Below are 50,829 nucleotides of genomic sequence, written 5' to 3'. Positions count from 1 at the left end.
GCTGTCGGGTTGCTGCGGCCTGAAAGCGTCGATAATCGGTGGAGCCGGAGATGATTACCCGGCGAACCCATTCCAGAATTTCTTTTCGCTTGCTGAAAGGCAGATTATTGAAATCGTCCGGCAGATGCCAGGCGAGCCGGCGCCGTTCGGCGGCACCGATATCGCTTCCGACGTCATGTCCCGAAGCCGAACGGGATTGGTGGGGCAGCTTCCCTTTGAAATAACCGCTTGGCAGGCGATAGCGGCGCTCGATCCTGGAAAGGATATCGAAACTGTCCAGCGAACGCGGCACTTTGGTGCCTTTCGTCCAGCTTAACAGTGTCGTGCGATCGAACTTCCCGTTCTCACCGGTCACGGCACGGTGGAGATGCCAGTACGTGTCTCCATGCCGTCGCATATGATAAATCAGAGCATGCTGAAATTCAGCCGGATCATCCGTCCAATCGAAGAGCGGTTTCGGAAATTCTTCAACCGGCTTTGGTGCTACACCGGTCTTTGCCTTCTTGGCCCGCGCTGGCGTTTGGCGGGGAGGGGCGGATTTACCTGGTCGAGCGGTTGACATCCGTGAGGCACTGGGTGCCTTTTCGGTTACCCCGGTAGGAGAGGGAAGGTCATCGGCCTTCGACCGTTCCTTATCGATCCAGCGCTTGATCGCTTCAAGACCAGGGCGCAACGCCTTTTTGAGCGTTGCCGTCATTTCGTATTCAAGACCGCAGGCATCGGTGATCGACTGCCAATCCACTCCGGTGGCCCGCATGGGTGGGTGTTTGCGATAGATGATCAGGCTGGCGAGATATGGCTTGATGTTGTCCAACGCTCGCTTCGAGACCAACGGCGTGATGCGGATATCGCAGAATTCTGAGATCTTGCGCTGAAAATGAAGTGTTGAATCAGTTTGGTTTCTCATGGCAGGCTTGCGTTCTTATTACCTTCACAGATGCAGGGCGTGGCCTGCTAAAGCCATGCGGTAAACGAACTCTAAACCGCTCGATTTTAGGCTGCGCGAGCCGCAGCTGGCATATCCTGAACCGGTTCACCGTGCTAAACGTGGAACATGGGATTCGGGGTCTTCATTCATCGTTCGGATTCGATTTACGATGACAGTCCGGCGGAACAATATCAGTTCCCGCGCCAATATCTTGGCCGTGTTCAAGCCTGTGTTGGCGATTGGATCATCTATTGTGAGCCGCTCAAGGTCGCGGCAACACGAGGGTATTTTGCTGTGGCTAAAGTTGCCCAGGTCATCCAGGATCCGAAGGCTTCTGGAATGTATTTGGCGCTGGTCGAACCGGGCAGCTATCTGGATTTCATCAACCCAGTGCCGTTCAGCGGTGCGGAAGGTGTCGTCGAACGCGGTGTTCTCAATGAGGAGGACGGATCTCCGGGAGGACCCAAGTGGCGGTGCGACCTGTTTCGCCGACAGATTTCAACCGGATCGTATCGATCGGCCTGGATGAGCATGAGCCTGAATTACCTCGGTTGGACGAACGAGATAGCGTATTCCCGTTGTATGGCTTTGAAGAAGAAAAACATGCGCCTTCGTATTTGAGCAAGAGCGCGATCGAGCCGCGCAACTCTCGTCGCGGATTGTTCGCGACCGCTTGTTCGGCGGCTGGTATTGCAGGCTTGCGACAAGCGCTGCGGGATCACCGGTTTGAAGCTCATAAACGGCGGTGGGCGCGCATAAGTCGATGGTGCTCATATAAAGCGGTTGGGGCGAATGGTCCCGATATTCTCACCAATGGTATCGCCCTCGCAGGCACAGCGCACTGGATGTTTGATCGAGGATTGATCAGCCTCTCCGATGAGCTTGATATCTGATCTCGCGGCAGGCAAACGATCCAGAGAGCATTCGAGGTCTGATCAATAAGACTGGACGAGCGATCGTGCGGTCACGAGCCTTTGAAAGGCCCCATCCGCATTTTCTTCGATGGCACCGCGAAAATTGCTCTTCAAACATTGATCCCTTGTACACCAATTCGGGAGATGGAACAGATAAGTCGACCAGCGCTTGAGGAACGGAAGCTACGCCGCGGTACGAAATAAACCTCTGCGGTCGCCGGTAAGAAGGATTTTTAGGAGATCATCGGCCGGCGGCGATGATCGCAAGTTAGGATGGGTGCATGCCCCCTCAACCATCTTGACCTGCAACCCGGTAGGGTACGGAAATCAAAGGTTTCTAAGGATTTGTCAGGATTTCGACCTGCTCAATTTCGGAAATCTGCTTCCTGTTCAGCTCTTCCCGTGGTTTCAGTTTAATCCCTCCGCCGCCTTGAGCGATTTGCAGGATACCTGGCTGATCGCCGGACGGATCAGCGACAAGGGCGCTTTTATCCCCATTTGGTGCGAGATAATCTTCCCGATCAGTCTGCGGAGAATCTTTGCCGATCCATCGCAGTGTTCGGGGTCGTTTAAGGATTTTCCGATCGAGCAAAACGATATTCCGGACGCGTCGCTCTTCGATCCGATCGCCCGCGCCGAATCTCTGTCCGTGCCACGGGCGCGGTTGTTGTGGAAATCGGCGACAAGGCTTGCTTCGTCCCCTCGCTCGACATCATCCGTATGCCGGAACGCCGCCGCTCCACCAGCACAGATACAACTACGCCCGCCGAGGGCTTCTACAGCACGATCTGCCACGAACTGACCCATTGGTTAGGCATAAAATCCCGCCTTGATCGTGATATGTCCGGACGCTTCGGTTCCGAAGCTTATGCCGTCGAAGAATTGGTGGCCGAACTTGACGCAGCCTTCCTGTGCAGTGATCTTGGCATCACGCCTGAGCCTCGCGCCTATCATGCGCAGTACATCAAGAACTGGCTTGAAGTCCTGAAATCGGACAAGAAGGCGATCTTCAGCGCCGCGTCGAAAGCGTCCGAAGCCGCCAACTGGCTGCACTCCTTGGCTGTCAGCAATCTCATCGAATGCGGCTTAGGCCGCATCCTTCCTATTGTGCCCCGCCGGTCACGATCGGCAGCTTATCAAGGTGCTTGTCGATTGTCTCGACCACCTTTCCGTCCATCGGCAGATGGGACTTCTCCGAAGTCCACCGATCCATGAAAAGGGAAACCGTCTCTTTCGCAGTATCGGTTACAAGCTTGCGGGGCAGAGCCGCCTTTGCGGCGAGGTGTTCCAGTTCGTCAATCGTATAGCCCGCAAAATCCTTTGTCCGGCTGAATGTCAGGGCGGATTGATCATTCGGAATATACGGGATCGTTGAGACAAAATCATAGGCGGGGGAAAGCCTGGCGTGACGCCGATCAGGATAGATCAGTGACCAGTTTTTAAGGTGCATATCTCCGTTTCCGATCAAGACATTGAACGTCAGACGGCGGATGAATTCCGCAATGTCATCGTGATCGGATTCGGTGGCGATGACCGATGCCAGATTCCGGAAGCTGGCCTTTTTGTACTTCTCTTCCGGATAGACGTCGAACACCTGTGCGAAATCCTCGATATGGATGACGCCGCTTTCGGAATTTCGGTCAAACCGTTCGATGACAAAAGCCTTCTGTCCAGGTTGTTCGATGCCTTCCGGCATATTTGCGATCGATCTGACATCGACCAGATCAATCGACGGAACATCGATGCCGACCATCTTGGCAAGGGTCATCATCGAAAACTCGTTTTCCGGCACCTTCGGAAATTCGCGTGAAGGAAGTTTGACGATCCAATCGCCACCGACACCGCTTGCGGGAATTGTCAGTCCGCCGCTTGGTTGAGTGACCGCCGAAAATTTGAGCTGCACCCCGGCAAGGGAGAAGCGCAAGGCATCTTCCGCTGCCGCTTTCGCAATCTCACCTTGCGGTTCGTCATAGGCGGCGTCCGGCCATGCTTCGCCATCGGCTGGCGTCACCGTGATTGCGCCGGGCAAGTCTTGCCCCAAGACCCACAGCAGGAAAAATTCGCGATCGGCATGAATCCCTGCCTTCTCCGCGAGGTATCTGCGCAGATGCCCTTCCGGCAGCAAGTTGGAAAAGAATGGCATCAGCCTGATTTTGTACGGCCTGAAGTCCGTCAGCAGTTCGCCGAACTGATCCTTGAACCGCAGGCCAAGGATCGGGCGATCGGAATTTTCAACATAGGTTTCGTTGAAGGCAAACAGAGTCCGCTCACCGCCGACATAGGTGATGGTGCCTATGACCTGACCGTAAAGTCGGACGGTAAGAACGGAAACGTCAGGCATCGTCATCCTCATCCAGGGAATATGCAGGCCGTGGCGCATCCGGCTTTTCCGATGGCGATGTCGCGACGGATGTCTGACGAATAATCGAACGAACCGCTGGCAGAGCTTTGCGCGGCACCAATGTGATTTCCAGATCAAGGGCGTTCGCGATAGCGATCAGGCTGGATAACCGCAGATCAACGCTACCAGATTCGATACGCGATATCTGCGCTTGCGGCACACCGGCAAGCCTGCTCAGGGTGCGCTGGCTCAAGCCTTTGACCTGTCGCGTCTCTCTCAGTCGTTCGGCGATATGCTGGGTTTCATAGTCCATTCGATGTCTCTTCCAGCATCATTTCTGGAAAATGATATCGTATAGAACATCAGGTTGCAAGGACATTCTGCGAAGCCCGATGCTTAACTCTATATCAAAGGGCGCCGCGCGATGTCGATTTCAACATCGGACATTCTTTCCAAGATGATGATGGTGACGATAGGGTGCATGAATGCTCCTTTCAGCTACCGGCACGAACTATTTCGGGCCTTGGCTGATCGGAAGGGCGCAAACGTACGGCGCAGCACCCTTGGGGGCGTCGCGTCAGTAGAGCGCAGTAGAGCGGGCGCGCCCGCATCAGTGCACAGACTTACTCACCAGCGGGTAGGGATGCACAGCTTTGAACTTCGCAATCAGCGCCGCCGCCGGTTGCAATACGCGTTCGGCATTGTGCAGATCATCACGCGCAAGCTTGATACGTATCGCTTCAGCCATGCTCGTCAACATCACTGCGAACTGACCGTGGCCTTCGATGAAAGCGTCTCCCGCTGTTTGCTCAAGGGCGCGAGCGATATCGATGAAGATCTCCTCGCGCTCTACCACGACAAGATCTTTGATGAAATCGTAAGTCTCTTCCATTTTAGCCTCATTTGTAAAAATGAGCGGATAAAGACCGAGCTCGTCAAGCCCTGGCCGTGGAAGAGCTGGGAATCGCAGATTTTAGTTTCAAGCCCTCATTGCAGTTTGAACTCGCCTTCGACGCGTCGCCATTCGTTCGGTCCGATGAGGCGCTGATGACTGTAGCGCACGGAATGCAGAGGACCATCAAGGTTAGCCTGCCAGAAATCGAGGAACTTGTGCATTTCCGGGAAATCGGGAGCCAGATCAAAGTCCTGCCAGATATAGGTCTGCAGCACGGCTTCAAAATCCGGTATGCGGTAGAGGATGTGCGCGGTGGTGAGGCCGTAGCCATTCAGTTGTCGTTCGAGATCCGATGAGAATTGCATGCTTCATCTCCGTTTCTTGACAATTCCAAGGTGACGCAAAAATCTGCAGTCATCAACGAGTTTTCGAACGCAGTAGCTCAATAGTTGTTCCTTTCCAACGTGTTAGCAGCCATATGAACGGAGTGCTAATTTTTTGAGCGCGCCCCTTGAAATCGGAAAATCGCGAAACCAGATTATCTCGCGCAAAACGCTCGATTGAGGCTTTGCACCCGCCCGGACTGGTCATCCGGTCCGGCCAAGGGGAACAACGTCATCACTGTTTGTCCATTGGAGGAAAACATGTCGTTCCGACCACTTCACGACCGCATTCTCGTTCGCCGGGTAGAATCCGAAGAAAAGACCAAAGGCGGCATCATCATTCCCGACACCGCCAAGGAAAAGCCGCAGGAGGGCGAGGTTATCGCCGTTGGACCCGGTGCGCGCAACGATGCCGGACAGATCCAGGCGCTCGACGTCAGCGTCGGCGATCACATCCTATTCGGCAAATGGTCAGGCACCGAGATCAAGATCAATGGCGAAGACCTTCTAATCATGAAGGAAAGCGATGTCATGGGCATCATCCAGGCCCCGGCCGAGCAGAAAAAAGCCGCCTGAACATCCCCCACAACCATCAGTCAGATAGCTGCCTATTGAGGAGTTAAAAAAATGGCTGCAAAGGAAGTCAAATTCCACACCGATGCCCGTGAACGCATGCTGCGCGGGGTCGATGTTCTCGCCAACGCTGTAAAGGTGACGCTCGGTCCGAAGGGCCGCAACGTGGTGATCGACAAGTCGTTCGGTGCGCCGCGTATCACTAAGGACGGCGTTTCGGTCGCCAAGGAAATCGAGCTTGAAGACAAGTTCGAGAACATGGGCGCGCAGATGCTGCGCGAAGTTGCCTCCAAGACCAACGATCTGGCCGGCGACGGCACCACGACCGCAACTGTCCTCGCCCAGGCGATCGTCAAGGAAGGCGCCAAGGCGGTAGCCTCAGGTATGAACCCAATGGACCTTAAACGCGGCATCGATCTTGCCGTCGATGCTGTGGTCAAGGAGCTGAAGACAAACGCTCGCAAGATTACCAGCAATTCCGAAATCGCCCAGGTCGCTACAATCTCCGCCAACGGAGATACGGAGATCGGTCGTTACCTTGCCGAGGCGATGGAGAAGGTCGGCAACGAAGGCGTCATCACCGTTGAAGAAGCCAAAACCGCCGAAACCGAACTCGAGGTCGTTGAAGGCATGCAGTTCGACCGCGGCTACCTGTCCCCATACTTCGTCACCAATCAGGACAAGATGAGGGTGGAACTTGAGGATCCCTATATCCTAATCCACGAAAAGAAGCTCTCCAATCTGCAGGCGATGCTTCCGGTTCTCGAAGCCGTGGTCCAGTCGGGCAAACCTCTCCTAATCATCGCTGAAGACGTCGAAGGCGAAGCTCTTGCAACGCTCGTCGTGAACAAGCTGCGCGGTGGTCTAAAGATTGCTGCCGTCAAGGCTCCTGGCTTCGGCGACCGTCGTAAAGCCATGCTGGAAGATATCGCCATCCTGACCGGTGGTACTGTCATTTCGGAAGACGTCGGTATCAAGCTCGAGAATGTCACGCTCAACATGCTCGGACGGGCCAAGAAGGTGGCGATAGAGAAGGAAAACACTACCATTATCGACGGCGTGGGTTCCAAGTCCGAGATCGATGGTCGTGTCACTCAGATTCGCACCCAAATCGAGGAAACTAGCTCCGACTATGACCGCGAGAAGCTGCAGGAACGCCTGGCGAAGCTCGCCGGCGGGGTTGCCGTCATCCGGGTCGGGGGCTCGACGGAAGTCGAAGTAAAAGAAAAGAAGGACCGGGTGGACGACGCCTTACATGCAACCCGCGCAGCCGTCGAGGAAGGCGTCCTGCCCGGTGGCGGCGTCGCGTTGTTGCGTGCGGTCAAGGCACTTGACAACCTCAGTACGGCTAACCAGGATCAGAAGTTCGGCGTCGAGATCGTCCGCCGTGCTATCGAGGCACCCGTTCGTCAGATCGCCGAAAACGCCGGCGCGGAAGGGTCGGTGATCGTCGGCAAGCTGCGCGAGAAGACAGAGTTCTCCTACGGCTGGAACGCCCAGACAGACGAGTATGGCGATCTCTATGCCCAAGGGGTCATCGATCCGGCCAAGGTCGTTCGCACCGCGCTCCAGGATGCCGCTTCTGTGGCAGGACTTCTCGTGACGACAGAAGCGATGATTGCGGAGAAGCCCAAGAAGGAAGCCGCTCCGGCCATGCCCGCCGGCGCCGGCATGGATTTCTGAGGCAATAACCACAGAAGGCTCGCCCCACCTAGAGGGGCGGGCCACGCAACGCCAAGCAACGATATTCCATCGATCGAGATCAATGGAGGCATCCCCTAAGAAAGAAAAGCGTTAGCGATGCGATAACGCAGGACGCTACAGCCGCGATCAGCGCCGAGCATCTGCTTCATCCGGGTACGGATAACGCTCTCTCATGACGACATCATCGAAGCCCTGAAGGCGTGAACAAGAATGACGAGCAAATCGGGAAACTTGGTTCGTCCTCTCCCTTTAATGTCCCAAGAACCAATCTCTGGAAACCGAGCGCTGATTTGGCAGCTTGGGGCCTGTGGCATCTACTGGGAGGGAGACAGCCCCCGCGACCGGGGTGGTGATCCATCGGCGCTTCGGGTCGGCTCCGCCGTCGCCAAGGTCGCCGTCTTCGATTGGGAGCGGTGAACCAGCGTCAAGAGTTGAAGCCCTGCTCGCAGATCTGTCGCTCCTCGGCGTCGGTATGAGCTTAGGCTCTGATCGCATATCCGTCGCGGAGCGGGAGATTGACCGTCTCTGTTGAACTTGAACGAACATGCCTCTTTGCTTGCCTACCGTGAAAAGCGACGAATTACGGCTGCCCAGCAGTTCCTCGATATTCTGGGCACTTGCCCGGATGCTCGCTTCAGCGTTCTGCTGTTCAACAGGTTGAAAGATACTTTTCCCGGCGCAGTTATGCCGCGAGACTCGAACCAGCTGACCCCTCTTTCGCCCTCATTCCGGTCATCGACTTGGCATTCACGCCCTTGCCAAAGCAGACGTTTCGGCGATCATGTTAGTAACTTTCGCGAAGAGGGGAATGAAGATTGCCCAGCTTATGCGAAATCGTTTGGCTCGCTCGCTTTGGTTCACGGACGCCTGAATAGAACCAGTATCGTGAACGCAAGCAGACCCAAGCCGACACTTGCCGGGACAGCACTTGGCGAAGTCCAATCCAGGAGAAAGCCCGTGCCGGTCGATCCCATTGCGCTGCCGACGGAGTAGGCCAGCGAGAAGCAGGCGGTTCCGGCTATCAGCATTCCGCCGCTGAAGCGCTCGCCCAGAATTGTAAGGGCGCATGTGCTCAGGGCGAATGTGGCGATGCCAATAACTGCGAAGACCAGCAGAATGGCTGCTTGCGACTGAAGGAATGGAATGATCAGGGACGCGACCGCCCCCATAAGGCCGCAGCCGATCGTTACCCCGGCGCGCGAAGTCTTGTCCAGCAACCATCCCACGAACGGCTGGGCAAAAGCTGTGGGAAGCGACAGCACAGTGATCGCGTAGGCCGCGAACGCCTCTGAGTGGCCCACGCGAACGAAGTAGACGGCCATACCGGATATCGCAGCGATATCGGCAAAACCGAAGGCCAGTTCCATGAGCACCAGAATAGGCGCGACGCGGATAAAGCGCAGCAATGCGCCTGCCGGCGCGCGTTCCGGCACGCTACGAGCGCTGCCGTTAAAGATTGCGCAGGCGACCAATCGATGCAATGTAGCCAGACACCAGCGCGAAGGCAGAACCATCAGTCGTGCCCAGAAAAGGAATGGCCAGCGGGCCGGCCGCAAATCCCGCGCACATGCCGGCTCCGTAGAAGCCGGAAATGCGTCCGCGTATGCGGTCGGGGGTCGCTGTGTTCAGCCATGCTCCGCTCAGGATCGAGATCAGGCTCGCACAAAAGCCGATAGCGAAACGGGCAATGAACCAGACTGGCAAACTGTCGGTCATGGCGAACGCCGCAAGGCCGATGGAGCAGCCGAACAAGGCCGCGACGATCAGGAGGTTTCCCCGGACCCTTGCGGTGAGTTGATCTATTGTCAGAACAGACACTATCGCGCCGGCCGCATAAACGGCGGCATTCAGACCGATCAGACTTCCGGCCACGCCCTTTGTTTCAAGCACAAGGGAAATGAGCGGAAAGGTGAGACCCTGAGCGACTGCAAAGGCGGTCACGCTCAATATGACGATCGCGATTGCGGCCCAATCCGGCACCGCGTCCTGGCGTGTTGTGGTTGCCACCATGGCTGGCACTGTCCTTTCATGTCCGAATGCACGGCTAGAATAGGGAATAGTGCCCTGTCTTTCTGTCGATGATTGATCTATCTATATCTAGATTTCGTCAAACCAACATTGGGTTCCATCACGATGCCCGGTGCAACAAGGCCCCGATATACTCGCGACATTGAAAGCCAGGAGGCGGGGCAGGACCTCGGCTGGCATACCCACGATTTCGGGCAGTTCTTTTCTGCCATTCGCGGTTCGATTTATGTTGGCACACGCGACCGGGTACTCCTGCTCAATCGGGCCATGGCTGTGTGGATACCGCCTGATGTCGAACACTGGCTGCGCTATGTATCGAGCAATGAGATCATTTATGTCGACGTGAACCGCGCAGAGGCGGACAGGCTCGGAACAAGGGCTCGTATCGTTCAGATGACGCCGGTTCTTCAGGCTTTGATGGGCGCTGTCCCGGCCAGCGAGTCCTCCGGTCTCAGCAAGCCGCATGAGGCGGCTTTATACGAGCTGCTCTTCCATGAAATTGTGGCTGCCAAAGACATCCCGCTTTCAATTGCGATGCCGCGGGACAAGCGCATTTCCAGACTCGCGCAAGCCGCGATAGATGCCCCGGGTTCGATTGCTTCTATCGACGAATGGCTCATTGGCGCTTCGGCCAGCCGTAAGACAATCGAGCGGCTTTTCATAAAGGAGACGGGGATGACACCTTCCCGTTGGCTAAGGCAAATCCGCATTCTTCACGCCGTCACCCAGCTCGCCGCCGGCAAGAAAATCAGCTCGGTGGCGCTCGATCTGGGCTACCAGTCGCCAAGCGCCTTCACCTTCATGTTTCGTAGCGCCATTGGGTTGAGTCCGCGCGACTTCCGCCAAACGGAGAAGAGTATCGGCAGATAGGCTGAGCAGGAGCTGCCGCCTTCAGCATTGGTGAAGCCGTAAAGAACGACCGCAACAGGTTGGAAGGAACGCAGAGGTAAGGTCGGCAAGCGCCTTCGGCGTCGCGTTTGTGTTGTGAAGTTTTTCCTAGCACGCCCATCTGCATCGCTGTAGTCTCCTTTTATTTGTGAGATCGCAGATGAAATTGGAGATGGACCTTATTCGGGAGTTGTTGCTCTACATCGAGGAACATGCGACTGACGCTGTATCTTCGTTGGGGGACTTTACCTTTGGAAATTGGTCGCACCAACAGATCGCCTACCACGTAGTTCGCGCGAGAGAAGCGGGCTTCATCGTCGCAATCATCGATACGTTGCCAGACGAAGAAAACCCTGATCGCCTTCACGCTTGTTACACTGTACAGAGCCTCACGTTCCAGGGCCACGAGTTCCTCAGCTCAGTTCGCGAGCCAAAGCACTGGGAGGTGGTAAAATCCGGTGCCAAAAAGGCCGGAATTGCATCAGTCGGGGTACTCGCGAGCTTTGCCGAAGAATACGCGAAAGGCCAAGCTTCCAGGTCTTGGACTGGAAGTGTGATTGAAAGCCTGCCGGCCTTCCGCAGGCCCTCATTCATATCAGCTCGCCAATTCCTAACCTTTGGCTTTGAAGCGCATTAGAACTTCGGGAGCAATTAAAAGCGGTGACGGCTTCTTTTTTTCGACGTTCGGCCGACCACGTTTAGCTATCTCCTTGTCAACCAATGCTGCCAAATCAGGGATAGCCAATCGTTCGATATCCAAGCGCAGCTTTCTTTCGTTTGTAACGCTGAAGTCAGATTACAATGTACGGTCCACACATGGAAGGCCTGAAGCTTGGGCCGTAAGATGGAGTGGCACACGCCCCTGATATCCGACAAATCAGCTGCAATACCTGTCGAAAACTGAGACTGGCCGCTCAGATGCCGCACACAAGAACGAACCTAGTCATTTTCGTCACCGAAATACTGCTTTCTAACTTCCTCGATCCTACCATTTTCCGAGGCGCCGATTAACTCCACACTCAATCGACGTGTCAGATCGCTACCGTTTCGAAGGCCAAAAGCATACTTGTCCGGCTCAAAAATCGAACCGACAACGATAACGGGCTTGTCGGTATGGACGTGAGCGTAGTATTCCAGTACCGGTGCATCGCCGATGATCGCATCGATCTGCCCTCTGATCAGTGCATCAACGGCTTTTTCGATCTGATCGAAAGGCAGTGCGTTTATCCCATTCTCGCGCGCATAAACCTCCGAGACGCTTCCCGGTTGCACGCCGACTGTGCGTCCGGAAAGGTCGTCAACACTTGTGATTTGGCTGGTCAAGGACAAAGTAGTCATTACGCTTGTGACGGAAGACGTAACATAAGCGAGAACCGCTACGCCGCAAACCAGCCATGCCGCTTGCCAGATACGGCCGATCCATCCGAAAAGGTTTTTGCGGGACACTGGCTTTCCTGAAGTTGCAACGGTCATGACCGTATAAAAACTCTCGGCAAAACCATCGCGCCAGCGCTTTGGAAAATCCTCATCGAAACGGCGGTCGAAGAATGTCATCAATATGGTAGCAGTCAGAATAACCAGGGCGAGCCAACCGTAAGCGCGAAGGTGGCCGGAATCGCGCAATCCTTGGACCAAATCCCAGAACCCAGCACCATGGCCTTTTGTTACCATAATACGTTGACCGGCGTCGAACCAGGGATGCGTAAAGTCAATACGTTCGGCGCGATCACGCGTAACGGACATATTGGTGACGGCAGCATCAACCTTGCCCGTCTGGGTCGCTTGAATCAGTGCCCCAACATTATTCATCTCCACATATTCTGTCTGCAGGTTGAGCTGATGAGCTGACTCTTCCCATAAATCGATTGCCATGCCGGTATATCTGCCGTCCTCTTTCATAACAAAAGGCGGATGAACATAAACACCAACGGTGACCGGCCTTATTGGCGGCTCGTCGACGACGGCGTTGGCGTCCTGAGCATTGGCAAGCGACGTGAGTATAGAGATCAAGAACGACGCAAGAAGTGCAATAAAGCTCGTTCGACTGTACATTTGACTCTCATTCTGAATGTGGTTTCCCAGAATTTCCCGCCTGCATCCTTGTGGAAGTTAAATATACTTATTCCATGCGAGTGAATGGGTGAGATTATCAGAAGGTGAGATAAGTATTCGACAATCCAGAAGTTGAAATATCGATTGTGATCGGAATTCATTCGTCAGATACCCACAAAGAACGCAATCTTCAATGATTTTGAGCAATAATCATGTTTAGTTTTCTCTCATAGATGTTCGTAAGGCGGCTTTCAGACGAATGAATTCGGCTGTCGATTTTATTTAATGGCTATTAAAACCAAGTATTTAAAAGGTAATTCGAGGTGACCCCACCATAAAGTGAGAAATTTAATTATTTTTATCTGCTTGGGTGTCAGTTCTCTAAACGGAGATGACTTTGGTTTGTAGTATCAATAACCGCACCATCATCGCTCATCCGCTGGAATGCTGCATTGTCCGCCGGCGATTTCATACACGCATGAATTGCAATCGAGGTCGCCCTCAAGGTGCGATCACTCCGTGGCCTCTCAAAAGCAACTCTCGCTATTTGCTGCACCGCGGACTGAGAGAGCAGGGAGCTGAGCGAGCAAAATCGCCCTCGGACGGAAACAAAAAATGCCGCCAGGATTATCTTGATTTTGCAGCCGCTCGAGCTGCATGCGAGCAGAATGGTTGTCCCAACTGCCGCCGGATCGCGGCGACATCACCTGCATGGGACGCCAGCGGGTTCTGGAGACCGAACATGATAGTGATGCGCCGTCAGACCCTCATAGTCCCCACCGCTGTCACGATTCACCGACAAGCGCGGCGTAAAGACGTCATTTCTAACATATTTGTGCCTCGATCATCGCTTGCGCACATCCGCCGGTCTGCGCGAGGGTGGCAACGCCATCCTGAAGAATGCAATGCCGGCGAGGATGATTTTATTTGCGCTATGCGCTGATGTCGCGGTCAGGCCGTCGGCACCGTGCCTCCGTCGATCACATATTCGGTTCCCGTGATGCTGCTCGCCCGGTCGGACGCGAGGAAGGCGATCAGATCGGCGACGTCCTCGGGCTTGGCGGGGCGCCCAATCGGAATGCCCCCGAGCGAGTCCATGATCATCCTCTTGCCGAGTTCGACGTCGCCGCCATGCTCGGCCGCAAGGCGCATCGCCAGGTCGATGGACGCTTCGGTCTCGATCCAGCCGGGAGACACACGAACAACCCGGACCCCGTGCGGCGCCACTTGCTTGGAAAGGCTCTTACTGTACGTTGACAGGGCCGCCTTTGCCGCGGCGTAAGCGGTCGTCGCCTCTGGCAGCGGTAGCACGCGCTGGATGGATGTAACATGGATAACGACCCCGCGGCCGTTCGAGACCATCGCGGGAACGAGCGCACGGTCGAGGCGAACGGCCGGCATAAGGTTGAGACCAAGTTCCCGCCTCCAGAATTCGTCACTGAGCGCTTCAAAGCCCCCCGCGGGAGAGGACGAGCCGCCGAGCATGTGGACGATGATATCCACTCCGCCCATGCGTTCGCTCGCGGCCGCGGCCAATGCGGCGCAGCCTTCCGAGCTCGTCAGATCGGCCGCCACGAACATCGGTTCCGGCAACGCTTCGGGACGGGTTCGCGCCGTCGTCAGCACCTGCGCGCCCAGTTCCCTGAAAAGGCGGACAGTCGCGGCACCCGCGCCACGCGTACCAGAAGTGATCACGGCCCGCTTTCCGGTTAGGTCGAGGAACGGGCGGACACTTCGCTGAGGGCCCGCGCTCATAGCGTAATCTCCAGCCCGGCGATCTTCGTCCCGTCAAGGACGAACTGATAGCGAAGATCCACCGGATTTCCGGGAAAATCGCCGGCGAGATGACTGACGACGATGATACGGTCGCCTTCCATCGTGATCTTGAAGGGCTCTGCACGATAAGTATATTTCTTGGAGGAGTCGGCCTTCCACCGCCGGATCGCATCCCGCCCGGCGTAACTATTTCCCTCATCCTGCACGACGGCGTCGTCGGTAAAGCACGCGGCGACGGCCTCTCCACCTCTTTGCCTGTCGGCAGCGAAATATTCTGCGATGATATCGGGTAAGGCGATTGCCATCATTATCTCCATTTCTTGACCAAGCGCCGAGTTCGTCCTTCCGGCCCGGAACGATGCCAACATTAATTCTGGACTTTTGCAGTGATAATCGGAATAGATCGCAATATGACGTTGCGAAAATCGGGATAATGATGAAGGACGGGCTGGTCGAATTCGATGCGGTTCTTGCTATAGCGCGGCGTGGGTCGTTTCGGGCTGCAGCGCTCGACCTTGGACTGTCGACCACGGCGCTGAGCAACGCCATCGCCAAGCTCGAACGGCAGCTCGGTGTCCGGTTGTTTAACCGCACGACCCGCAGCGTTTCCCTCACCGATGCCGGGCGTGCCTTCGTCGATCAGGTCGGCCCGGCGGTGAGGACCATCCATGACGCGATGGAAATCGTCCGTTCTCAGCAAGAGACGCCGTCCGGAACGCTTAGAATCAATGCTTTCCCGACCGCGGCGCGCGAGATATTGGGCCCCCTGCTGTTACGCTTCCTGCGCCGCTATCCCCATGTTCACGTCGACCTCGTCACAGAGGGGCGCCTTGTGGACATTGTGGCCGCGGGGTTCGATCTCGGCCTCAGGAGCGCCGACCTCGTCCCCAGCGACATGATCGCCATCCCGGTGGGACCAACCCGCAGCTTCGCCGTGGTTGCAACGCCGGCTTATCTCAAAGCCAATGGCATGCCGCGTGTACCGAGTGACCTTTTGCGCCATGCGTGCATTCGCATCCGGCTTCCGAACGGAGCGCTGCATCGCTGGCAATTCGAGAAGGACGGCCAGGCGATCCAGATCGATGTGCAAGGACCGATTACGCTCGACGAAGCCAGCCTTTCCCGCATCGCTGTTCTGGACAATGTCGGTATCGGCTATTTCATGGAATCCGACGTTCGCGAAGACCTCGCTGCGGAGCGCCTGATACGCGTGCTCGAAGATTGGACACCGCCGTTGACGCCCTTGTGCCTTTATTATCCGAGCAGGCGAAATTCCTCGGCCGCATTCAAAGCGCTGATTGGCATGGCGCGCGATGTCGCTGCTTGTAGGGGCTGGGAGAGAACTCGTCTAGAGCTACCACCCCAGAACACGTGACTGACTGAACTTGCCAGTCTGGCTTCCCTCATCATTACGGCTGAAGCGCGAACTTGGCCGGCGCCTTGAAGGTCATCGAACGCTACCGGTTGGAACTGCCTCAGGCAGCGCTTGATCACATCAAGAGCGATGCAGCCTACGCGCCCAAGCCGGACGATGCGGTCTTCGCGCAAAATAAAGTGGGTGATTGCTTCCGCCGCCGTTTCACTGGAGGCGGCGACGATGGAAGCCGGGCGCCATGGCGTCGAAACGGTGATCCTGTCCGATGCGATGGAAGGAGAGGCGCGGGGAGTGGCGCATGTTCATGCGGCGATTGCCCGTGAGGTGGCCGACCGTGACCGCCCGTTCAAAAAGCGGGTGATCATTTTGTCAGGCGGCGAAAGGACAGTTACCATCTGCGGCAAAGGGCGGAAAAGGCGGGCGAGGATGGCGCGGCGCGTCTTGCCAACAACGGTGGACAGCGTTCAATGCCATTGGGGATCGGTTCGTGCCGGGACCAACCGGCACGAACGCCAACGATCTGCGCACGATTTTGATTAATCGGTGATACGCGCGATTGGTGGGTAAGCAATAGCTGATCGGCAAATGCTCCAATTCCAACATCACCGTTCTGACTGGCAGTTTAAAGGTCATGAAGTTGCTTCATAGCTGCCTTGTGGGTGGAACGATAAAGCGGGAATTACCGTTAAGCTCCTGCGGCCACGAGTGGGCACTAACCTAGCGCCAATAGATCATCTGCCTCAGGTCATAATTTGCGTGACCGACCGCGTTGCTGAGATCATCATAGGTACGAACTGCCTGACCAGTGTGTCTTCATTATAGCGTAGATTGGAAGCGGCAAGAACCACTGCAGCTGTCGTATGACCGTCGGGGAGATAGATGGGGGCTGCAAGCGCGATGTCGTTAGCGTAAACCTGTTCTTCGGCAATGGCAAAACCGCGCTGACGCGTTTCGTGGATACGTTGCCAGATTTTCTCAGGCTCGAAAATTGTTTTAGGTGTGTACGCCCGCAAATCACTGCGTTCAAGGATGTCCTTAATTCTTGTATCAGCAAGTCCGGCAAGAAAAACAAGCCCTGCGGCCGAACAATAAGCGGGAAGCTTACTGCCGACGATAACGTCATTATCGAGCGTGTTTGAGGAAAGGTAACGCGCAAGGTAAATAATGTCGGTATCATCGAGCAAAGTGAGCGAGATAGTCTCTCCGGTACTCCGGTTTAGATGTAGCAGATAAGGATGTGCTCTCTGCATGAGCAAGCTCGAACGCGTATAGCGGTAAGCCATGTTGAGCGACTTAGCTGCAAGCTCGTAGTTCTTTGTACCGGGAACTTTCTGTAGATAGCCGAGGTTCAGAAGTGTATGAACAAAGCGTTGTGCGGCTGACCTGTCTATTCCGGACCGTTGCGCGAGCTGCGTTAAAGTCTGACGAGAATGCACAGGGTCAAAGGTCTCAAGAACCCGAAAGGCTTTTTCGACAGAGCGGACCATCATCGGGTCGTCCATTTCTTCTGGATTCATGCCCATCACATCCAATTTTCTGCTATTGCGCAGCATTTCCGATACCATCGATCCGCCCAATGTAACTATTCATTCCCTCATTGATCAGAGAATTTTCTGTGTATTCTCGTTTCAGCAATCGCAGTCGGACAGAGGAATGCAGGTGCCGGATTTCGGCACCTGAAGTTGATCTAGAAACGTATACCTTCTGGGAGCGCAGTTGTATCCATACCTGCATCCTTGAAGCCTTCAAGGAGTAGGGGGACGATTGTCTGTTTCGATCGGTTGTCGTCGGCCCATTTTTGAAGGAATTGTTGAACACGGCCGTCTTCGTCTTTTCGTGTCGCCGCCGAAACAGGGATGCCGTGAACAGGTTCCGGAACAGTGTAGCTCGAGAAAACAACCCGCGCGCTTTCGAAGGTCTTTATGCAGATCGGAAGTTCCTGCAACATGTAGTCCGCGCGTCCGGACTGCACGGCCATGATGGCTTCGCTCATTTCTTTCAGGCTCATTATCCTGGCTTCAGGCATGTCGTGCTTGATAAAGTTTGTCTGCGCTGCACCCGTGACCATTGCAAAAGTTACGTTTGGCGTATTGTATTCAGACCAGTTTTTGAGCGGCTCCTTGCCTTTGGCTCCGATAACGCAGTCGGACATTTGCCAGACAGGTCCGGCCATCGCCAAAGCCTTCTTACGTTCTTCGGTAGCGGTCATTCCCGGGAAAATATCAAGGCGTCCCGATTGCAGATCAAGGACGATGCTTTGCCAGGTTACCTCACGCCATTTCAGCTTTAGCTCTTTCCCCATTGCTTTGCCAAGATCGGCGGCCATTTGACGGCACACACGTGGTCCGTAGCCAGCATATCCCAGATCCCCGCCCACATAGAACGAAGTGGGGGGATAGTTTCTGACTCCACCGCACACTACTTCACCGGTGCGTTCGATCTTGTCCCATACGGATTCAGCCATCGCCGGCGCCGAGAATGCGATGCTTGCACTGGCTAATAGCACAGTTGCGGCCGATTTAATCATCCTATTGATCCCTTCCAATGGCCCTTCTCTGAGGACTTCCGTTTGACGGGTGAGACATTGTCTTGGCCGGCATTGGACGGCAAGCGAAAAATCGATAATTAGCGTTTTTAGGTCTATAATTATCAAGAAAGGCTCATCGGTCATTATTATAATCATAATGCGATTAATTTAAATCGCTATACAATTTAAAACTACTATTTTGTGCAGAAGCTCTTTTCGTCAGGAAAGAATCGGGATAGCTGGAAAAAAAGCGAACCGATCGGGACTTGCCGTCGCTGCAAAATGGGAGTGCATCCGGATGTATCAATTTGACTGGTCTGTCATCCAAGACGGACAATTATGGCTCAACGCGATTGGAGTGACCATAGCCTATGCATTTGTTACATCGTTGGCCGGTCTTTTGATCGGTGTGGTTCTGGGGCTTGCTCTGGTATCTCGTATTCCGATCCTGCCGTGGATCATCAATACCTACATTCATCTCTTTCGGTGCACGCCCCTGCTGGTGCAGATCGTGTGGTTCTTTTATGCATTGCCAATGCTCACGGGCTATACACTGCCCGACTGGTTTGCAGCAGGTCTGGGTCTTACACTCTACATGGCGGCGTTTTCAGCCGAAATCTTCAGGGCCGGAGTCATCTCGATTGATCGCGGACAATGGGAAGCGTCCACCGTCCTTGGATTTTCTTATTACACCAAAATGCGACACATCATTCTGCCGCAGGCCACACGACGCATGATTCCGCCAATCGTCAGCCAGACGATTCTACAACTCAAAAACACGTCTCTCTTGTCGGTGGTTGCCGTCCCTGACCTCATGTATGCAGCCGGCAGTCTGACGATGGAAACTTATCGTCCCCTTGAAGTCTACACCTTTGCGGCTCTGCTTTATCTGGCAATCCTTACGCCTGTCACGCTGATAGCCAACCGCTTCGAAATCAAACATTAAAGGTGGCTGCGATGATCAGTGTTCAAAAGCTGCAGAAAACATTCGGTACCCATGAGGTCTTGAAAGGAATTGACCTTTCAGTCGCCCGCGGTGACGTCGCTGTCCTTATTGGTCCATCGGGCTGCGGAAAATCAACCCTGCTCCGCTGTCTCGACCTTTTGGAACAGCCCACACGAGGTGTGATCGAAGTTGGTGGCAACCGGCTGAAATTTGAACCGAAGAGCAAATTCCCTGAACGGGTCAAGACAGAGTTTCGCCGTAAAACGGGGATGGTCTTTCAGGGGTTCCACCTGTTCCCTCACATGACAGTCCTGCAAAATGTGATGTCGGGCCCGTTGCTCAACAGGTTGAAAACGAAAAGCCAGTCACGCGAACTTGCGATGAAATTGTTGCATCGTGTAGGGTTGGCAGACAAGGTCGATCTGTACCCCCAACAGATTTCGGGTGGTCAGGCACAACGCGTGGCGATCGCCCGTGCGTTGGCTCTCGAACCAGAGGTCATGCTTTTCGACGAACCAACTTCAGCGCTCGATCCCGAACTGGTTGGAGAGGTTCTCGACGTTATGCAAGGCTTGGCTGCGGACGGTACCACTATGATTGTAGTTACCCACGAAATGAGCTTTGCAAGAAATGTTGCCTCAAAGGTCATCTTCATGGAAGCCGGACAAATTGTGGAAACCGGGGCACCCGACGAAATTCTCCGCCAACCAAAGACGGAACGCCTCAAAAGCTTTCTTTCAAAAGTTGAGCATTAATCCACCCTCCAGACCGAAACGGATGATCGACGATGAAGCAGACTGATCTGCGGGGAATGTTTCCTGCAATTCCCACGCCTTTGACCGAAAGCGGTCAGCTTGATGTGGCAAAGCTCGAAGCACTGATTGAAATCAATATTTCTGGCGGCGCAAAAGGCCTCGCACCCGTTGGTGGAACTGGTGAGTTTACTGCGCTCTCATTTCAAACAAGGGTCATGGTCGTTCGTGAAACTGTTCGTCTTGTTAACGGACGTGTACCTGTGGTGGCGGGCGTTGTTTCACCGGGCTGGGCAGAGGCGGTTGAGCACGGAGCGGCCTTTAAGGAAGCAGGCGCAGATGCACTGCTTCTCGTGACGCCATTCTACGTAATACCGAGCCAGCAAGGGGTGATTGACTATTTTCGTGCTTACCGCAAAAGCGTTGATCTGCCGCTTATCTATTATGATGTCCCGGCTCGCACCAGTTTTGTATCAGCGATCGAGACCCTGAAGACTCTGGGAGAAGACGGGACCATCATAGGTGCAAAAGTATGCAACACCGATACCTACTATTTTCAGCGGCTGTCCACAGCAATCGGAGATCGTATATCACTCCTGTCGGGAGACGACATGATGTATGCTGTCCACGTCATGTATGGCGCGACCGGGGGCATCTTGGCCAGCGCGCCGATGTTACCGGCCTACTGGACAAGAATTCACGATACATTGGTCAGCGGTAATTTTGCTGAAGGCGTCGCCCTTCATCGAAAGCTTCTTCCAACCTTTATGGCCTTGTTCAACGAAGTCAATCCTGGACCTCTGAAAACAATGATGGACCATCTGGGACTGCCTGTTGGCCCTGTATCGTTGCCCTTGAAGGCGCCGGACAACAAAACTGAAAAACTAATCATCGAAGCCGTCGAACGCCTGCGAGCCGAAGGGATCGCATAAGATATGGCATTTGGGGCGCAATTTCTTGATTTTGCAGAAGCTCGGGATCAAGCACGGCGCTTTCTCCCCAAAGCACTGTTCGATTATATTGATCGGGGAACCGAAGCAGAAACGGCGATTGCGGACATTCATCAGGGGTTCGCGAGCCGCCGTATTATTCCTCGTGTTTTGCGTCCCGTGTCAGCCCCGGATTTGTCAGTTGAATTTCTGGGTGGCATCCACAACTGCCCGTTCGTGATAGCGCCGACTGCACTTGCCGGGATGGTGCGGCATGATGGAGAGATAAAGATGGCGCGCGCAGCCAGGCAGGCGGGCCTGCCTTTTGTGGTTGCAACGCAATCATCGACAAGCATTGAACAGATTTCGGCGAATGCTAACGGGAGTGAGTTGTGGTTTCAGCTATACGTCTGGAAGGATCGTAACGAGACCTGGAAACTGCTGAAGCGAGCCCGAGCGTGCGGCGTTGAGACACTGGTGCTCACGGTTGACACACCCGCTTCACCTAAAAAAGTGCATAATCGCCGCAATGGCTTCGGTGTCCCATTGGAGCCTTCAGCAACGCTTGCAATTGATCTCATGCTGCATCCGCGGTGGACGTTAAGTGTCATGGGGCGCTATCTGATGCGAAATGGATTTCCATCCTATGCTCATTATCCCGGGGATGTCTCCGCCGCAATAACCAGTTCTATTCGTGACCCCCGGTTTGCTCTCGACACCATTCTTGACAGGGATTTTTTAAGAGAGCTCCGCAAACGTTGGCCCTATAAATTACTAATCAAGGGAATCCTTTCTGCATCTGATGCAGTCGAGGTCTTCAAACTGGGGTGCGATGGCGTGGTTGTCTCCGCACACGGTGGCAGAAACCTTGATAGTGCTGCACGACCGCTGGACATGCTGCCGAAAATAAGAGAAGCAGTTGGCCCGGGCAAAGCGCTTTTCGCCGACAGTGGTGTTCGACGCGGTTCCGACGCGGCAAAGCTGCTTGCTGCTGGTGCGGACGGTGTGTTTCTTGGACGGGCGCCGCTCTATGGCCTTGCGGCGGGCGGTACGACCGGTGTGGTCAGGATGATCGAGCAATTCAATGAAGAGCTCAGCCTGTTTTTGGCCTTTGCTGGTGCCGAAAATATTGCCGCACTGCGGCAGGCGGAGTGGATCGGTTAGCCGGAAACTCCAACAGTTTTTCAGATTAACTCGCAGGTATACAATGCTGTCCAAGCCCAGCTCTGATAATGCTTTCTTAAATGACCTCCGACAAGCGATCGGCGGGCAATATGTATTAACTGATGCACACGACAAAGAGCCTTACCTGACTGACTGGCGTGGTTACGAGAAGGGGGAAGCTCTGGCAGTTGTCCTGCCAGCAACCACCGAGCAGGTTTCAACCCTCATGCGCTTGGCCGACATACATAACAGCAAAATTGTGCCTCAGGGCGGCAACACCGGGTTATGTCAGGGTGCCGTGCCGGTCGCTGCGGATCGAACAATCGTGATAGGCATGCGTCGTCTCGACGCAATACGCGAAATCGATAAAGCGTCAAATATCTTGGTTGCTGATGCTGGTTTGACATTAGCGGCTGCCCATGATGCAGCATCACGTGTCGATCGCCGCATTCCGTTACATCTTGGCAGCGAGGGAAGCGCTCAATTGGGTGGCCTTGCTTCGACTAATGCGGGTGGAACCAGTGCGTTGCGATATGGCCCCATTCGGGATCTTATTTGTGGTATCGAAGTGGTATTGCCCGATGGCCAGGTACTAGGCAACTTGAGGGCACTTCGCAAAGACAACACAGGCTATGACCTGAAAAACCTTTTCATCGGCGCCGAAGGTACCCTGGGCATAATCACAGCGGTCGCGTTGCGCTTGCAGCCCATCTTGCGTTCTTCGGGTCACGCCTGGATTGCACTGCGAGATCTGGATGCGGCGGTGCCCATCCTGATGGGATTGCAGGATCGCTTTGATACAGCCGTGCAAGCAGCGGAACTATTATCGTCAAACCAGATTGATCTGGTGCTTCAGCATATTCCTCGTTCAAGGCATCCGCTCGAAAGCCGGTCAGAATGGTCGTTGCTGGTGGAACTTGGCAGTACAGACCCAACGGGCGAATTACATCAAGCGCTTGAAGATTGGTTATCTGGACAATTCGAAGCTGGAATGGTGGTGGATGCCTTTATCGCCCAAAGCCACGCGCAAGCCGAAGACATCTGGCACATAAGGCATTCGGTTTCGGAAGCAAACAAGGTTCATGGACATAGCCTTTCGCACGATATAGCCGTTCGTCCGACCCATGTGCCTGAGCTTATCCGGCGCGCTAGCGCTGCCGTTCAAGAAATTTGTCCCGAAGCAAACATCCTGATTGTTTCGCATATTGGCGATGGAAACGTTCACTTCATCGCGCACTTTACACATGATCAGTGGTCGGCTTATGCGAAAGACGCTGCAATGACTGACCGTATTATGAAAAGTGTGCACGATGTTGTGGACGAACTAGCTGGTACTTTTTCGGCCGAGCACGGGATTGGTCGCAAGCTGGTAAAAGAACTCAAGTTACGATCAGATCCGGTGAGAATGGATCTTATGCAATCGCTACGAAATCTCATTGATCCGGGCCATAAAATGAACTTTGGAACCATCTTGGGAGCGGGAGCCACGGAGCCTGATACACTGTGACTGCTGCCCTCAGGAGCTCGTATCCGAGGAAACATGAGTTTCGTAAGCCGCAAGTTTCATTGAGAATGTTAGCGAGCAAGCAGACCATTTGAATAGATGGCGTGGTTGCCGCTCTTCTGTCAGAGAATGGTCGGGTTAAATCCAACGGGTGGAAGGATGGCAGCATGACATACGACACGATGATTGGGATCGATCTGGCGAAGAACGTTTTCCAGGTTCATGGAGCTTCGCTTTCCTGAGAGGTGAAGTTTCGGCGGAAACTATCCCGGCAATATTTTCGAAGATTTAAAGACGGGCAAGGCGCTTCGTTTCAGGTTGTAGAACATTCCGAGGTAATCGAACACGTCCCGGCGTCCTTCATCGCGCAAACAGTAGACCCTGCGACGTATCCGTTCGCGCTTCTGGAGATTGAGGAAGCTTCTGCGAACTTCGGTATGCAAACTCGGCATACCGATCAGCGTACTTTCGATTTCTGATTCCCCGGTGGCACTCTTATAACGATCTATCTCATCGATACGATAATAACATCCAAGGGACATAAACACATGGCATATGTGTCAGCAGAAATACGCGCTTCAAAGGTATATCACGGATACGATGAGGACCGGAAAGCTGTCGTCGATGATCTCGATACGCGCGAGTTTGTGACGAAACTCATCAAGGTCTCCAGAATTTTGTCGGTTACCGAAGATTATATTTTTATTGAGTGTCCTCACAACACTGTTCAGACGTGGGAGTATAAGGGAACGCTGGAGGACTTCAGATTGAAACTGCGTCGGGTAGGCGTTGCGGCGGAATAGGCTTTTCTCCAACAACGGGGTGTAGAATGAAAATTGCTTCCGCCGAGGTGTACTATGTGCAAGGACAGGGTTTGAAGCCCGTTCTGGTGAGAATTCAGACTGATGAAGGCATATCTGGGTTAGGTGAGGCCGCAATTTCTTATGGAAGCGGTGGTAGTGCAGCGGCAGGTATGATCAAAGATCTGAGCGAACGGTTCTTGCTCGGATCTAATCCGCTATCCGTCAACCGGACTGTTTCGGAGATGTATGACCAGGCTTTTTGGCTAAAGAACCCCGGTGGAGTTGCTTGCGCAGGGTTAAGTGCCATTGAGCAGGCCTTGTGGGATATTCGTGCCAGGGCATTGGAGGTACCGGTATATGAACTCTTCGGCGGTAAGGTTCGCGATGAACTAAACTACTATGCGAATGGATGGTATTTCGGAGCAAAGTCCGCGTCAGACCTGATCAAAAAGGCTGCTAAAGCGGTCGACGACGGCCATTATGCTCTCAAGATGTATCCATTGGCACAGATTCAACCAAATGGAACATTACGGCATCCATCTGGACGACATTCGGACAACTTCGAAGCGGTCACAGCTGGGATCGAACTGGTGCGCGGCGTACGGCATGTGGTTGGGCCAGATATCAGACTTATGCTCGATTTCGGTGGCGGGATATCTATCGCAGATACTTTGCGATTTTGTGAGCGTGTCAAAGAATACGATATCGAGTTTATTGAGGAAATCACCGATCCGGGCGACCTCGGTGCGTTGTCTCAAGTCGCTTCGTCGATTGATATTCCGATTGCGACTGGAGAGCGGCACTATCTCAAACATGGTTTTCGCGATCTTTTTGAGAAACGTGTGATCAGCATAGTGCAGCCGGATATAGGCAATGCGGGTGGTTTCGCTGAAGTCCATAAAATATCAGCGATGGCTGATGCCTATGGATTGAAGGTGCAGCCGCATGTCTGCGGAAGTTCGATCGCAGCCAACATCGCGACCCACATGAGCGCCTGTTTGCCAAATTTTTATATACAGGAACATTTTCCATATTGGGCTGACATACCCGGGTATATTGAAGTGGCTACCGTGCCCTTTGAGGAAAAGGCCAGGAATGGACGCCTTCCGATCTCTGAACAAATTGGGTTTGGGGTGGAGCTGAATGAGGCTGTAATGAGCGAACATCTTTGGGCTGCTATCCGATAAACGCCGTTGCTTCATACTGAGCGGTGGAGTGCATCCTTTGTCCGCTCCTTTTTGTTTGCCCTTGACACTGTTGTCGGCGAGTGTGAGCCTCAACTGATCTGAGGGAATGATATCTATGAAAAAGCCTGGAATGCAAAACTGGGAAGTGGGGATGAATCTCATCTACTTTTCAGCCTTCCGGGCAGTGATGCTAACCGGAACGGTAAGTGCTGCTGCCGAGCTTATAGGTCGAAGTCAACCTGCTGTCAGCCGGCTTCTGAATAAGCTTGAAACGGAATTGGGTGTCACGCTCTTTGAACGCAGAAAAGGATTGATCACGCCGACATCGGTTGCCCACCTTCTTCTGGATGAAATCGATCGAGCATATACATCCCTCGATTCTTTGCGAAATTTTGCGGCAACTGTTGCCGAAGGTGAAACCAGCCGTATAACTGCGGCTGTTATGCCCGCCCTTGGGATAAGTTTCATGCCCCAGGCGCTAAAAAAGTTCAAAGACAGCTGGCCTCAAACACGTGTGCAGCTGAATATTCGGCTTTCTGCCAAGATTGAGGAATGGGCTGCATCACAGCAGCTGGATTTTGGTCTTGCCGAACTACCATTCCGCCGGTCTGGCTTTCAGACAGAAATTTTCAGCGATGCCGCCTATATTGCTGCGGTTCCCTGTGACCACGATCTCGCAAGCCGCGATAAAATTGAACCCGCTGATCTGCGAAATGTACCATTTGTATCATTTGCCTCTTTCACCGCAGCTGGCCCGATTATTGCGCAGGCATTCCGCGCGGCGGGTGAAAAACTGGACCCAGCGTATGAAACAACGATTTCCGCTGCGGCTTATGAATTTGCCAAAATTGGCCTGGGGGTCGCGCTTATAGACCCTTACACGGCCATTCATCAACTTGATGATCGGGTAAAGCTGGTGCCATTCCTGCCCAAAATACCGTTCAACGTGGCGTTACTTCGGCCTTATTCCCGTTCACAAAGCCGCGTGTCGGAAGCGCTTCTGGACCTTCTTTTCAGCGAGCGAGACGCAGTGTTGGCGAAGTTGCCGCACATTTGACGAAGAGGAAACTTTAAGTTGCCAGATTTCCGGGAGCTCAATCCATTATGCATTTACTGCATAATGGAGGCCAATTTTTTTATTTTGAGCATTCCGAATTAGCTGCTGTACTCGCCCGACGCCGAGGAAGGGAGCAGTTAAATGAGGATGGAGGCCGCGCGGGACGAAAGTTATGATGTGATCGTCATTGGCGGCGGTATCAACGGTACCAGCGCTGTCCGCGAACTCTCCGCCGCTGGGTACAAGGTCTTGCTTGTTGAAAAGGGTGATTTCGCAAACGGCGCGTCGAGCAGATCGTCCAGGATACTCCACTGCGGTCTCAGATATTTTGAGACGAGACATCCGGTCCGCACGTTCGCATCGTCGCCTTTGAAGTTGAAGAACGCGATTTCCATGGCGCGTGCGGCTATGAATGCGCGGGAAGAACTGGTGCGTCTCCAACCAATGCGATGCAAGCCTTTCAAAATGTGCTTTCCTTTATACGAAGCGGATGATCTGCGTGGATGGCACCTGGATATTGGGCTTTCGCTCTTGAAGCGTCTTGGATCGGGGCGACTGCCGCTGGAGTACCAACGGCACAAGCGCAACTTTGATAGCTCAGTGCCTTTGGCAAAGGACCTGCGAGATCGGAAACAACTGAAGTCGATAGCGACTTACCGCGAATACATCATCGACTGGCCCGATAGGCTTTGCGTCGATGCGGCCATCGAAGCAGAGAAGCTAGGCGCTGATGTCCGTTTGTTCACCAGTGCGAGCATCAGAGAAAAAAACTCTGATGGGCTATGGCGGGTCGATCTTAGCTCTGCAGATCGTGAAGTGAGCAGCGTGTTCGCACCTATCATTCTCAATCTCGCCGGAACCTGGATCGATGACGTTCTACAAGGGATGTGCGGGGAGGGGAATGATCGTCTGATTCACGGGACGAAAGGCGCGCATATAGTCGTTCGTCTCCCGGATTATTATCGTGGTCATGGGGTTGCCGCGCTTAGCAGATTGGGAATGCCGATTTATTGTCTGCCGTTCAAGGAGGACCTTTATCATATTGGCCCGACCGAAACCTTTTTCGAAGGCGACGCCAGTAACGTCAGGGCCGATGATGTCGACATTGAGTTTCTACTCGACGAGATCAATTTTCTTCTCCCTGCTCTTAATCTGACGAAACAGAATGTCGAATTGACCTGGGCCGGTGTGCGGCCGTTAACCTTTAATCCCAAAAGCCCTGACGGCGACAGAGTTCGGCAAATCCATGATTTGAAGGACAAAGGCCTTTCGGGAATTTTTGCGATGACTGCCGGACCGGTCATGAGCCACATGAGTGCAGGACGGGAGCTACTGGCAGCGGTTGAAGCAAATATTCCGATGCGGCGTGATCGGCAAACAAGTCAAATGCAACAGTCGAACACGTCGAGCGCTGATGAAGGCACTCCGTCGTTTCGGCATTATGTCTTGCGGGAACATGCCCGGGATTTGAAAGGAATCTTCTATACCCGTAGCGGCATAGGTTGGGGGCAGCATATAGACCGCGCCATTGCGACCAATGCGGCGAATGAAATTGCCGATCTGCTTGGTTGGGGGGCAGAGCAGATCGAGCGCGAAGTAGACAAGTTTCTTCAATACCAACGGGAAATTCACCGTTCGGGAGAGCCTGCAAAATCCTAACGAAACAAAAAAGAGGAGTGAACTGAAATGGGTATGCGCAGACATCAAAATCTTGCTTTGGTGGCAGTTTCCACGCTTACTATGGCGATTTCGCTTTTTGCAAGCCAGGCTCGTGCTGATGGTGAGCGATTGAAGGAAATCCTGGAACGCGGCACTCTCCGTGTTGGTTTGCAAGGGGCTTTCAAGCCCTGGTCTTTCCCAGGTACGGACGGCAATCTTCAAGGCATTGAAGTTGATCTCGCCAAGAGCGTCTCAGATGCACTGGGTGTCAAACTAGAGCCTGTCATTATTACATCTGCGAACCGCATGCAGTTCCTCCAGCAGAACCGGATCGATCTGATTATCGGCGGGATGTATGATACTGCAGAACGTCGTAAGGTCATCGGCATTATTGAACCCGCTTACTGGGCCTCGGGTCCGACCTTGCTTGCCAAGAAGGGGGTCATAAAAAGCTGGGACGATATTGCGGGAAAGCCGGTGTGCGGAAAGCAGGGAAACTACTATAATCAACAAGTCGAACGGCAACTGAAAGCAAAGTTGATTGCATTTACCGGAAATTCCGAAGGTAAGGAAGCTCTGCGTGCTGGACGTTGCATTGCCTGGGTCTACGATGATGTCAGCATCATGGCTGATCTCGAAACACCAGAGTGGCAAGATTACGAAATGCCTGTTCAGGCCCTCTATAATAATCCGTGGGCTGCTGCTGTCCCGCTTGAAGAACGCGATAAGGGCTGGGGCGCATTCATGGCGGGTATGGCATATCGCTGGCAAGCTGATGGTACGCTGATTGAACTCGCCAAGAAATGGAATGTCGCACCGTCTGATTGGTTCACTGAGCAGAATAAGAAGCTCCATTGGGATACCGCTTATCTCGAGCCGAAAGAGTAAGGCCGGTGCTTTCTGATCAGTAGTAGCTCGGAGTGAAGATGATCGAACATATATCAAGTTTCTTCCGCAATCTGAACGAGACTGCGGGCTTGAACTTTATCGTTTTCTATGACGACTACGAGTTCAGCCGCTTTCTCGAAGGGGCGTTGATTTCACTGCGGCTTATGGCATTTTCCATCCTGCTGTCGCTGGTGATCGGTGTGTTGGGAGCTTGGGCACAAACGTCAAAAAGCGCGATAATTCGCGTGGCGGTTGATGCCTATATCCAGGCGTTTCGGAATACACCTCCGATGATCCAGCTTTTGTTCTTCTACTTCGGCCTGGGCGCATTCACGCCAGCCGTGGACATGGGGGGGTATTACGAGCCCATCATCTCTTCTTTTGGGTGGGCTGTAATCTCGCTTGGTATCTTTGGTGGGGCGTTCAACGTCGAGATCTTCCGGGCCGGCCTGGAAGCCGTTCCTGAAACGACAAAAGAAGCCGCTGAAAGCCTCAGCTTTTCGAACTGGCAAATCTATATGTATGTGACGCTCCCACTGGCTTTTCGCATTAGCCTGCCAGCTTTGACGAATAATCTGGTGAGTTTGGCCAAAACAACCTCGCTTGCTTATGTCATCGCCGTTCCAGAAATGACCTATGTCCTCAATCAGGTTTGGTCGGACAACATCAACGTGCCTGAGATGATCCTCGTGCTTTTTGTGTTCTATGTCGCGGTTGTGAGTATCCTCGCCTGGGGCCTCCACGCTCTCGAACGCCGTTTGGCACTACCGGGGTATGGACATGAATAAGCGCGCTTTCACAATTGTTCCTTCGCATTACGGCGTAACGGCATTCTCTAGCGCTCTGTCGTTGCGATACGGAATTGTTCTCGTTGCAATGTTTTTCGGATCATTGTGTGTCGCTTATGCGCAAACAATGAATGCCGGAACGCCGAGCGCAGTCGAGACACTTTTCGGGTGGGTTCCATTCATCTTGCGTGGCTTTTTGCTGAACCTCTATATGAGTTTTTTAGCGATGGCCTTGGCGACCGTTCTCGGAATTCTGCTCGGTCTCATGCAGATTAGCTTGTTCTGGCCGGTAAGAGCCATCGCGCGCCTGGTGACGCATCTCCTGAGAAATTCGCCTTGGCTCGTTATTCTCTTTATCGCCATGTATATGATGCCAGAGGATTTTCGTCTTCCGGGCGGGATTGTGATACCGTTTCCCGGCTGGATGAAAGCAACCGTTGCTTTTGCATTGCCCGTCATGGGCAACATAAGCGAGATCGTCCGCGGAGCGGTTCGGTCCATTCCGTCCGGGCAGTGGGAATCGGCTGAAAGTCTCGGTTTTACGCGCGTTCAGACACTTTGGAATATCATACTGCCACAGAGCTTCCGGCGTTCAATACCCCCATGGATGAACTGGTATGCGCTACTCACGCTCTCCACTCCGATGGCTTCTATTTTCAGCGTCAGAGAGTCTGTTGCCAACGCACAGGCTGCAATGGAAGCGTCGAGCGGACGACCGGAATTTCTCTTTCCGTTCTATCTGTTCCTTCTCTGTCTGTTCTTTGCATACATCTATCCAATCGCGCTTCTGACAAGGAAACTGGAGAAAAAATATGCTGCATAAAGAAAATATCGATGCACCCCCTCTGGTTTCTCTAAAGGATGTGCACAAGGCGTATGGCGATCTGGAAGTTATCAAAGGGATAAGTCTTGATATTCGCAAGGGCGAGGTGATCTGCATCATCGGTCCGTCGGGTTCGGGCAAATCGACTCTCATTCGTTGTATCAATGGTCTAAGCCCAGTCCAGAAGGGCTCGATAATCGTCGCCGGACAGGAGGTGAATGATCCCAAGCTCGACAAGCTCGCATTGCGGCGAAAGGTCGGAATAGTCTTTCAGCAGTACAATCTGTTTCCGCATAAGACGGTTTTGCAGAACGTCATGATGGCGCCGATCAAAGTCCTGCGTGAACCAAAACAGGAAGTTGAGGAACGGGCGCGTGCTCTGATTGCAAAAGTCAAACTTACTGGCAAGGAAAACCAGTATCCCGGCCAGCTGTCAGGTGGCCAGCAGCAGCGTGTCGCCATCGCGCGAAGCCTGGCCATGCGTCCTGACGTTATGCTTTTCGATGAAGTTACCGCAGCGCTCGATCCTGAAACCGTCAAGGAAGTATTGGCGACGATAAAGGAACTTGCGTCCGACGGGATGACCTGCATTCTGGTTACCCATGAAATGGGCTTCGCACGCGAAGTGGCCGATCACATCTACTTCACGGATCGAGGTGTGATCGTCGAGCATGCTCCACCGAAAGAGTTCTTTACCTCAGCCAAGGATCCTCGGACCCAACAGTTCTTAAGTCAGATATTCTAGCCGAATTACGACACGACAATCATCAGTAGCATCAGGAACATGCCTAGGCCCAGGGTCAGGTGTGAACGGGTTTCTATAAACCAAAGGGAAAACGCGATGTACCAGCAAGCCTCAGACGGTGCCAAAAAGGACCCACTGCTGCAGCCGCTCAAAATAAAGCATCTCGAACTTCGCAATCGCATCATGAGCACCAGCCACGCGTGTGGACTGGAGATTAATGGATTGCCGCTCGAGGCCTATCAACGGTATCATGAAGAGAAGGCCAGGGGTGGAATAGCCCTGTCAATGTTCGGCGGATCCTCCAATATCGACATCGATTCCCCAAACGTCTTTCGGCAACTGAATGTTGGTACGGACGACATTATCCCCCATTTCCAGCAATTCGCCGAGCGTATGCACCGCCACGGCGCAGCGCTCATGTGCCAGATAACACATCTCGGTCGACGCGGCGAAAGTTATGGTGGCGACCGACTGGCGATGATAGCACCGTCGCCTCTCCGGGAAACGCTTCATCGCAGCATCCCCAGAGAGATGGACGACCATGATATTAATCGCGTTGTGAAGGCATTTGCTGCTGCGGCGCTGCGATGCAAGGAGGGAGGGCTGGACGGCATCGAAACGCATGCTGGTGGTCACATGATAGGGCAGTTCCTGTCTCCGATTTCCAACCGCAGAACCGATCGCTTCGGCGGATCGCTCGAAAACCGAATGCGGTTTCCGCTTATGGTGCATGAAGCTATCAGAAAGGCCGTCGGTGATGATTTCATCGTTGGTATCCGCATGGCAGTGGATGAAGGACCCGATGGCGGCATGAGTTTCGATGAATCTCTGAAGGTTGCACAAGCACTTCGCGATATTGGCGGGATCGATTTTTTCAATGCGATTTATGGCATGATGGACACGACCCGTGGTCTCGCGGAAGACGCTATGCCTGGAATGGGATCGCCGCTTGCGCCTTGGGTCGAGCCGGTCGGACGTTTCCGCCGGGAGCTCGATATTCCGGTATTCCATGCCGCACGTATTTCCGATGCTGCTTCCGCCCGGTACGCTATCCGCGAAGGCAAAATGGATATGGCGGGCATGACCAGAGCGCAGATCGCTGATCCATACCTTGCAAGTAAAATAGCGTCGGGACGAGAAAGCGAAATCCGGCCATGCGTAGGCGCTACACATTGCCAGTCGCCGCATCGTCCCGCGTGTCTTCATAATCCGGCAACGGGAAGAGAAACAGTCCTGCCTCAGGTCTTTACTAAAACCGAAAGCACCAAACGTAAGGTCGTCGTGGTTGGCGGGGGACCCGCAGGCCTCGAGGCTGCCAGAATATGCGCGGAACGGGGTCATGAGGTTTCGTTGTTTGAAGCGGCATCCGATTTCGGCGGCCAGCTTCTTCTTGGCGCGAAGGGTTCGTGGCGCGGTGACCTCATCGGCATAGTTGAGTGGCGCGTGGCTGAACTTAATCGTCTCGGCGCGTCTCTCCAAACGAATGCCTATCTTGATGAAAGCGAAATCCTGGCGCAAAATCCCGATGTTGTTTTGCTAGCAACGGGCGGTATGCCGCAAATTGATCTTCTGCACGGCGGTGATCTATGCATCTCCACGTGGGATATTCTGGCAGGTCAGTCCAAGCTCTCGGGTGAAGTTCTTGTTTTTGATGGCACCGGGCGACATCCGGCTCCGCTGGCGGCCGAGAAGGCCGTTGGCTTTGGGACCAAGGTGAAATTCGTCACCATAGACGCCCAAATCTGTGAAGAACTGACTTATGCCGAACGGGTACGCTGGAAAAAGCTCTTTCTGAAATTTGGCCTTTATCCCAAAACCGAAACACGTTTGAGGGAAGTCCACCGCCAGGACAATCGACTGATCGCAACGCTTGTGAACGATATCACGCGAGAAACAGAAACGATTGTGGTCGATCATGTTGTTGTGGAGCAGGGGAGTGTTCCGTCCAACGAAGTTTTCGAAGCACTGCGACCCCATTCTTCAAACGACGGTGTTACCGACCTGCGTGCTATGGTTGCCGCCACGCCTCAACCTATCCGCGAAAGACCTGGATTTGAGCTTCACCGGATAGGAGATGCTCTTGCCAGTCGGAACATTCACTCCGCGATGTTGGACGCAATAAGAATATGCAGCTCGCTTTGAGAATTTTGGAAGCGTATTCAGCGTCCGAATTTATCCAGCAGCTGATACCAAGCGGCGACTGTACGGACGGCTGGCGCTCTCATCGAGAAGAATGGAATATCTACCGGTTTCTGGCGCCGCATCAGCGCCAGATCAGGCTTTTCGCCGTGCAAAAGATCAATCGCGTAACGTCCCAGAAGGCTCGACATCGCGATTCCCGTTCCATTGTAGCCGAGCGAAAAGCCAATATTCCTATCGATCAACCCGATTTGTGGAAGGCTGTCTATCGTCATGGCAACAAGCCCCGACCAGCGATTGGCGATCCGGTAGTCTTTCAACTGCGGGAAGATATCAGACATCGCTCTTTCAAGCGTCGCATAGGCGGCCATGGAGTCATTTTTGCCGAATGCGCCTCTGCCACCAAAAAGCAAGCAGTCGCCGCTACGTCGGAACCACCGCATCATTCTTCGCGTCTCGCTGTAGCTCCGATTGTTGCAAAGAATTTCATCAAAAACAGAACTGGGCAACGCTTCCGTCGAGATGATCGCACTTCTGAACGGTATGATGGTCTTACGTACATTGCCGGTGGCAGGCGTGATGTCGGAATAGGCATTCGTTGCGATCAGAATCTGTTTGCAACTGATCGATCCGGCTTTTGTACAAACGAGTTTTGCCGGGCCTTCTTCCGCGATACGAAGAGCGGGACTATTTTCGTAAATGACGCCTCCCGCCAAAAGAACACCGTTGGCCAAACCCCGGCAGTAACTAAGAGGATGTATGGTGCCAGCATGGGAGTTCAAAACTCCTCCATAAAAGCGCGTACTTCCGGTCTCTGTCGCAACCTCATTCGCCCCGAGCACTGTGATGCTCGTATCGCCGAATATGTCCCTGATCGTCTTCGCTTCTTCCACGAGCGCCGCGAAGGCGGCCTCGTTATGCGCACAGCGAATGTTCCCGTTTTTTGTCAGATTCGCTTCTCGGATCCGAAATCGCTCGACATAACTTGCAACGCAATTCATCGCTTCGTGACCGAGCGCGTTCATGCGTTGAGCGACTTGCCTGCCGTGAGTTTGCGCCATGACGCTCAGTGATGCACGATACTTCGTCGATACCACGCCGCCATTTCTTCCAGATGCGCCGAAGCCGACTTCTTCTGCTTCGAGAACAACAGGTTTCAAACCAAGTTCAATTGCTCTTACGGCGGCCGACAAGCCCGTATACCCACCTCCGATAATGGCCACATCGGCGGCAATGTCGTCCTCCAATGTCTTGCAGTTCAGAGGTGGTGTTGCAGTCTCACGCCACAAAGATCGGGGTTGGTCGAGTTTTCGCATCTGGAAAATACCTGGGCTTACTTACAAGTTATTGTCTCTCGCTTTCGACAGCATCGGCGAGCTCTCGCAAAGTCGAAAAATGGAAGTCCGGCGTCGTCACTACTTTCGGAACAGGCGTTCCACCGAAACCCTTGAGACCCTTTCGGCGCTCGATCCAGCAGACTTTGTACCCAAGCTCTTTAGCGACGCCTATATCGTGGTACTGGCTCTGGGCAACATGCAGGATTTCATCTTGCTTGAAACCAAATGCCGATTGGCGCCCAAGATTGTAGGAAAAGAAGCGTGGATCCGGTTTTGGATACCTTGCATCGTCAGCAGTGACGCTGTCGTGAAACGGGTTGCCGAGCTTGTTCGAATTGGCGCTGAAACCGACACGATCATAATTAGTCATCGCGACCAGTCTAAAGTGCCTACGCAATCGTCTGAGCGCTTCAGCGGAATCCTCGAATGCGGGAAAATCAAAAAAGTGGCTCTGGAATTTGTCCCCCGCGGCGCTGTCGTCCGACAGTCCAAGTTCTTTCGCAGCGTAGAGATAAACTTCGCGCATGACCTCGCTTGCGCGGCTAGGAAATTTCTCTCTTGCTTTCAGATAGGGCTGGAAAATCTGATCATCAGTCAGCGTCTTCGCAGCCTCTCCGCCTGCGGCGCGGAAACCATCCAGAATACCCTTCTCGAAGTCGATGCAGGTCCCGACGATATCAAAAGTCAGAACTTTAAAATTTTCGAAGGCCATGAATTGTCTCTCCTGTTCCGGGCAAAAGCCAGTTGTCGGGCTACAGTGGGATGCTTTTGGTCCTTCTATCAATTCCAATAATAATCACCTCTGGGGTTACATTTTGTAATGTCACATATTCGACGGCTCCTTCCCTCACTCAACGCACTCGTCGCTTTCGAAGCGGCAGTCCGATGCGGGACATTTGCAAACGCGGCACGCGAGCTTGGAGTTACAAGTCCCGCAGTCAGCCGCACCATCGGGCGCCTAGAGCTTCATCTCGGAATTCAGCTTTTCAAGCGAACGCCGACGGGAGCAGAACTAACTGAACATGGAAGTGATCTTTTTGCGGAAGTCTCGAAGAGCTTTTCAAACATTGAACGTGTTTTGGCTGGACTAAGACAAAATGCGCAAACGAAGCGACGTACAGTGCGAATATCAGTCTCGGGGGCTTTCGCTACGCATTGGTTTATGCCGAGGATGAACCAATTCCAAGCGCTGTTTCCTGATGTAGACATTCAGTGGCAACTGATCATTGGGCCGCTCGATTGTCCGGTTAACGACTCCGATATCGCGATGCGGTTCGATCCCAAAGTGGATGACCGGTATCGAATTTTTCCACTTATGCCAGAGCTTCTGTTGCCTGTGCGATCTCCTGCTTTCGATTCCAGTTCGACACAGTCCCAATCGGGTTTGAATCAGGTGATCACTCTTAGTGGGTCGCAGTTCAGGTGGGCAGATCTGTATTCCGTTGATGCACTGAAAGAGATAGCCCGGGAACTTCAATTCTCGGATTACAACGTCGTTGTACAGGCCGCGCTGATGGGACAAGGCAACGCTATCGGCTGGTTAAGCGTAGTGTCAACCTTGCTGGCCAACGGCTCGCTCGTTCCATCGCATCCTGTTGTGGTTTCGACTGGCCGAAGCTGTAATCTAGTGACTTCGATCAAACCGGATGAATGGTTCATTCGCGACATTTGCGACTGGATCATTGATGAATATCGACGGGATGTGAGAGAGATTAACAAAGCATACGAAGGACTGATCAACGAATTCTGAGATTTACCGTCCGTAGCGGCAATCCAAACTTCGCTGTCGCTTTGATCAAAAAGTAAATGGTCGCGGGTTTCTATCCGATGCGCGTATGATGTGCTCTTGACTGGCAATCAATCAGCGTACCCCCCTTTTCTTGGGGCTTGCTTTGCGGCTAACAGGCTTCTGTCGATGAGCGTCCTGCCGCGCTTCTCGCATGATAGCTGCTGCACTGGTCATCAGCTTGGTGACAATCGCCTCTTGCAATTCCGTTGGTTGAGCATGGAGATTATGTGGAGGTTGCGTGGAGACCTGCGGTTTATGGGTTGACGCGGCCCCTGTCAACGGTTTTCCCTAGCAGTAATATTGCCAGGAAAAACGCTATGGATAACCCGTTAGTACTCATCATCGAGGACGAACCCGAAATCGCCGAAATACTGGAGACGTACTTTATGCGGGAAGGCTTCCGCACGATTAATGCGGGTGACGGACCGACGGGCCTCGCACATCACCTGCGCCTCAAGCCTGACCTGATCGTCCTGGATGTCAAGCTGCCCGGACAGGACGGCTATGAAGTGCTGGCTGCCATTCGTCGACGTGACGATACACCGGTCATAATGGTTACGGCCCTTGCCGAAGATCTGGACAAACTGCAAGCCTTACGAATTGGCGCAGACGACTATGTCGTCAAACCATTTAATCCCCTGGAAGTCGTAGCGCGTGCAAAGGCGGTGCTGCGTCGCACAACCGGACGTACGGGAAGACAGCCGCTGCGTGTAGGGACCCTTACTGTCGATCCCGAGGCTTACACGGCGACAGTTGGCCAGTCCACCGGCGAGATAATTCTCGAACTTACCCGTACGGAATTTCGGCTACTTGCCTATATGGCAACTTCCCCAAATCGCGTCTTTGAACGCTCCGAACTGGTTGATGCCTGTCTACCAGAAGGAGAGGCGCTGGATCGAACAGTAGACAGCCATATCAGCAATCTGCGGCGCAAATTGGTCGCCGCAAACGCCGATGGTTTGCTTGTCGGGGTTCGAGGGGTCGGTTACCGTTTGGCGGTACGTCATGGCTAGAAGTCTGAATGCACAGATCGTTCGTGTTATGAGCGCATTAACGGTCGCCGCATTTGCCCTGATGGTTCTTGGCACAGTGGGATATTATACGTTCATCGACGGACTGTTTTATCCGGAGCCGGAAAGCGATAGATGGACCCTTGGAGACTTTGTTGTACTGGGTTTAATCCTTGCAATCAGTCTGGCGGCAGCGGCGGTTGTCGCGTGGTACCTGGCGCAGAGAATTGTACGACCGTTGAAGTCGGTCGCAGCCGCGGTTCATTCAATCGCGCGCGGCGACTTTTCGGCGCGCGCGGAGACTTTCGGACCAGCATACAACGAAGCGGAGAGCCTGATCGCGGACTTTAATGCGATGGCTGCCCGCCTGGAAAGCGCGGAAGCCGAACTGAAATATTCAAATTCGGCTATAGCGCATGAACTGCGCACACCACTGACTATTCTGCGTGGACGACTTCAGGGACTTTCGGATGGTGCCTTCGCCCCGAGTCCCGAATTATATGACCGCTTGATAGCCCATGTCGATGACCTGTCCCGTGTTGTTGAGGATCTGCGGATACTCGGCCTATCGAATGCTGGCAAGCTTGAGCTCCAACTGGATCAAATTGATCTCGCACAGGAGGTCGGATCCGTTATGGCTTCCGTGGAGCAAGACCTTGCAAAAGCAGATATTGTCATCGATGCCAGACTAGAGAGCGTGCTAATCCGAGCGGATCGCGCACGGATACGACAGGCGGTGTTTGCGCTTCTTGAGAACGTCCGACGCTACGCTCCAGGTTGCACGGTAACGATGTATACCGGCTACACAGACGACGGTGCGATAATTCGATGCTCCGACAATGGACCTGGGCTGCCAGCTGGGACTGAATATCGCGCTTTCGAGCGTTTCTGGCGCGCGGACGAGTCCCGCGGGCGCACAAGTGGTGGTTCGGGACTGGGCCTGCCAGTGATTCAGGCCATCGCTCGTGCTCATGGCGGCGATGCGATGATCGTGAGCAATGACGGGACGGGGCTTTCAATGGAGATACGGTTGTCTTCCAGGTAGGTACCCTCACTGCCGGATAATTGATCGTAGGCGAACGCGGGCCTCGTTCACCGCCAAACAAGCTCGTGTGCTGTGAGTTGGATTTGATAGCACTGACGATTATCCTCTTGCGCAATCTGCCTTTGCGTTATTGCCCAAGGGGCGGCAAAACGTTCACGTTTAAGCCAATCTCAAACCTCCACACGTGGAGTTCGCCGTATCAGACGAGTGTGCCAGCGAAACAATCGGGCTCAAAGCATATCGATCACCAGGACAGTTCATGCCAGTGATCGCGTGACCGTCAGTTGCGCTACCCCGCATCGTCCACAAAATCTGGATGTAGCTTCCACGGAAACTTTTGAGATCATTCTTAAAAAAGGAGATCCCGTCAAATCTAGCGAGGCTACACAAATTGGCAAGACGATCGCTGATAGAGCCCCTGGCCGTTGACCGGCTGGTATCACCCATTTCCATGCGGTTGAAAACGGCTGTCTCAACGCTTGTTTCTCTGGCTGTTTTGATCTCATTTCTCTTCGGACCGTTGATGTTGCTGACCCTAGCCAACAAGCCTCACGACGCACCCGTGAGCGACATTCGACTGACCTGCCTGTTCAGCTCGTCAAATGCCGTCCTCCCGCGATGCGCGTACTGAGATGAGCCAGTAGTTGTTTCAACGAATGGCGGAGCACGGCAATTCCAGTCCGACGATCAACTTATGTCCTCGATAGGTGGGCTCCAGTCCATACAATGTGACAACAATCTCAACCATTCCTCGACGGAACGGGTGCACTTGCTTCCTCAGTGGTAGCTACGGAACGACTTTCTGTTGTTGATCAAGCATCTGCGTGTCGCAGCTTCCATCTGATGGATGCATTCGCGAGAAACAACCGTCATAGACCCAACGGTCGTTGACACAGTTTCCCAATGATTTCTGAAACTTCGATAGGGTTAATCTTGCTGGTTAAAGGGATTCATTAGACGTGCAAGCTTCTTCTCAAGTTACCATCTTGACCTATCATTCAATAGCGTCAATTCCGTCGAGTAGTCCCTATCGCGGCTTGTTCGTGTCTCCAAAAAACTTTCAGCGGCAGATGAGCTGGCTTTCACGGTTGGGTTATATGGGGCTGTCTCTGCGCGAACTACAACCCTACATACTGGGCCAAAAAAGGGGAAAAGTATTCGGTATCACCTTTGATGATGGCTTTTGCAATGTGTTTGAAAACGCTCTTCCCGTGTTGAGGTCACTGGGATTCAGTTCCACATGCTTTTTCGTCAGCGGACAGATAGGCGGCTCCAACAAGTGGGACGAAACCAAGGAAATCCGTTTCGAGCAATGCATGTCCGCCGAACAAATTCGCGGCTGGGCGGATGCGGGCAATGAAATTGGAGCGCATACTGTTGATCATGTGAACCTGACTGATTTCGGTCCCGATGAGGCATTCGATCAGGTTTATCGCTCCAGAATGCACCTTGAAGAAATCTCGAAAGAGAGGGTTACGTCTTTCAGCTACCCTTATGGAGGTGTTTCCGCCGCGGTTCGGAATGTTGTTGCCAGGGCCGGGTTTAAACGCGCGGTGACGCTGGAAAAGGCGCAGGCAACTTCCCGCAACGACTCGCTTCTTCTGCCCCGTAGAAACGTCCGCCATAGCGATGGCTGGATTGCCGCATGCCGCAAGACGGTTTTTGGCTGATTGCACGTACAAGAGTTAAAGCGATGACTCCTACTATCCGTAAAATAGCAGTAGCCACTGTCACGCGTGGCCGCCCGTTGATGTTAAGCCGTCTGTTGGCTTCGTATGAGCGGATAAAAGTTCCTGAAGGCATTCAATTATGCTTTCTCATTGTCGAGAATAATGACGAAAAAACATTGCTGCCCGTCATACGGAACTTTCGCAATCGATTGTTACATCAAGTAACCTACATTCTTGAACCCGTTTTGGGAATCGCGGCTGCACGCAATCGCGCGATTGAGCAAGCGATAAGCGATGGATTCGATCTGCTGACCTTTGCAGATGACGATGAAGAAGTGGACAGCGATTGGCTGTTTGAACTGCTCAAAGAGCGGGACGCCGGGGACCTCGATATTGTTGGCTCTCCGGTACGTCTGGCGCCAGTCGGTGAAGAATGCTCAGAATGGAATAAAACAGTATGGAAAGCCGTAAACGACATAAATCTGAGGGCTGAGCAGCGCTGTATAAAGAGGAAGGCCCAGGGGCGGGCGGGCAACATCCGTCTGGCAACCGGCAGCTGGATGGGTAAACTGGAGTTTTTCAAACGGACCGGCTTAAGATTCAATGAGGAACTCGGCCTGGGAGGGGGGGAAGACTGGCAAATGTACGACGTGGCGAAACGCCTGGGAGCGAGAACCGGTTGGACACCTTATGCTGTAGCATATGAAAGCTTACCCCGAACGAGACTGTGTTTGAGCTATTATTACAGAAGGAACCGCGACCATGCGCGCATGGTTTTTCGCGAGCGCTATAAAGAAGATCCCATCGGTTCATTAATCCGACTGTCCGGATCGCTTGCAAGCCGCTTCTACAAATTTGTATTGGCTACTCTGAGGTTTCCCTTCAGGCCAGGAAATTCAATGCTCGCGTGTACCTACCATATAGGGAGTTCCGTTGGTTTGATTCAGGGCATGGTCGGAAAAAAATCCGATCATTATGCATCCATAGACGGAAGCTAGCTGTACTTTTGCGCGCTACGACCATCTCTTGGACCCGTATGATTGTGGTAAGGTAAGAGGGCAGGATATCTCATTGGCTGAGATGGCGATTGCCGGCACGGTGGACGCGCATCCGACTGACGTCTTCGTCGAGCACTCACCCAGCAAGGACTTGCTTTGTGCATTGTTTGCGTCATTTCAGTAGAACTCCCGCCAGATGCTTCGTGCCTCCTGAAAATCGGAACCGCCACATCCTTGTTTGACCCAAGAAAGGTCGCCTATCTGGAAAGCAAGGACGTTCGTTAGCCAGTCCATTTTCGGCTCGCTGCGGAGAACAGGGCTACCAAAGTTTTGATTACCGAAAAGCTGGGTCAGCGAGAACAATTCATGGTTCTTTCAGCTCCATCCAATCTCCACAAATCCTGCACCGAGACCGAACCAAACTAGGACATTGGGTTCAACCCAATAAGCTCGCGCTTTGCCACGCATTAAATGTCCGGAAAAATGAATGCAACTTAAAGACGCAATGATCACCCTTCTGGCCGGGCTGGCCTTGATTGGCTGTAGTGATGATGGCTCGTCGGAAACAAATGTTTCGCAAAGTGTTCCTCCTGCGCTGGTTGCCATCGTTTCAGTCAAGCCGGAAACCGTCACCGTCATTGACGAACTGCCCGGCCGGGTAGCCGCCTATCGTACTGCGGAAATCAGGCCACAGGTTGGTGGTATCGTTGAAAAAAGACTTTTCCAAGAAGGCTCTGAAGTTCACTCCGGCCAAGAGCTGTATCAATTAAGTGCGGCGCCGTTCAAGGCCGAGTTGGACAGCGCCGCTGCGGTGCTTCAGCGAGCCGATGCCGCACTTATTCGGTCACAGGCGAAATACGACAGAGCCAAACAGCTCATCGAAACCAAGGCAATCAGTCGCGACAACTTCGAGGAAGCCGTCGCGAACCTGGCTCAGGCCAAGGCCAACGTTGCCGAGGCCCGCGCTTCGTTGCAACGGCGTAAGCTTGACCTCGAATTCGCGACTGTTCGTGCTCCCATCTCGGGACGTATCGGGCATTCCATGGTCAGCGAAGGCGCTCTGGTATCTGTGTCCAGCACTGGCGCCATGGGAATCATTCAGCAGATCGACAAGGTCTTTGTTGATGTGCGACAACCCGCTTCACAGCTTGACGTGATCCGCGAGGCGGCAGATTCGGGGCAGCTGCACGACCCTTCGAATATTCCAGTTGAGATCCTTGGCGCAAGCGGCAAGCGTTATCCTGTCGCAGGCAAGGCGCTCTTTTCAGAAATCAGTGTTGATCCCGGTACCGGCAACGTTACGGTACGCGTGGAAGTGAACAATCCGGATGGTGTATTACTTCCGGGAATGTTTGTCCGAGCACGTCTGCCACGCGGCGTACGCAGCGACGCGCTCCTTGTCCCGCAGCAAGCGATTATTCGCGATCCGCTCGGGCATCCGCAACTTCTTGTCTTGAGCAATGACAAGACAGCGGTGCGCCGGCCAATTGAGATCGGGGAAACTGTCGACGGACGCACCATTGTTACAACTGGTCTCCGGGCAGGCGACGTTGTCGTGGTGCAAGGCCAGGATCGCGTACAGGAAGGTGTTCCGGTGCAAACAACTGATTTCGTCGCCCCACTGGTGCCAGGAAAGAACTGAGAGGGCTGTCGATAATGCCACAGTTTTTCATTAATCGCCCCATTTTTGCTTGGGTGATCGCCATCTTCATCGTGCTTTTGGGAATCATCGCGATCCCGCAGCTGCCGGTATCGCGGTTCCCAACGATTGCGCCGCCTAGTGTTAGTATCTACGCAACGTACACCGGTGCAACACCGCAGACTGTCAACGACAGTGTCGTCAGCCTGATCGAGCGCGAATTGTCGAGCGTCAAGAATCTTCTTTATTTCGAGTCGACTGCCGACACATCAGGTAGTGCAAATATAACGGTGACATTCAAGCCGGGCACCAATGCGGAGATGGCGCAAGTTGATGTCCAAAACCGCTTAAAGGCCGTGGAGCCGCGTCTTCCGGAATCTGTGCGACGAGCCGGGTTAACAGTCGAATCCGCGTCATCGAATTTTTTGATGATCGTTACGCTGACCTCGAAGGATGGCCGATTCAACGCCCTTGCGCTCGGCGACTATCTGACCAGAAACGTCGCGGAGGAATTGAAACGCATCCCGGGCGTTGGCCGCGTACAGTCGTTCGGCTCGGAAAAGGCAATGCGCGTCTGGGTAGATCCGGCGAAACTGGTTTCCTATTCGCTTTCGCTGGCGCAGGTCATCCAGGCCATCCAGACTCAGAACACTCAGATCGCTCCAGGTCGCGTTGGCGATGCTCCCACGGAGCCGGGCCAGAAGGTGAGCGTTCCACTTACGGTGCAAGGACAGTTGGGGACGCCTGAAGAATTCGCCGCAATCGTCTTGCGTTCGGAACCGGATGGGTCAAAACTTCTCCTCGGCGACGTCGCGCGTGTTGAGCTAGGTGCGCAGAGCTATGGCTTTTCGATCCTTAGTAATGGCCAGGAGGCAACAGCAGCTGCGATTCAGCTCACACCAGGAGCGAATGCCGTGCGTACGGCCGATGCAATACGAAGCCGACTTTCCGAGCTCGCGACTGCAATGCCTGATGGAATGGATTATGACATCTCGTATGACACGGCGCCGTTCGTCAAGATCTCGATAGAAAAGGTGATCCATACATTGCTCGAGGCAATGGTATTGGTCTTCCTTGTGATGCTGCTCTTTCTTCAAAAGATCCGTTACACCCTGATCCCGGCGATTGTCGCGCCTATCGCCCTGCTTGGCACCTTTGCCGTCATGCTGATGGCGGGTTTTTCGATCAACGTTCTAACAATGTTCGGCATGGTGCTGGCGATCGGCATTATCGTGGACGATGCTATCGTTGTGATAGAGAACGTGGAGCGCATCATGGCCAGCGAGGGGCTGGGACCCAGGCAAGCCACGCAAAAGGCAATGAACGAAATCACTGGCGCTGTGATCGGTATCACGCTGGTGCTGGCGGCGGTCTTTATTCCAATGGGCCTGTCGAGTGGCTCCGTCGGCGCCATCTATCGGCAATTCACGCTCTCAATGGCTGTTTCCATCCTCTTTTCTGCCTTTCTGGCACTAAGTTTGACGCCGGCGCTTTGCGCAACGTTGCTGAAACCAGTTGATCCTTCGCACCATGAGAAAAAGGGCTTCTTCGGTTGGTTCAACCGTGGTTTTGACCGGTTGACGACCGGTTATGCCGGCTGGCTATCCGTATTAATCCGTCGTGCCGGACGCATGATGATACTATATGCGTTTTTGCTTTCGGCGCTCGCGTACGGCTACACACGAATACCGTCCGCCTTCGTGCCCCAGGAAGACCAGGGCAGCATTATGACCTCTTTCTCTCTTCCAGCTGACGCCACAGAAGAGCGTACTCGCAGCATTGTAAGCATCTATGATCGTCATGTTGCTTCCCGGCCAGACGTCGTCAACAATCTGTCAATTCTTGGCTTTGGCTTTTCCGGTTCTGGGCCGAACGCGGCGATGTCGTTCACCACGCTGAAGAACTGGTCCGAGCGAACAACTACAGTCGACGAGGAAATTGAGGCGGCCGCGGCGGCGATGGAGAGAATTCCAGAGGGAACTGTCATGACGTTAAAGCCGCCGTCGATCGAAGAACTGGGGACCACCTCGGGCTTTTCCCTACGCCTTGAGGACCGTGCCAACCGCGGTAAGGATGCCCTTCAGGGCGCACAGGATCAACTGCTCAATCTTGCGGCAAAGAGCAAACTCGTTACCAGCGTTTACCCTGAGGGCTTGCCGGCAGGGCCGAGCGTATCGCTCAGGATCGATCGTCAGAAAGCGGAGGTGCTGGGTGTGCCGTTTAGCATGATCAGCGACACTCTTTCGTCTGCCATAGGATCCACCTATGTCAACGATTTCCCCAACGCTGGACGTCTGCAGCAGGTGATCGTTCAGGCAGAAGCTGCAAACCGCATGCAAGTCGAGGACGTCTTGAAACTTTACGTGCGCAACAATGCCGGCGGGATGGTTGCTCTCTCGGAAATGGTCACGGCGGTATGGGAAGCCAGCCCGCTGCAACTCGTGCGCTATAATGGCTATCCTGCTGTGCGTATCGCGGGAAATGCGGCGCCCGGGGTTTCCAGCGGTACGGCCATGGCCGAAATGGAGCGGCTTGCCTCGCAACTGCCGCAAGGTTTCGTGGTCGAGTGGACAGGGCAATCCTTCCAGGAGAAGCAGTCAGCTTCGCAGGCACCAATGCTGCTAGCAATTTCGATGCTAGTCGTCTTCCTCGTTCTGGCTGCACTTTACGAGAGCTGGTCTATACCACTTTCGGTGATGCTAGTCGTGCCGCTCGGAATCATCGGTGCTGTTTTGGCAGTGTCACTGCGTGGCCTTGAGAACGACGTTTTCTTCAAGGTCGGTCTAATCACTATCATTGGCCTATCGGCCAAAAACGCTATCCTTATCGTGGAGTTTGCCAATAACCTGCGGGCCGCCGGGAAGAGCCTTGATCAATCGGTGGTCGAAGCCGCCAGGATGCGTTTGCGGCCAATCATTATGACGTCTCTTGCCTTCGCGCTTGGTGTGGTTCCCTTGATGATTGCCCAGGGAGCAAGTGCTGAAACCCAGCACGCGATTGGCACTGGCGTCTTTGGCGGAATGGTATCGGCTACTGTATTGGCAATTCTATTTGTTCCCGTCTTCTACGTTGTGGTCATGAGGCCGTTCAGTCGTCGTGCTGCCGTTACTGAAGCAATTGTAAACCCACTGCCCCCCGGAGCTCCATCCGAAACCGGTTTCGAAGAGCGTTGATGTAGCGGACCATTCGCTTTCCCCGCTGGCAAAACAACTTTGATGCAAAACCATCGTGGTAAATTTGATTGTCGATGATGGGCCCGCGAGCACTGCTGCCAGAAGGAAAAAGCCATGTTTGATCAGTTCGATAAGGTCGAAGAAACTCCGTATGAGGAGCTGGCACAGCACGTTTCGCTCCGTAGGGTACTCGGGCTGTTCAAATCGTATTTCAGACAGCTGACGGTGGTGCTTATTCTCATCCTGTTGTCTTCGGTAGCCGGGATCGCAGCGCCTTTTCTAGTACGTGCCATCATCGACCAGGCGCTACCAAGCGGCAATCTCAAACTGTTGATGCTCCTAACAGGAGGACTGGTTGCCCTCGCTTGTCTGGGCACGGCGATCGGTGTGCTTCAGGTGCTAATTACTTCGAAAATCGGGCAGGCGATCATGCATGATCTAAGGGTCCGGGTCTATGCGCACCTTCAGTCCCTCTCGCTACGCTTTTTCACAACTGCTCGGACTGGCGAAGTTCAGTCGCGGATAGCCAGCGACATCGGTGGCCTTCAGGCGCTCGTCACCCACACAGTCAGCCAACTCACCCGAAATATAAGTGTTGTGGTTATGACCATGGCCGCCATGCTGGCGCTCGAATGGCGCCTGGCACTTTTCTCCTTTCTCGTCCTTCCGCTTGCAATCTGGATAAGCCAGCGTGTCGGGCAACTACGCGAAGAACTTACCTATGAACAGCAGCAGCGGATTGCCGACATGTCCTCGTCCGTACAGGAACAGCTTTCGGTTTCAGGTATCATTCTCGCTCGTTCGATGGGGCGTACTGATCATCTGACACGGCGGTTCATCCGCACCTCCGAAAGTGTTGCAGCACTCGAAGTGCGCTCCCATACTGCGGGCCAGTGGCAATGGGGCGTGATTGACATGGTGCTCCAGACCCTGCCAGCTTTGACCCTGCTGCTGGGTGGCCTTCTTATGGATCAGAGCTTGGGCACCGTTACCATAGGTACGCTTGTCGCCATGATTGCGCTGCAAGAACAGTTACTCTGGCCGCTTGAAGAGGTGCTTGAGTCTGGCGTCCAGATGCGAACGACGCGAGCGTTGTTCGCCCGAGTATTCGAGTACCTTGACCAACCGGTCGAAATCAAAGAGCATCCTCATCCAGTTATTCTTGATCGTGAACGCATCCGGGGGGCTGTCAGGCTCGATGGGGTGCGCTTCGCCTATGACAAGGGCTTAGCACCCACAATTGACGATGTTTCCATCGACATTCCCGCTGGCTCTCACACAGCGATCGTCGGCGCCACCGGGTCGGGGAAAACCACGCTCGGGTATCTATTGGCACGACTCTACGACGTGGACGCTGGATCCATCTGCTACGATGGCGTCGACGTTCGTAACCTCAGTTTCCAATCCCTGACAGATATACTGGGGATTGTCACACAGGATCCGTATCTTTTCAATGCAAGCGTGGCTGAAAATCTGCGCTTTGCAAGGCCGGACGCCACGGATACAGACTTGGTAACAGCCGCCAAAATTGCTCAGATACATGATATGATAACGGCGCTGCCTGCCGGGTACGATACTCTGGTGGGGGAGCGCGGCTACCGATTTTCCGGCGGGGAAAAACAGCGTCTAACACTAGCGCGAACAATTTTGCGAAATCCCCGCGTTTTGCTCCTGGATGAGGCAACAAGCGCACTGGATGCTGCTACGGAGCGCGCGATGTCGAATGCGCTCTCGTCGTTAGGAAGGGACCGCACAATCATCACTATAGCTCACCGGCTCTCCACAGTGCGGCACGCGGATCAAATCGTTGTAATGGACAAAGGGCGAATAGTGGAACGCGGGAGCCATGCAGAATTGATCGCCCTGGGCGGAGTTTATGCCAAACTGGTGCGCTCCACCACTTGAAAACACGGCTGTGAAATAGAACAAGGTACTAGATGATCGCATCGCCGCCTTTGCGGATCTCAGGCGCTTATGTCCGATTCTGATAGATAAAATCGGCCGTTCCTCTAGCGGCCCCAATCCTGTCGTTAGAATCCAACGATCTTTGACTGGCAATCTGGAGTTGGAGCTACGTCATTTACAAGGAACGGGTCGAGCTTGTTAATGACTAAATCAGAATTCCCCACGCGGTCTGCCCAAGTTCAGCGCGTATCGTGTGAAACGAAGCTGACCGCTGCGCGTCAACGCCTCTTTTTCGACCAGGTCCTGCAAATCGCGGGTGGCGGTGGCGCGCGACGTGCGGGTGATGGCGAGATAGTTGTCCGCGCTGAGGCCACCGATAAAGCCATCCGGCCCCGCCTCGAACAGACGCGCAATGACTTTCTCCTGACGAGGATTGAACGCTCCCCTGTACCGGTCGTAGAAATGTGCCTTGGCGATGTAAAAGGCGACACGATCCAGCGTTGTTTGTTGAGCCGCCAGCACGGTTTGGGAAAACCATACCAACCATTCGGTGACGTCGAGGGTCCGCTGATGGGTTTCCAGCTGATCGTAATAGGCCTTCCGTTGCTGTTCGATGGTAAAGCTCAGCATGATCAGGCTCGGCTGCCCTAGCGACTGTGCCAGTGCTTTTTCGGCGAGTGCGCGACCAAGCCGTCCATTGCCGTCCTCGAATGGATGAATGCTTTCGAACCACAGATGGCTAAGGCCGGCGCGAGTAAGCGCGGGGAGGGGCGTACCGCCGGTCAGAGCGCTTGCGTTGAACCACGATATGAACCGATGCATTTCTTCCGGTACTTGCGCTGATGGCGGCGCCTCGAAATGAATCGTCGGGCGGCCCAACTGGCCAGAGACGATCTGCATATCGTCGGAGTGGCTGCGATAAGCACCGATGCTTTCCAGATGCCGACTGCCTGCCATTAACATGGTATGCCACCGAAACATTGTCGCGTCATCAAGCGGCAGGGCATAGGTGCCATAAACGTCGACCGTCATTTCCGCGATGCCGTGTTCACGTGGTTGCACCGAACGCCGGTCCGTATCCAAGCCAAGCTGCCGTCGCAGTGATGACTGGACGCTTAAGCGATCCAATGTTTCGCCTTCGATCGCGCTCGTCTTGATCGCTTCGTCGCTCAAGAGTTCGATGCGCAACCGGTCGCGGTCGTCGGGATCGATGTGACGCACAGCGCCGATGACTTCGCCGGAGGTGAGCAGAAATCGCTGTTCCAGTGCTGCTAGTGCAGACGTGTCATAGCGAAAATGCGGCCAATCAGGCTGTGTCCAGTTCCAGGGCATGAGCGATAGTATCCATTTTTATCGCTCTCAATATCATATATTTATGAGTAATAGAAGGCGTCCCTATTGCTCACCACCCTAATTGCGGAGAAGTGCGCGTCCGCACTGCGCGGAGTCATTGGCGTAGCATTCCTACAGGTTCTACAGCGGTCATTGCGCTTATCCTGGACTAAAGCCTGAGATGGGTGTTAAAGGACTGGCAGATTTCGGCTCTATTGCTGCCGTTCAAGCCCCGAAGAATTCATTCCTGACTAGTAATCAGCACATCGCTTATTGCGGGGACAGTGGTTCATATCCATTCAAGGCGTATAGAGTCATATCGTTGAGAGCGGCAACCGGAGCCCATTGCCTACTTACCTATCGAAGCAGTGACGGTTGGGAATATTCATAATTCCCCTGTGAGGTTGGAGTGCACCCCGTTTCACCGGACACGTCGGCTAGGTTGATTCAGCCCTGATGAACTGCCGAGGGGAAGCCATCTTGAGCGCGGAATGGGGATGAATTTCATTATAGTCTTCAATCCATCCATCGATGAGACTGAGCGCCGTTTCGGCGTCCGGTAGTGCCGAGATACGGATGTAATCCCGCTTCAGGGTTTTAACGAATGCCTCGGACATTCCGTTCGACTGCGGGCTGGCCACCGGCGTGAAGCAGGGCGTCAGATTGAGTGCTTGAGCAAACAGCCTCGTGTCCCGCGCGGTATAAGCCGAGCCGTTGTCAGAGAGATGCTCGATAGCATGCGGCGCTCGTGTTGCATGGAAGCGTTTCTCGACCGCCTCCAACATGATGTCACGCATGTCTGAGCCGGAGATGCCAGCATTTGCGACCGCTGTCCAGGCAATGATCTCGCGGTCGAATGCGTCGATGATGAAGGCGAGACGAATGACCTCGCCATTCCAGCAGGTGAACTCCAGACCGTCCGAGCACCAGCGCAGGTTGGAGCGCATAACCATGACCTTACCGTCATGGATGCGGCCCTTGCGAACGGCGGTATGCTTCTCCAGCAGCATGGAGTGGTTGCCCATGATGCGATGGACCCGTTTGGCGTTGACCACAGGCTTATCGGCGGCCCGCCTTTCGCGATTGAGGAGCGCGGCGATCCGCCGATAGCCATAGGTTGGCCTTTGATCCACCAGCCTGCGAATGGTGGGCAGAAGCTCTGC

43 protein-coding genes and 4 pseudogenes are annotated in these 50,829 nt (G+C 53.8%); 29 read left to right on the top strand and 18 right to left on the bottom strand.

Annotated elements, in window-relative coordinates:
* Positions 1-814: pseudogene (locus ACOWVS_RS21405) on the bottom strand (hypothetical protein); the annotation flags it as partial.
* Positions 815-1,054: 240 nt separating this feature from the next.
* Between ACOWVS_RS21405 and ACOWVS_RS21400 the strand changes: the two are divergent.
* Positions 1,055-2,015, top strand: a pseudogene (locus ACOWVS_RS21400) (HNH endonuclease).
* A 164-nt stretch (positions 2,016-2,179) separates the two neighbouring features.
* On the opposite strand, the gene ACOWVS_RS21395 reads toward ACOWVS_RS21400, so the two are convergent.
* A complete protein-coding gene (locus ACOWVS_RS21395; protein ID WP_247644455.1) occupies positions 2,180-2,434 on the bottom strand; it encodes a hypothetical protein in 255 nt (84 codons plus the stop codon).
* Positions 2,435-2,511: 77 nt separating this feature from the next.
* On the opposite strand from ACOWVS_RS21395, the gene ACOWVS_RS21390 reads away from it, so the two are divergent.
* Positions 2,512-3,057, top strand: coding sequence for a zincin-like metallopeptidase domain-containing protein (locus ACOWVS_RS21390; RefSeq protein WP_247644454.1), 546 nt, complete (start codon positions 2,512-2,514; stop codon positions 3,055-3,057).
* Here ACOWVS_RS21390 and ACOWVS_RS21385 read toward each other — a convergent pair.
* The 4 genes from ACOWVS_RS21385 to ACOWVS_RS21370 all read right to left on the bottom strand — a co-directional run bounded on the left by ACOWVS_RS21385 (position 2,945) and on the right by ACOWVS_RS21370 (position 5,443).
* Positions 2,945-4,183: a type II toxin-antitoxin system HipA family toxin gene (locus ACOWVS_RS21385; protein ID WP_075042270.1), complete on the bottom strand. Its 1,239-nt coding sequence runs from the start codon at positions 4,181-4,183 to the stop codon at positions 2,945-2,947. The genes ACOWVS_RS21390 and ACOWVS_RS21385 overlap by 113 nt on opposite strands.
* Positions 4,176-4,496: a helix-turn-helix domain-containing protein gene (locus ACOWVS_RS21380; RefSeq protein ID WP_075042269.1), complete on the bottom strand. Its 321-nt coding sequence runs from the start codon at positions 4,494-4,496 to the stop codon at positions 4,176-4,178. Before ACOWVS_RS21380 ends, ACOWVS_RS21385 begins: the two co-directional genes overlap by 8 nt.
* 297 nt (positions 4,497-4,793) lie before the next feature.
* Positions 4,794-5,075 (bottom strand): hypothetical protein, encoded by a 282-nt coding sequence (locus tag ACOWVS_RS21375; RefSeq protein WP_075042268.1) that lies wholly within the window; start codon positions 5,073-5,075, stop codon positions 4,794-4,796.
* A 95-nt stretch (positions 5,076-5,170) separates the two neighbouring features.
* Entirely contained in the window at positions 5,171-5,443 is a 273-nt protein-coding gene (locus tag ACOWVS_RS21370; protein ID WP_075042267.1) for an usg protein, read from the bottom strand.
* A 279-nt stretch (positions 5,444-5,722) separates the two neighbouring features.
* On the opposite strand from ACOWVS_RS21370, the gene groES reads away from it, so the two are divergent.
* Together groES and groL are read left to right on the top strand one after the other, a co-directional pair.
* On the top strand, positions 5,723-6,037 hold the full coding sequence (gene groES / locus ACOWVS_RS21365; RefSeq protein ID WP_075042266.1) for a co-chaperone GroES: 315 nt from the start codon (positions 5,723-5,725) through the stop codon (positions 6,035-6,037).
* A gap of 51 nt (positions 6,038-6,088) precedes the next feature.
* Entirely contained in the window at positions 6,089-7,717 is a 1,629-nt protein-coding gene (gene groL / locus ACOWVS_RS21360; RefSeq protein WP_075042265.1) for a chaperonin GroEL, read from the top strand.
* Positions 7,718-8,595: 878 nt separating this feature from the next.
* Here groL and ACOWVS_RS21355 read toward each other — a convergent pair.
* The gene (locus ACOWVS_RS21355) at positions 8,596-9,171 is read right to left on the bottom strand and encodes an MFS transporter (RefSeq protein WP_420973141.1); all 576 of its coding nucleotides are present in this window, start codon (positions 9,169-9,171) and stop codon (positions 8,596-8,598) included.
* Positions 9,172-9,187: 16 nt separating this feature from the next.
* Positions 9,188-9,748, bottom strand: coding sequence for an MFS transporter (locus ACOWVS_RS21350; RefSeq protein WP_247644452.1), 561 nt, complete (start codon positions 9,746-9,748; stop codon positions 9,188-9,190).
* A gap of 123 nt (positions 9,749-9,871) precedes the next feature.
* Between ACOWVS_RS21350 and ACOWVS_RS21345 the strand changes: the two genes are divergently transcribed.
* Both ACOWVS_RS21345 and ACOWVS_RS21340 read left to right on the top strand, forming a co-directional pair.
* On the top strand, positions 9,872-10,636 hold the full coding sequence (locus tag ACOWVS_RS21345; RefSeq protein ID WP_139309294.1) for an AraC family transcriptional regulator: 765 nt from the start codon (positions 9,872-9,874) through the stop codon (positions 10,634-10,636).
* A 178-nt stretch (positions 10,637-10,814) separates the two neighbouring features.
* The gene (locus ACOWVS_RS21340; protein WP_075042263.1) at positions 10,815-11,291 is read left to right on the top strand and encodes a DUF2513 domain-containing protein; all 477 of its coding nucleotides are present in this window, start codon (positions 10,815-10,817) and stop codon (positions 11,289-11,291) included.
* 302 nt (positions 11,292-11,593) lie between these two features.
* Here the strand turns inward: ACOWVS_RS21340 and ACOWVS_RS21335 are convergent, their stop codons facing one another.
* The 3 genes from ACOWVS_RS21335 to ACOWVS_RS21325 form a co-directional block, all read right to left on the bottom strand.
* Positions 11,594-12,706, bottom strand: a complete 1,113-nt coding sequence (locus ACOWVS_RS21335) for a transporter substrate-binding domain-containing protein (RefSeq protein ID WP_075042262.1) — start codon at positions 12,704-12,706, stop codon at positions 11,594-11,596.
* A 951-nt stretch (positions 12,707-13,657) separates the two neighbouring features.
* Positions 13,658-14,461 carry an SDR family oxidoreductase gene (locus tag ACOWVS_RS21330; protein WP_075042261.1) on the bottom strand — a complete coding sequence of 268 codons (804 nt, stop codon included), beginning with the start codon at positions 14,459-14,461 and terminating at the stop codon, positions 13,658-13,660.
* Positions 14,458-14,787: a nuclear transport factor 2 family protein gene (locus ACOWVS_RS21325; protein WP_075042302.1), complete on the bottom strand. Its 330-nt coding sequence runs from the start codon at positions 14,785-14,787 to the stop codon at positions 14,458-14,460. The genes ACOWVS_RS21330 and ACOWVS_RS21325 overlap by 4 nt, the downstream gene beginning before the upstream one ends.
* 128 nt (positions 14,788-14,915) lie before the next feature.
* On the opposite strand from ACOWVS_RS21325, the gene ACOWVS_RS21320 reads away from it, so the two are divergent.
* Together ACOWVS_RS21320 and ACOWVS_RS21315 are read left to right on the top strand one after the other, a co-directional pair.
* Complete coding sequence (locus ACOWVS_RS21320) at positions 14,916-15,857, top strand: LysR family transcriptional regulator (protein WP_075042260.1); 942 nt, start codon at positions 14,916-14,918, stop codon at positions 15,855-15,857.
* 62 nt (positions 15,858-15,919) lie between these two features.
* Positions 15,920-16,404 (top strand): annotated as a pseudogene (locus ACOWVS_RS21315) (glycerate kinase); the annotation flags it as partial.
* 193 nt (positions 16,405-16,597) lie between these two features.
* Here the strand turns inward: ACOWVS_RS21315 and ACOWVS_RS21310 are convergent.
* Together ACOWVS_RS21310 and ACOWVS_RS21305 are read right to left on the bottom strand one after the other, a co-directional pair.
* Positions 16,598-17,422 carry an IclR family transcriptional regulator gene (locus tag ACOWVS_RS21310; protein ID WP_081375282.1) on the bottom strand — a complete coding sequence of 275 codons (825 nt, stop codon included), beginning with the start codon at positions 17,420-17,422 and terminating at the stop codon, positions 16,598-16,600.
* Between the two features lie 122 nt (positions 17,423-17,544).
* The gene (locus ACOWVS_RS21305) at positions 17,545-18,528 is read right to left on the bottom strand and encodes a transporter substrate-binding domain-containing protein (protein WP_075042258.1); all 984 of its coding nucleotides are present in this window, start codon (positions 18,526-18,528) and stop codon (positions 17,545-17,547) included.
* Positions 18,529-18,682: 154 nt separating this feature from the next.
* Between ACOWVS_RS21305 and ACOWVS_RS21300 the strand changes: the two genes are divergently transcribed.
* Genes ACOWVS_RS21300 through ACOWVS_RS21280 form a run of 5 tightly spaced genes read left to right on the top strand, consistent with a single transcriptional unit; the run spans position 18,683 to position 23,682 of the window.
* Entirely contained in the window at positions 18,683-19,330 is a 648-nt protein-coding gene (locus ACOWVS_RS21300) for an amino acid ABC transporter permease (protein WP_075042257.1), read from the top strand.
* An 11-nt stretch (positions 19,331-19,341) separates the two neighbouring features.
* A complete protein-coding gene (locus ACOWVS_RS21295; RefSeq protein ID WP_075042256.1) occupies positions 19,342-20,085 on the top strand; it encodes an amino acid ABC transporter ATP-binding protein in 744 nt (247 codons plus the stop codon).
* A 32-nt stretch (positions 20,086-20,117) separates the two neighbouring features.
* Positions 20,118-21,014, top strand: coding sequence for a dihydrodipicolinate synthase family protein (locus ACOWVS_RS21290; RefSeq protein WP_075042255.1), 897 nt, complete (start codon positions 20,118-20,120; stop codon positions 21,012-21,014).
* Positions 21,015-21,017: 3 nt separating this feature from the next.
* The gene (locus tag ACOWVS_RS21285; RefSeq protein ID WP_075042254.1) at positions 21,018-22,175 is read left to right on the top strand and encodes an alpha-hydroxy acid oxidase; all 1,158 of its coding nucleotides are present in this window, start codon (positions 21,018-21,020) and stop codon (positions 22,173-22,175) included.
* Between the two features lie 43 nt (positions 22,176-22,218).
* A complete protein-coding gene (locus ACOWVS_RS21280) occupies positions 22,219-23,682 on the top strand; it encodes an FAD-binding oxidoreductase (RefSeq protein WP_075042253.1) in 1,464 nt (487 codons plus the stop codon).
* A gap of 305 nt (positions 23,683-23,987) precedes the next feature.
* Here ACOWVS_RS21280 and ACOWVS_RS21275 read toward each other — a convergent pair.
* Positions 23,988-24,110: pseudogene (locus tag ACOWVS_RS21275) on the bottom strand (IS3 family transposase); the annotation flags it as partial.
* Positions 24,111-24,508: 398 nt separating this feature from the next.
* Between ACOWVS_RS21275 and ACOWVS_RS21270 the strand changes: the two are divergent.
* From ACOWVS_RS21270 to ACOWVS_RS21235, 8 genes are all read left to right on the top strand, one after another.
* Positions 24,509-25,669, top strand: coding sequence for a mandelate racemase/muconate lactonizing enzyme family protein (locus tag ACOWVS_RS21270; RefSeq protein ID WP_075042250.1), 1,161 nt, complete (start codon positions 24,509-24,511; stop codon positions 25,667-25,669).
* A 115-nt stretch (positions 25,670-25,784) separates the two neighbouring features.
* Entirely contained in the window at positions 25,785-26,726 is a 942-nt protein-coding gene (locus ACOWVS_RS21265; protein WP_247644451.1) for a LysR substrate-binding domain-containing protein, read from the top strand.
* A 141-nt stretch (positions 26,727-26,867) separates the two neighbouring features.
* Positions 26,868-28,385, top strand: coding sequence for an FAD-dependent oxidoreductase (locus ACOWVS_RS21260; protein ID WP_075042248.1), 1,518 nt, complete (start codon positions 26,868-26,870; stop codon positions 28,383-28,385).
* 27 nt (positions 28,386-28,412) lie between these two features.
* Positions 28,413-29,273, top strand: coding sequence for a transporter substrate-binding domain-containing protein (locus ACOWVS_RS21255; RefSeq protein WP_345568882.1), 861 nt, complete (start codon positions 28,413-28,415; stop codon positions 29,271-29,273).
* Positions 29,274-29,311: 38 nt separating this feature from the next.
* Positions 29,312-30,061 (top strand): amino acid ABC transporter permease, encoded by a 750-nt coding sequence (locus tag ACOWVS_RS21250; protein WP_029928513.1) that lies wholly within the window; start codon positions 29,312-29,314, stop codon positions 30,059-30,061.
* Positions 30,054-30,884: an amino acid ABC transporter permease gene (locus ACOWVS_RS21245; protein WP_081375290.1), complete on the top strand. Its 831-nt coding sequence runs from the start codon at positions 30,054-30,056 to the stop codon at positions 30,882-30,884. The genes ACOWVS_RS21250 and ACOWVS_RS21245 overlap by 8 nt, the downstream gene beginning before the upstream one ends.
* On the top strand, positions 30,874-31,629 hold the full coding sequence (locus tag ACOWVS_RS21240) for an amino acid ABC transporter ATP-binding protein (RefSeq protein WP_075042246.1): 756 nt from the start codon (positions 30,874-30,876) through the stop codon (positions 31,627-31,629). The genes ACOWVS_RS21245 and ACOWVS_RS21240 overlap by 11 nt, the downstream gene beginning before the upstream one ends.
* A gap of 96 nt (positions 31,630-31,725) precedes the next feature.
* Entirely contained in the window at positions 31,726-33,771 is a 2,046-nt protein-coding gene (locus tag ACOWVS_RS21235) for an NADH:flavin oxidoreductase (RefSeq protein WP_075042245.1), read from the top strand.
* Between the two features lie 17 nt (positions 33,772-33,788).
* Here the strand turns inward: ACOWVS_RS21235 and ACOWVS_RS21230 are convergent, their stop codons facing one another.
* Both ACOWVS_RS21230 and ACOWVS_RS21225 read right to left on the bottom strand, forming a co-directional pair.
* Positions 33,789-35,084 carry an NAD(P)/FAD-dependent oxidoreductase gene (locus ACOWVS_RS21230; protein WP_075042244.1) on the bottom strand — a complete coding sequence of 432 codons (1,296 nt, stop codon included), beginning with the start codon at positions 35,082-35,084 and terminating at the stop codon, positions 33,789-33,791.
* A 28-nt stretch (positions 35,085-35,112) separates the two neighbouring features.
* Positions 35,113-35,817: an HAD-IA family hydrolase gene (locus tag ACOWVS_RS21225; RefSeq protein ID WP_075042243.1), complete on the bottom strand. Its 705-nt coding sequence runs from the start codon at positions 35,815-35,817 to the stop codon at positions 35,113-35,115.
* Between the two features lie 108 nt (positions 35,818-35,925).
* Here ACOWVS_RS21225 and ACOWVS_RS21220 point away from each other — a divergent pair, with 108 nt between their 5' ends.
* The 8 genes from ACOWVS_RS21220 (at position 35,926) to ACOWVS_RS21185 (ending at position 48,334) form a co-directional block, all read left to right on the top strand.
* Entirely contained in the window at positions 35,926-36,855 is a 930-nt protein-coding gene (locus ACOWVS_RS21220; RefSeq protein ID WP_075042242.1) for a LysR family transcriptional regulator, read from the top strand.
* Positions 36,856-37,211: 356 nt separating this feature from the next.
* Positions 37,212-37,907, top strand: coding sequence for a response regulator (locus tag ACOWVS_RS21215; protein ID WP_075042241.1), 696 nt, complete (start codon positions 37,212-37,214; stop codon positions 37,905-37,907).
* Entirely contained in the window at positions 37,900-38,949 is a 1,050-nt protein-coding gene (locus tag ACOWVS_RS21210; RefSeq protein WP_075042240.1) for an ATP-binding protein, read from the top strand. Before ACOWVS_RS21215 ends, ACOWVS_RS21210 begins: the two co-directional genes overlap by 8 nt.
* Positions 38,950-40,019: 1,070 nt before the next feature.
* Positions 40,020-40,619 (top strand): polysaccharide deacetylase family protein, encoded by a 600-nt coding sequence (locus ACOWVS_RS21205; protein WP_247644450.1) that lies wholly within the window; start codon positions 40,020-40,022, stop codon positions 40,617-40,619.
* The gene (locus ACOWVS_RS21200; protein WP_247644449.1) at positions 40,595-41,617 is read left to right on the top strand and encodes a glycosyltransferase family 2 protein; all 1,023 of its coding nucleotides are present in this window, start codon (positions 40,595-40,597) and stop codon (positions 41,615-41,617) included. Before ACOWVS_RS21205 ends, ACOWVS_RS21200 begins: the two co-directional genes overlap by 25 nt.
* 487 nt (positions 41,618-42,104) lie before the next feature.
* Entirely contained in the window at positions 42,105-43,259 is a 1,155-nt protein-coding gene (locus tag ACOWVS_RS21195) for an efflux RND transporter periplasmic adaptor subunit (RefSeq protein WP_075042238.1), read from the top strand.
* Positions 43,260-43,273: 14 nt separating this feature from the next.
* Complete coding sequence (locus tag ACOWVS_RS21190) at positions 43,274-46,429, top strand: efflux RND transporter permease subunit (RefSeq protein WP_075042237.1); 3,156 nt, start codon at positions 43,274-43,276, stop codon at positions 46,427-46,429.
* A gap of 114 nt (positions 46,430-46,543) precedes the next feature.
* Entirely contained in the window at positions 46,544-48,334 is a 1,791-nt protein-coding gene (locus ACOWVS_RS21185) for an ABC transporter ATP-binding protein (RefSeq protein WP_075042236.1), read from the top strand.
* Between the two features lie 210 nt (positions 48,335-48,544).
* Here ACOWVS_RS21185 and ACOWVS_RS21180 read toward each other — a convergent pair whose 3' ends face one another.
* Together ACOWVS_RS21180 and ACOWVS_RS21175 are read right to left on the bottom strand one after the other, a co-directional pair.
* On the bottom strand, positions 48,545-49,666 hold the full coding sequence (locus ACOWVS_RS21180; RefSeq protein WP_075042235.1) for a Fic family protein: 1,122 nt from the start codon (positions 49,664-49,666) through the stop codon (positions 48,545-48,547).
* Positions 49,667-50,103: 437 nt separating this feature from the next.
* Positions 50,104-50,829, bottom strand: a 726-nt coding sequence (locus ACOWVS_RS21175) for an IS3 family transposase (protein WP_420973140.1), incomplete at its 5' end; no start/stop codon positions are given.

This window comes from Brucella sp. IR068, from assembly GCF_049065885.1.
Lineage (GTDB): Bacteria > Pseudomonadota > Alphaproteobacteria > Rhizobiales > Rhizobiaceae > Brucella > Brucella intermedia.
This window is presented reverse-complemented; position numbering and strand designations above follow the sequence as displayed.

Bases quoted from the DNA above. Each gene is read 5' to 3' on its own strand.
- ACOWVS_RS21385 (WP_075042270.1), bottom strand. From the start codon at position 4,183: ATGCCTGACGTTTCCGTTCTTACCGTCCGACTTTACGGTCAGGTCATA.
- ACOWVS_RS21380 (WP_075042269.1), bottom strand. From the start codon at position 4,496: ATGGACTATGAAACCCAGCATATCGCCGAACGACTGAGAGAGACGCGA.
- ACOWVS_RS21375 (WP_075042268.1), bottom strand. From the start codon at position 5,075: ATGGAAGAGACTTACGATTTCATCAAAGATCTTGTCGTGGTAGAGCGC.
- ACOWVS_RS21370 (WP_075042267.1), bottom strand. From the start codon at position 5,443: ATGCAATTCTCATCGGATCTCGAACGACAACTGAATGGCTACGGCCTC.
- groES (WP_075042266.1), top strand. From the start codon at position 5,723: ATGTCGTTCCGACCACTTCACGACCGCATTCTCGTTCGCCGGGTAGAA.
- groL (WP_075042265.1), top strand. From the start codon at position 6,089: ATGGCTGCAAAGGAAGTCAAATTCCACACCGATGCCCGTGAACGCATG.
- ACOWVS_RS21350 (WP_247644452.1), bottom strand. From the start codon at position 9,748: ATGGTGGCAACCACAACACGCCAGGACGCGGTGCCGGATTGGGCCGCA.
- ACOWVS_RS21345 (WP_139309294.1), top strand. From the start codon at position 9,872: ATGCCCGGTGCAACAAGGCCCCGATATACTCGCGACATTGAAAGCCAG.
- ACOWVS_RS21340 (WP_075042263.1), top strand. From the start codon at position 10,815: ATGAAATTGGAGATGGACCTTATTCGGGAGTTGTTGCTCTACATCGAG.
- ACOWVS_RS21335 (WP_075042262.1), bottom strand. From the start codon at position 12,706: ATGTACAGTCGAACGAGCTTTATTGCACTTCTTGCGTCGTTCTTGATC.
- ACOWVS_RS21330 (WP_075042261.1), bottom strand. From the start codon at position 14,461: ATGAGCGCGGGCCCTCAGCGAAGTGTCCGCCCGTTCCTCGACCTAACC.
- ACOWVS_RS21325 (WP_075042302.1), bottom strand. From the start codon at position 14,787: ATGGCAATCGCCTTACCCGATATCATCGCAGAATATTTCGCTGCCGAC.
- ACOWVS_RS21320 (WP_075042260.1), top strand. From the start codon at position 14,916: ATGATGAAGGACGGGCTGGTCGAATTCGATGCGGTTCTTGCTATAGCG.
- ACOWVS_RS21310 (WP_081375282.1), bottom strand. From the start codon at position 17,422: ATGGTATCGGAAATGCTGCGCAATAGCAGAAAATTGGATGTGATGGGC.
- ACOWVS_RS21305 (WP_075042258.1), bottom strand. From the start codon at position 18,528: ATGACCGATGAGCCTTTCTTGATAATTATAGACCTAAAAACGCTAATT.
- ACOWVS_RS21300 (WP_075042257.1), top strand. From the start codon at position 18,683: ATGTATCAATTTGACTGGTCTGTCATCCAAGACGGACAATTATGGCTC.
- ACOWVS_RS21295 (WP_075042256.1), top strand. From the start codon at position 19,342: ATGATCAGTGTTCAAAAGCTGCAGAAAACATTCGGTACCCATGAGGTC.
- ACOWVS_RS21290 (WP_075042255.1), top strand. From the start codon at position 20,118: ATGAAGCAGACTGATCTGCGGGGAATGTTTCCTGCAATTCCCACGCCT.
- ACOWVS_RS21285 (WP_075042254.1), top strand. From the start codon at position 21,018: ATGGCATTTGGGGCGCAATTTCTTGATTTTGCAGAAGCTCGGGATCAA.
- ACOWVS_RS21280 (WP_075042253.1), top strand. From the start codon at position 22,219: ATGCTGTCCAAGCCCAGCTCTGATAATGCTTTCTTAAATGACCTCCGA.
- ACOWVS_RS21270 (WP_075042250.1), top strand. From the start codon at position 24,509: ATGAAAATTGCTTCCGCCGAGGTGTACTATGTGCAAGGACAGGGTTTG.
- ACOWVS_RS21265 (WP_247644451.1), top strand. From the start codon at position 25,785: ATGAAAAAGCCTGGAATGCAAAACTGGGAAGTGGGGATGAATCTCATC.
- ACOWVS_RS21260 (WP_075042248.1), top strand. From the start codon at position 26,868: ATGAGGATGGAGGCCGCGCGGGACGAAAGTTATGATGTGATCGTCATT.
- ACOWVS_RS21255 (WP_345568882.1), top strand. From the start codon at position 28,413: ATGGGTATGCGCAGACATCAAAATCTTGCTTTGGTGGCAGTTTCCACG.
- ACOWVS_RS21250 (WP_029928513.1), top strand. From the start codon at position 29,312: ATGATCGAACATATATCAAGTTTCTTCCGCAATCTGAACGAGACTGCG.
- ACOWVS_RS21245 (WP_081375290.1), top strand. From the start codon at position 30,054: ATGAATAAGCGCGCTTTCACAATTGTTCCTTCGCATTACGGCGTAACG.
- ACOWVS_RS21240 (WP_075042246.1), top strand. From the start codon at position 30,874: ATGCTGCATAAAGAAAATATCGATGCACCCCCTCTGGTTTCTCTAAAG.
- ACOWVS_RS21235 (WP_075042245.1), top strand. From the start codon at position 31,726: ATGTACCAGCAAGCCTCAGACGGTGCCAAAAAGGACCCACTGCTGCAG.
- ACOWVS_RS21230 (WP_075042244.1), bottom strand. From the start codon at position 35,084: ATGCGAAAACTCGACCAACCCCGATCTTTGTGGCGTGAGACTGCAACA.
- ACOWVS_RS21225 (WP_075042243.1), bottom strand. From the start codon at position 35,817: ATGGCCTTCGAAAATTTTAAAGTTCTGACTTTTGATATCGTCGGGACC.
- ACOWVS_RS21220 (WP_075042242.1), top strand. From the start codon at position 35,926: ATGTCACATATTCGACGGCTCCTTCCCTCACTCAACGCACTCGTCGCT.
- ACOWVS_RS21215 (WP_075042241.1), top strand. From the start codon at position 37,212: ATGGATAACCCGTTAGTACTCATCATCGAGGACGAACCCGAAATCGCC.
- ACOWVS_RS21210 (WP_075042240.1), top strand. From the start codon at position 37,900: ATGGCTAGAAGTCTGAATGCACAGATCGTTCGTGTTATGAGCGCATTA.
- ACOWVS_RS21205 (WP_247644450.1), top strand. From the start codon at position 40,020: ATGAGCTGGCTTTCACGGTTGGGTTATATGGGGCTGTCTCTGCGCGAA.
- ACOWVS_RS21200 (WP_247644449.1), top strand. From the start codon at position 40,595: ATGCCGCAAGACGGTTTTTGGCTGATTGCACGTACAAGAGTTAAAGCG.
- ACOWVS_RS21195 (WP_075042238.1), top strand. From the start codon at position 42,105: ATGCAACTTAAAGACGCAATGATCACCCTTCTGGCCGGGCTGGCCTTG.
- ACOWVS_RS21190 (WP_075042237.1), top strand. From the start codon at position 43,274: ATGCCACAGTTTTTCATTAATCGCCCCATTTTTGCTTGGGTGATCGCC.
- ACOWVS_RS21185 (WP_075042236.1), top strand. From the start codon at position 46,544: ATGTTTGATCAGTTCGATAAGGTCGAAGAAACTCCGTATGAGGAGCTG.
- ACOWVS_RS21180 (WP_075042235.1), bottom strand. From the start codon at position 49,666: ATGCCCTGGAACTGGACACAGCCTGATTGGCCGCATTTTCGCTATGAC.